The sequence below is a fragment of the Winogradskyella thalassocola genome, assembly GCF_900099995.1.
GTDB classification, from domain to species: Bacteria; Bacteroidota; Bacteroidia; order Flavobacteriales; family Flavobacteriaceae; genus Winogradskyella; species Winogradskyella thalassocola.
Genome location: NZ_FNCZ01000009.1, coordinates 1 through 57,671, shown reverse-complemented (window position 1 = coordinate 57,671; position 57,671 = coordinate 1). Strand labels below are relative to the sequence as shown.

Sequence of the window (57,671 nt, the reverse complement as noted above, 5' to 3'; positions counted from 1 at the left end):
TGTTTTGAATAGCATATTATTTTCTTTCCGTTTTCCTAATATTTTTTCTAAATCGTCTTTGTCTGCTACTTCTTTTACTAATAACAGTTGCGCCAATTCTTGTAATTCATTCTTGTGCGTTGTTAAAATCTCTTTAACTCTTTTATACTGTGTTGTTATTAGATTTTGTACTTCAGTGTCAATTAGTTTTCCCAAATTTTCACTATAGGGTTTTCCTAAAATTCTATCGTAAAGTCCTGTAGAATCATAAAAACTGATAGGTCCAACTTCTTCGTCAAGTCCAAAATATGCCACCATGTTATAGGCTTGTTTTGTTACTTTTTCTAAATCATCTAATGCACCAGAAGAAATTTCATGAAAAATAATTTCTTCTGCTGCTCGTCCGCCTAATGCTGCGCACATCTGATCCATAAATTGGGATTTGGTTACAATTTGCCGTTCTTCTGGTAAATACCATGCAGCGCCTAAAGATTTCCCTCTAGGAATAATGGATACTTTAACTAAAGCCTCAACATGTTTTAAATACCAACTAGCAACTGCATGGCCAGCTTCATGATGTGCTACAATTTCTTTTTCTTTAGCAGAAATTATTTTACTTTTCCGTTCTAAACCACCAACAATACGATCTCTAGCTTGGTTAAAATCTTCCTGATCAACCTTTTTCTTCTTCTTTCTGGCAGCAATTAATGCGGCTTCATTACAAATATTTGCAATATCAGCTCCTGAAAATCCTGGAGTTAATGAGGCTAACAATGCTACATCAACATTGTCTTCTTTTTTAATGGGTTTGAGATGGACATTAAAAATTTCAATCCGTTCTTCTTTTGTGGGTAATTCTAGATAGATATGCCTGTCAAATCTTCCGGCTCTAAGCAAAGCTTTGTCTAAAATATCAGCTCTGTTGGTAGCTGCTAAAACAATAACACCTGTATTAGTACCAAATCCATCTAATTCTGCTAATAATTGGTTTAGCGTGTTTTCTCTTTCGTCGTTAGATTGAAAGGCGTTTATTTTATCTCTAGATCGTCCAACGGCATCTATTTCATCTATAAACACAATACTTGGGGCTTTTTCTTTAGCTTGCTTAAAGAGGTCTCTAACTCTTGATGCGCCTACACCAACAAACATTTCTACAAACTCTGATCCAGACATAGAAAAAAAAGGAACTCTAGCTTCTCCTGCAATTGCTCTTGCCAATAGGGTTTTTCCTGTTCCTGGTGGTCCTACTAATAATATTCCTTTGGGTATTTTGGCACCAAGTTTGGTGTAGTTTTCAGGATTTTTTAGAAAATCTAAAATTTCCATCATTTCAATTTTAGCTTCTTTCAAACCTGCAACATCTTGAAATGTTACTTTGCTTTTTTTATCTATATTAGATAATTTAGCGGTTGATTTTCCAAAATTGAACATCTTTCCACCCACACCACCAGCTCCCATTCGTTTTATTATTAGTAACCAGAAAACTAAAATTAAAGCAAATGGTAAAATCCATAAAAATGTATCTAACCAGTTTAGACTTGATTCATATTTAATTTCAATTTTTTCTTCTGATGTATAATGTTGCTGGGCATTTTCAAGCTTGTTTTCAAAACTTTCTACGGCGCCTATTTGTATGTAATATTGAGGTCTGGTTTCTCCTGTTATTATATTTTTAGAAATTGATTGGTCTTCATCGTCTTCTAGTTTCTCTTGTTTTATATAAATTTCAGCAATCTCTTTATTAAGAATTACAATTTTTTCAACATCTTGTTCTTTTAAAATGTTTTGTTCAAATTGTAACCAACTAATCTCTTTGGCGGTAGAAGTTGGGTTAAAAAAAAATGTGGTAATTATAAAAAGTAGAAGCAAGGCGTAAATCCAATAAGGATTAAACCTCTTTGGTAATTTGTTATTCTTATCACTATTTTTATTGGTTGCCATTAGGACTTTAATTATTTAGAAATAAAATGTTTTTAGCGCTGTACTGTTTTTAGATTTATGTATTACTGTTCTAAAACAATAAATTGCTCTAATGCTTCCATAGCTTGGCATCCATACACAAGAGCTGGACCTCCACCCATAAGTATAGCAACGCTTATAGTTTCCATAATTTCTTCAGAGCTAGCACCTGCTTTTAACGCATCGTGTACATGAAAAGCTATACAGCCATCGCAACGTACAGTAATAGCAATACCTAGCGCAATAAGTTCTTTTGTTTTAGAAGGTAAAATACCGTCTGAAATACTGGCTTTATGTAGGTCATTAAACCCTTTCATTGTTTCAGGCAGCTTAGTCTTCAATTCACTCATTAATTTGGTGAGATTGTTATAGTTTTTTGAATAATCTTTTATCATAACTCAAATTTTTAATGACTACGTTTTGTTTTTATCAAAGCTATTTTAAAACAATTACTCTCAAAATGACGCAGGTCATTTGGGATGTCTTGTTTGTTTGATTCCTTTATAATAATTTATAAATATTACGGTTATGAAAAAAAGAAATTATATAGCGCTATTACTCATATTAATGAGTGCCTTGATTTTAGAAACCTGTGGCCCTGTCGTTCTATCTTCGCGATCTGAGTCTCCACCACCTTGGTTTTACCCAAATAGAGTAGAGATGGTTAGGTATGTGTACTTCCCAGAATATTCAATCTATTACGATTTAACCCTTAGTAATTATCTATATCTAAACAATGGAGTATGGATGCGTGTAAAAGTACTGCCACCTCGATATCATAATATAAATCTAAATCGAAGTAAATATGTACGTGTAAAAGGTTATAGAGGTGATAATATTAGAACATATCACAATGAGAATAATGTGCGGAGTAATACAAGAACTTCAAGACGAACTAATACTGCAAGGACAAGACGAAATTAATTATAAACTTTTTAATTATGAAAAACTTGATTTATTTATTATTCGTATTATCTATAATAGGCTGTAACAGCCAAGAAAATAAGGAAAAAGAAACGCAACAATCAAATAAACAAGAGCAAGACACTATTAAGCCTAAAGAAACGTGGGATGTTAAAAAACAATATGATGAGTTTGGAAATCTTATAAAGTATGATTCTATATATTCTTACTCTTATTCAAATATTAAGGGTGATTCTTTGCAAGTAAATTTAGACAGCATCATGGATTCTTTTAAAAATTATGTTAATAAAAATGCATCTTTTAATTGGAAAGATAGTTTTTCCTTTTTTCCTGAAAATGATTCCCTTTTTATGGATGATTTTTTTAAGGAAGATTATTTTTTTAAAACTTGGCAAAATCAGAATACGGAATTGGATAAAATGATAAAGAAGTTAGATTCTTCTCGAAATGATTTTATAAGACAATTTTATCCAGGATTGTATGAGTCTAAAGATAAATCTTAGATATAGAAAGTCTTATGATTCACTTTACGTGATTAAAAGTATAATGAAACCTTTGCTTTAAAACTAAGGCTACAAAAATCAATATTACCAATATTGTTCTTGAATGGATTTAATAGTGCCAATAAGCACTATTAAGTCTTGTTGTAACCAATTAATATGATTTTTAACTACAGAAGAAGTATATTTATTATATTATAAAAATGTAATTTGCAGAATCCTTTATCTTTATAACGAAAACTATTTCATGGCAAAAAGAAAAACGTCATCGCCAAAAGCTACAACGAAAAAAGTGGCATCAAAAAAGAAGACAACATCTAAAAAAGAGGATGGGTTTCTTATTGTTGGTATTGGTGCATCTGCTGGTGGTTTAGAAGCCTTGAAAACTTTTTTTTCAGAATTACCTGATGCACCAGGAATGGCATTTGTAATTGTGCAACACTTAGATCCTACACATAAAAGCCTAATGGTGGACTTGCTTAAAAAGTACACTAAAATACAAATAAGTGAAGTAAAAGATCATACAGAAGTCTTAAAAGATCATGTTTATATTATTCCACCAAATAAAGACATGGCTATATTTAATGGCATTCTTCACTTATTGGAGCCTTCTTTACCTAGAGGATTTAGAAAACCAATTGATTTTTTTCAGCGTTCATTAGCAAATGATCAAGGTGTGCGTGCTGTTGGTATTATTCTATCTGGAACCGGAACAGAAGGCACCATGGGGCTTAAAGATATTAAAGGGCATGGAGGTCTAACGATAGTGCAAGATCCTGAAAATGCGCAATATGATGGGATGCCTCGCAGTGCTATAAATGCTGGTGTGCAAGATTTTATATTACCAATAAAAGAAATACCAAAACTGCTCATAAAATATTCTGAAAATAGAAAGTTAAAACCCTTAGAGAAGCCAGTAGAAATCATTAAAACCAAAGATCAATTAGAAAAAATTTTTATTCTCATACGTAATGAAACGGGATGTAATTTTGGTGATTATAAAGATAGTACAGTGATACGTCGCGTTGAAAAACGAATGGCTATTAACCAAATAGCCAAGTTGGAAGACTATATTAAATACCTACAGAAAAATACAGAAGAAACTATAAAACTATTTAACGAATTACTTATTGGAGTGACCAGTTTTTTTAGAGATAAAGAACCTTTTGAAATTTTAAAAAAAGAGATTATACCTAAAATTATTGAAAAAAAATCGAATGGAGATACTATAAGAATATGGATTCCTGGATGTTCTACAGGTGAAGAAGCTTATTCTGCTGCTATTATTTTTGACGAAGTCATTTCTAAACAAAAAAAGAATATAAAATTACAGATTTTCGCATCAGATATAGACGAAAGGGCTATAGCTATTGCTCGTTTAGGTGTTTATCCCGATACTATAGTAACCGATGTGGAGAAAGATCGATTACATTCTTATTTTTATGCTGAAGGACAAAGCTACCGTATTAAAAAAGAAATACGAGACCAAATAGTCTTTGCAGAACATAATCTAATGAAGGATCCACCATTCTCAAAATTAGATATGATTAGTTGTAGAAATCTATTGATTTATTTAAATATTGAAGCACAGAAAAAGGTATTCTCTATTTTTCATTATGCTTTAATAAATGAAGGTGTTTTATTTTTAGGAAGTTCGGAGTCTCTTGGAGAATATGCCGATGCATTTGAAGTCATTGATCGCAAAAATAAATTTTTCAAACGAAAAAACCTTCAATCTGATAAAATGCCACAATTAGGATTTAACTTTCAAGATCAATTACCAACTATAAAAACGGCATCAGTCCCAATACTTAAAAAAGTTCAGCAAGATAATTTGGCTATAATAACAGAGCGCCTTTTACTTTCAAATTATGCTCCTGCTTGTGCAATTATTGATAATAAAGGGGATGCTGTTTATTTTTCGGGCAACACTGGGAAATATTTGCAACCATCTCCAGGTGAAGCCAGTTTGAACATTGTTGATATGGCAAGAGATGGTCTTAAAACTAAATTGCGAACTATTATTTTGAAAGCTCGAAAAAGTCAAAAAATTGAAGTTTCTGCCAACATAAAAGTAAAAACAAATGGTTACTATCAAACCATTAAGCTTATCTCAAGACCATTAAGTCAATCTTTAAATGATAATGGCTATCTCATGATTATTTTTGAAGATATCGATACAATTACCGAAAATTCTGCTAATGACAAAAAGGAAGAAATCGAAAATGTTTCAGAAGTAAATGCATTACAACAAGAACTTGATACCACTAAAGAATTCCTAAGATCTACTATAGAACAATTAGAAGTTGCTAATGAGGAGTTAAAATCGTCAAATGAAGAACTACAATCTAGTAATGAAGAATTACAAAGCACTAATGAAGAATTAGAAACCTCTAAAGAAGAACTACAAAGTGTAAATGAGGAAATTGTTACTGTAAATACAGAATTACAAGGTAAGATAGATGAATTAGCTCAGTCTTATGACGATATGAATAATTTATTGGCGAGTATAGAAATAGGAACTATTTTTCTAGATGATAAATTGACAATTAAGCGTTTTACACCATCTATGTCTAAAATTATTAATTTAATTCAAAATGACATAGGACGTCCTGTAGAGCATTTATCTTCTAATCTTGATTATGTTACTCTTGTGGCTGATGTTAAAAATGTACTAGAAAAACTTACACCGTTTACCACATCTGTAAAAAGTCATGATGGTGTTTGGTATCAAATGCAAATTATGCCGTATAGAACGGCGCAGAACGTAATAGAAGGAGTTGTTATTACTTTTGTTGATATAACAAAAGAAAAAACATTGGCGGATGAGCTGAATAAAATTAAAGAAAACTATGAATTTTTGTTAGAATCTACCAAGACTGTTGTATACACACAAGATAAAAATCTTTGTTATACTAGTATTGCTAATATGTATCCAGATGTGAAATACAGAAATTTTAAAGGAAAAACGGATTCAGATTTTTTTTCAGAAAAAGACACCAAGAAACTTGAGGAAATAAAGAAAAAAGTTCTGGATACAGGCCATCCAATGCGGCAAACAGTTTCCATAGAATTGGGAGGAAGTATAAAACGCCATGATTTAACGGTTAGACCTTTGTTTGAGAAGGGTAAGATTAATGGCATAGCTTGTATTTCGACCGATGTTACAGAATTAAGTGAAGTTCAAAAAAAATCATCCGAAAAGAAATAATTAAATGTCTAGTACTGAAGAACATAATTTACGTGCTAAGGCTGAGTCTAAAATTAGAGAAAGATCGCAAGCCATACAAAACCTTACTTTAGAGGAATCTAAATCATTGCTTCACGAATTAGAAGTGCATCAAGTAGAGTTAGAAATGCAAAATGAAGAGTTGCGAGAAGCGCAGCATAGGCTAGAGGAAGTCCGTGACCAGTACACAGATTTATTTGATTTTGCACCAATTGGCTACTTAGTATTAAATGAAAAAGCGATTATAATAAATAGCAACCTCACAGCCTGTGATTTACTTGGTATAGAACGTTCTTATATTATCGGAAAACCATTTTCTGCATATATAACAAATGGCGAATCTCGAACATTATTCTTTAATCTTCGAAAAGCTTTTGAAACAGGTATATTACCTTCCTTCGAAATTAAAATGAAAGACAAAAGTAAGGGAGAGTTTACAGTCTTACTTCAAGGTACAATCACAAAAAATAAAATATCAGAAAGTACCGTTTGCAGAGTGTCATTAATAGATGTTTCAGAGCTCAAAAAAGCCGAGATTTTACAATTACAACATAAAAGCTTACAAAAGGAAAAAGAAAAAATACAAGAATATCTTAATCTAGCTCCTGTAGTTTTTCTCTTGATAGATACAGAGTATAACGTGCAATTAATCAATAAAAAAGGGTGTGACCTTCTTGGATATAATAGTATAGAAATTTTAGGAAAAAATTGGTTAAACAATTTTATAAGTTTAGCAGATGGTAAAGGCTCAATTTTGTCGTATAAGTACATAAAGAGTGAAAATGGATTGTTAAATCCAAATTTTGAAAGTTTCCTAAAATGCAATAACAATAATATGCCTTTAATGTCTTGGACCAACTTAACATTGTTAGATGAGAATAAGAAATACATAGGTACTCTAATTGCTGGTGAAGATATTACCGAACGAAAGAAATTAGAATCGAGAAGACAAAAATACACTGAAGAATTAGAGGACATTGTAGCAGAGCGTACAAAGGAATTAAAAGAAGCATTACAACAAGAAAAAATTATTAATGAAATGAAAAGTGCTTTTGTATCTATGGCTTCGCATGAGTTTCGTACACCGCTTACTAGTATTCTTTCTTCAACTATTTTAATTGAAAAATATAACGATTTAAACGAGTCTACCAAAGTAAAACGACATGTTGATCGTATTAAATCATCCGTAAATCAACTAACAAATATTTTGAAGGACTTCCTCTCTATGGAAAAGCTAGAGCGTGGTATTGTAACAACTAGTAAGGAAAATTTTACCTTAAAAGTGTTTATTAAGGATATAATTGAAGATTTGCATTGGATGTTTAAAGAAAATCAAAAAATCAATTATGTAGAAAAAGGCTCAATAGAAGTTTTTATGGATAAAAAGATTTTGAGAAATATACTGATAAATCTAATTTCTAATGCTACAAAATATTCACAAACTGATATTCAAATAACAGCTTTCATAAAAAAGAATGTTTTATTTATAGAAATTGAGGATAGAGGTATAGGTATTCCTGAAAATGAACAAAAGTATCTGTTTACAAAATTTTTTAGGACTAAAAATGTGAGTAATATACAAGGAACAGGCCTTGGTTTAAGTATTGTAAAGCATTATGTTAATTTATTAGAAGGCACTATTACTTTTATCAGTAAAATTGGCGAAGGCAGTACTTTTAAACTGGCATTTCCTTTATGTCCATAGAATTTAAATTGTGTTTTGAAGGCTAATTATAAAACATAAAATTTATTTTAATACGATATTATTTTTTGATGTCTAATAGAATCTTTTTGAAAATTAGTCCAATTATGTTTTCCTTCTAAAATGCCTTTGGTTTCCCAATCGCCATAGATTGTATTGGGTAATACAATGAATTTCTTGCCGAAAAAAGCTTTCAAACTATCTACATTTCTATTTCTTTCTATGGTAGAACGTTCCTCAAATACGTCTGAGAAATCAGATAAATTATCGCCAAGTAGTAATACAATTTCGTGGGTTTCTTGTACATGAAGTCTTCTTGGTTGTTTTCCACTAAGACTGTCTTTTAATAAAACATGTGCTTCATCAGCAAAAGGAAATCCTATTATTTGTAGATTATCAATGGTTTCATTTTTTTGATTTATGGACCTATTAGAAATATAAAAAACTTCAATACTCTTACTTTTCGCGTAATTAAAAAAATCAAGAGCACCTGGTATTACTGCTGCTTTTTTCTTCTTTACCCATTCCGTCCATCTTAGGGTATTGTAGTCTTCATCTAATTCAACTTGTTTACCGCTATAAGGACTGTTATTCAAAACCGTTTCATCAATATCTGTGACAATTGCTAGTGGCTTTTTTAAGTCCACTTTATTGGCAATTATATCATTTAATCGCATTTGAGCCAAATAAAAAGCCTGATACGTTAATGCACGATATTCTGCCGCATGTTGTTGCCATAAAACAGATTGTATGGAATACTCACGAATAGGGATATTTATATTTTCAGTGATTACTTTCTTTTGTTTATCTTGATTTACCGATAATTCATGAACTCTACATCCAAAAAATAAAGTCATTGCAAAAAGGGTAATTAGTATATTGTTTTTCATGTGTTTATATTTATTTGGTTTTTATACTTTACGCTATACCAGAAGAATTTTAAAAAAAATAAAATTAGTAACAGATAGTTTTATGAGCAATGATACTAATCAGTTTGGAATGATGTAGGTCATTGTGAATAAAGCTCTTTCTCTATAAATTTAGAGACTAAACTTTAAGATTATGGATACTAAAGAAAGTATACAACGGTTAGCAGAATTTTCTTCAGAAATACGTGAAATCACACTTAAAAGACTCGAAGAAGTTCCTGATGGATTTATAAATTGGCGATTAAATAATACGGCTATGAGTTTTGCCCATTTGGTAAAGCATATAATTGATGTGGATGAACTCTTCTTTAGCCTTTCAACAACCAATAAAAGAACCTTTAAATGGGAAATGGGTTCTGAAGAACCTCACTTAGATGTTGATGAAACTATATACAAAAGTTTGATTAAAACCTTAAAATCTAATGGTGAAAAACGAAACGTTATAATTTCTGAGTTTAATGCTACAACCATTAACCATTTCGTTCGTAATGAAAAAGGAGAAGAAATGACATTTTGGTGGTTTATTATGCGCAAGGTTTTAGAACACGAAACTTATCACAGAGGGCAAATTGCTGCTTACTTAAAAGTTTTAAAAGGTGAGTCTTCTCAACTTTAAAAAGCATGTTTTTATTATATTTTAATAATATCCGTAGGTGTTTCTACCAATATGGTTATGTTGCCTCGCAATGCAATGGGTTGTTTCATGATTTCAGGATTGTTCCGTCTCGTCTTTATCCAATCCACTGAAGAAAAATCATGATGCTCAAATTGCGATTTATAAGCTCGATGTTCTTGGTTCACTAAATCTTTTATTTCTATATGTAATCTATCAGCCAATTCTGCGATTTGTGTTCCTGTAAGAGGTGTTTTTAAAATGTCTATTTCTAGAATAGGTAATCCTTCGGCTTTGGCATATGCCAAAGTTTGTTTTGCTCTTACAGATTTAGAGCTGTAAAACAAGGTAATTTGTCTGTTTGATGTTGCAATCTCTCCCATAATTAAAATATTTTAGTATTATTCATATCTCAATGCATCAATAGGATTCAATTTTGCCGCTTTACGAGCAGGGAAATAGCCAAAGACGATTCCTATCAATGTTGCAAATCCAAAACCTATTAATATGGAATAGGCAGCAGTAGGTATGTAAAAGTTGGTTACTTTATAAATAATTTGATTGCCAATCACACCAAGAGCAACTCCTATAACACCACCTGCCAAACTCAATGCAACCGCTTCAATTAAAAATTGGGTAAGAATATCACTTTCTCTAGCACCAATAGCTAATCGTGTTCCTATTTCTCTTGTACGTTCGGTTACAGAAACAAGCATAATATTCATAATTCCAATACCACCAACAATTAGTGAAATACTGGCAACAGCTCCTAATAATAGCGTTAAAACTCCTGTTATATTACTTGTAATTTCTTGTAACTCAATTTGTGTCATAATTTCAAAATCATCTTCATCGTTCGCTTTAATTTTATGAGACTCACGAAGCAATTCTGTTGCTTCTATTTTTGCATCCACAATATGATCTTCACTTAAGGCACTTGCCAAAATCATATTATAACCTCTTTTTCGATTTCCAAATATTCTGTTTTGTATTGTTGTATATGGTGCCAAGACTATATCGTCCATATCTTGTCCCATACCACCAGATCCTTCTTCTTTTAATAAACCCACAACGGTAAAGGGAACTTTGTCTATACGTATTTGCTTGCCAATAGGGTCTTGCCCAGGAAACAGCTCTTTTCGTATAGTTTGTCCAATTACGCAGAATTTTTTTGCAGTTTTTACATCTTCATCACTAAAGAAACTACCAAATTGAATTTCTCTACTTGTGATATAAAAATAGTCGTAAGAAACGCCATAAACCATTGTAGATTTGTAACCATCTGGCCCAATAGCTTGTGCACCAATGGCTAGTAAAGGGGATAAGTTTGGCATATAAATAGCATTTTTTTGTAATATTTCAAAGTCTTTTTTATAAATAGGCTTACCCATTCTCACATTTATACCTGCCTTATGCTCAGATTTAGTTTGTATCATTAAGAGATTAGTTCCTAGGCCTGAAATTTGATTTTGAACCTGCATTGTTGCACCTTCTCCTGCAGAAATGGTCATAATTACAGCAGCAACGCCAATAATAATACCCAACATAGTAAGAATACTACGTGTTCTATTTTTATTAATAGCCTGAAAAGCAACCTTTAATATTTTTAATGTCTGTTTCATGTGTTAATATTTATTATTTTTTAACGAGACACATGCTGTTCATTAATAATCATTAACTTATCTGTTAAAACCTTTAGTTAATTCGTTTCAGCTATTCTATAGGTTCTGCGGTTAACTCCAAATCTTTTAATGCGCTTTCTTTAGTACTACGATCTTTAATAATTTCATCGGTTAGTATACGACCATCTCTCATATAAATCATGCGTTTTGCAAATTGGGCTATTTCTGGCTCGTGGGTAATCATTAAAATGGTTTTTCCTTCATTGTTAAGTCGCACAAATAAATCGGCTACCTCTATGCTGGTCTTACTATCTAGATTTCCAGTAGCTTCATCGGAAAGAATGAGTGCAGGTTCATTAACTAGTGCTCTTGCAATTGCAACCCGTTGTTGTTGACCTCCAGAAAGTTCGTTGGTTTTATGGTAAATTCGGTCCTCAAGACCCACTTCTCCTAAAGCTTTTATTGCTAATTCTTTTGAGTTTGAAAACCGACCAGTTCTATCGTAAACAAGTGGTAATTCTACATTTTCTAATGCGGTTGTACGTGATAAAAGATTATAACTCTGAAAAATGAATCCTATTTTTTGATTTCGGATATCTGCTAGTTGGTTTTTACTCAGCTTATTTACATGAACAGCATCCAAATAATAGTCTCCTGATGTTGGTTGGTCTAAACAACCCAAAATATTTAAAAAAGTTGATTTACCTGAACCTGATGCTCCCATAATAGCCACAAATTCTCCTTCTTCAATAACCAAATCAATATCAGTAAGCGCATAGACTTCTATATCTCCATTTTTGAAAACACGACTTATTTTTTTTGTTTCTATGACTTTTTTTAAAGGCATAACTATTTCTCTTTAGACTTGATACCATTAATGACTTTGATATTTTCTGATATTTCAGAACCATCAAGAAATCTTTTAATTTCAGATTGTAAACCAGTTTTAATTCCTATTTCTATAAATTTGAAATCTAGCGCTTCTTTTTCATTCTTATAAAAGAAGCCATCAATGTGGTTGGGTAAATTTTTCTTAAAATTTGTTGGTGTATATATTTCGGAATTATTTATTTCTTTATTGAATTTTTGTTTGAGTGAATCTGGAAGAATTCTATTTCCTTTTTCTTTCAGTAATGGCTTAACTTCTTCTAGCATGGCTTCGTTGGGTCTAAATCGTAATGCCGAATTATTTATTAAAAATACATCCTTTGCAGTTGCTGTAATAAATTCTAGATTAGCGGTCATACCTGGTAACAGTAGTCCTTTTTTATTATCAACAGAAACGACAACTTGGTAATTAACCACATTATTTATTTCAATAGGCTGTAATCGTATTTGGTTTACAATGCCATAAAAGTCTTTTTCCGGATAGGTTTGTACTGTAAAACGTACTTGCATGCTATCTTTTATATAACCAATATCGCTTTCATCCACATCGGCTAGAATTTGCATTTTAGATAAATCTTCGGCAATAATAAACATGGTAGGTGTAGCAAAAGATGCAGCTACGGTTTGTCCTTCTTCAACACTACGTTCTGTTACGGTACCACTTATAGGTGACGTAATATGTGCATAGCCAATGCTTACTTTTATGTTTTTTACAGAAGCCATTGCAGCTTTTTTTGCACTTACAGCTTGGTTGTATGCGTATTTTGAATTGGTATACTCTTTATTTGAAATAACACCTTTATTATATAATTTTTTATTTCGTTCATATTCATCTTTAACCTGATTTAGTTGTGCTTGGCTAACAGCTACATTAGCCTCTGCGCTATGTAGATTAGTGTTCAGTAATTTTAAATCCATTTCAGCTAAAACTTGTCCTGCATTAACCTTATCATTATAATCTACATAAATCTTTGTGATAGTTCCAGATATTTGAGTACCAATTTCAACGGTGTTTATGGCTTCTACCGTTCCTGTACTTGATACATCTGCCTCAATATTTCCTTTTTCTATAGCAGTATAAGTATAGTCTAGTTTTTTGCTGTTAAGCGTTGGCTTTAGAATAAAATAGACGATTACAACGATAACTATAATTCCGAGTATGAGCCATTTTGACCTTTTCATTTTAATCTGTTTTCTGTACTAAAATTATCTCAAAATCTTAAGAAAAACTATGATTTGAATCAGTTTGCATAGAATCCTTAGTGTAAACATTAGTAAAACTATTAGGTATTTAAAAAATAAGCCTATTGAAAAATGTTTAATGATTTTGAGAGGTAAACTGCGAGCTAAAAAGTTATATTACTAATGAGATTTATTTATATATTACCATAAACAGGAACTATAAAGTTTCCGTTTAAAAAAGACTTTGGGTCAATATCACTTTGTAAAACAGTTCCTTTGTACCGAGATTCAAGTAACATTTGTGCGCACTGTATTATAGGTGTTGCAGTAGTTGTTTGGATAGCTCGTAATTGATGCTTGCCCACTTTTTGTGGTAAAATTTGCTTTGAAATTTCTCGTCTTCTTAATATGCTATTTTTGTCTTTACCTTGCACCGCAACATATAGTATGATTTGGTCATCTTCAATATGTGGAATTTGTTTTTCCATAATTTGCTGTAAGGCTTCAATAGGTTTTTCAAAAGTGGCTAAGTTATTAATTTGCTCTTGTATCCAAGGGTAGTGACCAGGATGTCTTAAGGTTTTATAGTCTAGTATATTGACTTTTCCGGCTAAAGCATCTGGTAAATTAGCAGCACCTCCAGATGTTAAATCGTCTTCATAAGTAATTCCATCAATTATTATTGTAGCTCTTTCGGTTAATGAAGGAAGTCTTGTTTTCTTGAAATCACGAATCACTTCTGCATCTTGTATATATTCTGTAGCAACACCAACAGGACTCCAAGTGAAGCCATAATAATGAGGGACAACAGCATTTTTTGTAAGTGCGCCTACTTTAAATTCTAACTTGTCAACTTTATGTACTTGGTAGTCTTTACAGAATTCTAGAAAAAGATGGTTTGCCAATACATTAATATAGCCAGGTGCAAGACCTGATTGTAGCACAAAACCAGTGGTTGCATTTTTTGCTAATTTTATGATTTGTTGGGTTTCTGTAATATATTCGGTGAGGTTAGCATAATGCATATAATAATCTTTGGCATAACCTGCCATTTTCGGTGCTTGCGTTCCTGGTAGGCAATCTAGAATGATTTCTCCCTTATTAAATACACCTTTCATCTCTTTAGTAAGACCTTCTTCAGAAATATGAAAGGGTATCAAAATACAAGATTTGGTAATGCCATTTTCAATCCATTGGGCTAGTTTTTTTGCTTTAGAAAGTGTTCTATTGCCTATGTAAATTGTTAGCGGCACTTTACTCCATTCTGCAAGTATTAGTGCCACGGCCTGGGCAATGCCACCTGCTCCAGCTATTATAATAGTATGGTGTTTTTTCATGTGTTAATATCTTCTTTTTTAATTGTTATTTGAAGTTTAGTTAGAGCAACATGTATAATTTTGTAAGTGTTATTTTACCTTTTTTCGCTTTGTATTCTTAAAGCCAATCTTAGGTCTAGAATCTAGTTTCTTTTGTTCCAATTCCTCTTCTAGTTTTTTATATCTACTAATGTCTTTTATAGTTACAACTATAGCAACTATATGATTTTCATTATCAATTATGGGTCTGCCGCTTAATAAAACCCTGCGCATTTCATTGGTTTCTAAATTTTTTAATATTACATCTACGTTTTCTGTGATTTCGCCATTTAAAGCACGTTCTGCTGGAAGGTTTTGAGCCGGAAATATTTTTTTTTCGTCTGGAAACAGCACTTTAAAATGGTCAGAAAAATTTATAGAAATTTTAGAATCATCTTCTATTTCAAAAAGGGCGTTGGCAACATCGTTGGCTAATATCACTTCTTTGTTGGCATTTGCAACAAGTACTCCATCATTAACATTTTCAATAATCATATTTAATTGTTGTTGACTTTGATAAAGAGCATTTAATGTGTTTTCTTTTTCATCTTCAAGCTTTAGTTTTTCAGTAATATCTGTAACAATAGCGTATAATGTCCCTGTGGTTTTATCTGCTGCCGCATTCCATGACAACCATTTAACTGAGCCATCTTTGCATAACCAACGATTTTTAAAATTTATTAGGTTTGTTCCTTTTTTTAGTTTTTTTATTTCTTCTTCTGTAGAGGCAACGTCTTCTGGAAAAATAAAAGATTTATATGGTTTACTTAAGAGCTCTTCATTGCTGTAGCCTAACAGTTTACTTAAAGATGGGTTTGTTTTTATGAATTTATCTTGTGACGCAACAACCAAACTATCTATAGACATATTAAAAAAAGCATCGGCAGCCTTTAGGGATTCTGAGAGGTTTTTTCTTTCAGTTATATTTGTAGAAATGGTTCCGATAGCATACACACGGTTTGAAGTATCTTTTAAAGGGAACTTAACTGATAAAAAGGTATGCGCACCTTCCGGTGTTTCTATAAGTTCTTCCACTTGAATGTCTTTTCCTGCTTTAACAACATCCAAATCTGCACTTCTATATCTATCCGCAATGTCTTTTGGTAAAAAATCTGCATTTGTTTTTCCTATTAAATCAGCTTCTTTGTCTTCAAATAGGGATTGATATTGTTTGTTAATTAATAAGTATTCACCATTAATTTTTTTTACCGAAATAGCGTTTGTAGTGTTATCAATAATAGATTGTAGTAAGTTTTTATTTTTGTGTAATTCTAGTTCAGACTGCATTTTTGCTTTAAGTTGTGCGTTCAGAATAAAAAAAACGGTGGTTAACATTCCTAGGGAAAGCACAATTAAAGACAATGATACCCAATGCCATAATTTACTGGTAGATAAGGGGAGTTGTCTCCAATAAATTAGTCCAAGTGCTATAATTACAATTATGTTAACCACATAGCCTATTAAAATTTTTCTTTCAATCGAGACTTTCATTTCCTTGTATTTAAGTTAGCAAATAGTAAACATTCTAATTTTTCTGGAATTGTTATAATTATTTTAGTATTTCTATTGTCAATTGTTTAATAGTGTTTTGTTAGTTGAAAATGCAGTTATTTTTATCTCTTAATAGAAATTATTTATAATTTTTAATGTTAAGAAGTAAAGATAGTATGGTTTCTTTTTTTAGTAAATGACCTAGGTCATTTACTAAGTAAGGTTAGGAATGTAAATTTGGTTTTTAATCAATAATAGTATTGACATGAAAACTATTTTATACGCTACTGATTATTCTGAAAACTCCGAATTAGCTTTAAAATTTGCTTACAATATGAGCATAAAATTAGAGGCTAAATTATTGGTTATTCACGTTTTTGATTATCCAACTTTTTTTGATGATATCACCTTAAATCCCGAAGCTCCGTTTCCTGATATTGAAGGCCATGCTTTTAAAATTCACAACAGAAAGCTTCATACGTTTTGTAACCGTGTTTTAAAAAAGGATATAGCCACTTTAAATATTACAATAGAGGCTATAGAGGATAGGTCTGTAGTAAATGGTATAGTAAACAAAGCGAATAATGTGGATGCTTTGTTTATAGTTACCGGAATGAAAGGCTCTAGTAAATTACGTGAATTGATTATGGGTAGTATCGCTAAAAAGCTAATTAAAAAAGCTCCTTGTCCTGTTTTAGTAATTCCTAGTGATTCTGTAAAAATAGAAATTGAAACTATTGTATATGCAACAGATTTTGAAGAAGAAGATTTTGGTGCATTAGCTAAGTTAGCCGAAATAGCTAAACCTTTTAATGCTAAAATTAGTGTTGTTCATTTTTCGTCATCAGAAGAAACTGTTCTGAAAAAGCAACAGGAAGAATTGAAAGAAAAACTACAAAAACATATTAATTATGACAATCTAAAGTTGGATATTTTATATGCAGATGATGCCTTTAAAGCGCTAAAAAGTTACTACAGAAATTCTAACGCAGACCTAATAGCAATGCTAGAACGTGAGGATAAAGGAATAACCTCGAAGGTATTTCATCGTGATTTAGTAAAACGAATAGAATCTTATGGTAAAATACCTTTACTAAGCTTCAATGCAAAGAATTACGGAATATTTCATTTAGAATAAGAGATTAATTTAAATTATTTGAACGATGACAAGACGAATATATAGAATAGTAATTGTAATAGCCGTTGTATTATGGATTTGTATTTTTATTGTAAAAGACTCGTATTCAAATAGTTTTTTAATTATTGCTTCTTCACTAACATTTTTGGCGTTTAGTTTTGGTATTCATGGATTGATTGCATATTCTATTCATCCTCCTTCTACAAACGGTAAGTTGATTACATTTCCACTTTTAATGTGGATGCTTTGGGCTGTAATGTTTTTGGTATTTGTGTTTTTAATTATTCCTGTTTATTGTCCTGATTTTTTGATGGATATGTGATGAGGATTTTTAAAAATTGAAAATAATGTAACTTAATTATTAAGAATTATGAAAGCAACTATATATGTAATTATAATATTGATTTTAGTGAGTTGTTCATCTGTTAAGATGACAGATACTTGGGTTGATAAAGAGCTTATTATTTCTAAACCTAAAAAAGTGTTAGTTGTTGGATTGACAGATAATTTAACGGCAAGAAAAATTTTTGAAGAACAATTAAAAACAAAACTTAAAAATAGAGGTATTGAAGCTATTGAAAGCTATAATGTATTTAAACCAACGTTTACAAGTTTAAAGCAAACAGAAGAAGATATTCAAAATGAAATAGTAAAACTTACTAACGATGGTTTTGATGCAATATTGATATCAGCAGTTAAAGGTGTTGATGAAAAAGAATCATATAGTGGTGATAAATATATTGTGGATTATTATTGGCGAGGTTTTGGTCTTTATTATTTTCTATATCAAGATGTTTACCTTACTGAAGGTTATTATGAAAAATATAAAGTCTACCACATTGAATCTTCTTTGTATAATTTGAAAACAAAAGATGAAAAATCCTTGGTATGGGTAGCCTCTTATGATTTAGTAGATCCTAAAAAAATCAATTCTTCTGTTTCAAAATATGTAAAAGCCATAATAAACGCATTGGAGAAAGAACAAATTATACCTAATAAATTATAAAATAATATTAATTTGTTTAAGCTAAAACCATTATATCATTCTTAGAATAGGTATAAATATTGATGGTTTTTGTAGAGCAAGAGATTATTTTAAACTTATTGTTTTGTTATTTTTTGGTATGTAATTGTTTCCCTTTTAGCAAAACAGAAAGAATCTATCTTTAAAGCACCTTGATTGGCCAGGTAATAACTAATAAGTTTTGGTGTAATATTTTAGTAAATCACTCGTTGGTTTATGCTAGACTAATAATGACTATTTAGTTAGTATCGTTTATTTTGTCAATAATGCTATGAAAATAGGTTTTAAACTGATGTTTCTCACGCTCTAAGTTTTTGCTATTCTGTACAACATCCTAACGGCCACCTTTAGTTGATGTACCAGAAGCATCATGGGTGTTAAAATATTCCATATTAGATTGTACGGTTACATTTTTTTATTTTCATTGTTATTTGTCACTATATCAGTTTTTTTATTCAACTAAATCCCTATTTTTTCATATCAATTGTTTTTTCAATTTCTTAAATCGTGCATAACTAGTATAGGGACTTTGGTGTGAAATGATATGCTCTTTACTAACGGATTGGTTAAAATACTTCCGAAAAAGGCGTGTTTTTTATTGATAAAAGCAACCATGTCACTATCTCTACTTTCAATGAAGATACTTATAGCTGTTTCAACCAAGTTGTGCGATAAGAAATGAGGTTTGTGGTTTGTAGCTTTCAATATTTCTTCTAACAACTGCTTATTTTCTTTCTGTTCTTTACTTAACTCGGCTTTTTCAGAAATATGAAGTGTTATAATTGTTGCATCAGATGTTTTTGCAATATTTATAAGATGTTTCAATTCTCTTCTTTTGTAATGTGTTTTGTAGCTGGTAGGAAATACAATTTCCTTTGGTATTACCGATTTTCCATTTAGAGGAACAACAATCACTGGACAGTTCCTCACTTTTTCCATAACGTATATTGCTGTACTACCAAAAAAGGTTGCTCTAGAATTCGTTTTCCCTTTAGTACCCATAACTACCATTTCTATATCTTTCTTTTCTACAACATCTTTGATAGCCTCTATATGATTATTAAAAACAGAAATAGTGCTAAAATAATGATTAGGGTTGTCATATTCGGTCATGGCAATCATATCGTAAATTTTTGCTAAACCATTTTCAGAATCTAATTTTCTTCTTTCGTACAATTCAGTTCCAGATTCCATATTCATTAAGTCTTCGATTATGTTATCATCTGCTGTAAACACGTTTAGTAAATAGAAGTCGCAAAGCTCATTTTTATAAAGTTCTATAGCGTAATGCATTGCTTTTGTAGCATTTTTGGAAAAATCTGTGGGTATTAAAATTTTATGTCTCATGACTGATGTATTTACATTGTAATGATAAAATTAGCCTACCCGTCTATAATATGAAATGATCTATATCAGATTAAAGACGAAATAATCAAAACAGGAATAGTGGGTTTAAAACCTGTTTTTTAATAACATGATGTCTATACTGCAATTATGTATTGAGGTCTCAATTGTATTTATAAAGTAAAAGGTGGTTTTTTGATACTTAAAGAATTCTAGCGCTTATTTAATGGCATTCATAGCGTTTTCTGAAAAATCTGCTGGAAGTAGAATGGATAGCATAATAATTGTTTTTAGATTTCATTGATAAAATTGAGGTGTAAAAAATCTAAAAACTATGATATATATCAGATGGTCATTTTAGCAATCAATACTATTATTTAGACTGCACTTTTGAAGTACTTGATGGTCTTTACTGCCATATCTATAAATAGTGATGCCTTTTAAGCTTAAGTTCCAAGCTGTCATATAAATATCAGAAACCTCTTGAATGGTAGCTGTCTCTGGAAGATTTATGGTTTTTGAAACTGCATTGTCTGTGTGGTTTTGAAATGCCTTTTGATGTTTTAAATGGTAGTACCACGGAATATCCAAGCTGGTTTGAAAAATGGATTTAATTGATTTTGATATTGATGCTATATGTTGAATACTTCCGGTTTTTATGACCTCGCTTTCAACTTCTTCAGACCATAGATTTATGGCTTTCATTTTCTGAAGAAAAATCGCATTAATTTCGGTTTGTGTTTTTCCACCTAAAATACCTACTCTGTTGTAAGCTAAAGCAAATAAAGGTTCAATTGAGTAGGATGTATTCGCTATTACTGAAATAGTACCAGTAGGCGCAATGCTATTGCAAGTAGCATTGCGTAGTTTTTGATGTGAATAATGTAAACTATCTTTCCAATTGGTAAAAGCACCACGCTCTATTGAAAGATTCTCTGAAGCTTTATAGCTTTCTTTTTTAATAAATGACATGAGTTTTTTAGCTAATTGAATGGCATCTTCAGATGCATATGGAATTTCCAATAGAATTAGTAATTCTGCCCAACCCATAACACCTAATCCAATTTTTCGGTTTTCAATTGTTATGGCTTTAATCTCTGGAATCAAATAATGGTTTACTGAAATTATATTATCTAAAAACCTAATGGATAAATGGATGGTTTTTGAAAGCGTTTTCCAATCTATTATATAAATGTCGTTATGAAATTTCAATATTTTAGATAAGTTTATTGAACCTAAGTTGCAGCTTTCATAATCAAGAAGTGGTACTTCTCCACATGGATTGGTGCAGGATATTGTTCCTGCTCTTGGTGTTGGATTACTTATATTGATGGTGTCCAAAAAAATAAGCCCTGGATCTCCAGATAACCATGCCTCTTTTATAATCAGTTCCCAAATGGCTTTAGCACTAACGGTTCTGTCCACTTTTTTGGTTCTAGGATTTACGAGTTGCCAATCGAGATTATGGATAACTGCATTCATAAAAGCATCTGTAATGCCAACCGAGATGTTAAAATTCTCAAGGGTTTTTTTGCTCGATTTTGACCTTATAAAATCTATAATATCAGGATGGTCAACATTAAGTATTCCCATATTGGCGCCACGGCGTTTACCACCTTGCTTAATTTGTTCTGTAGCTGCATCATAGATTTTCATAAAGCCAATAGGTCCTGAAGAAGTGCCGTTAGTAGACGTTACCAAATCATCTTTTGGTCTTAATTTTGAAAAATTAAACCCTGTGCCGCCACCACTTTGGTGTATAAGCACTGTATTTTTTAAGGTCGTAAAAATGCTTTCTAAATTATCTTTTACGGGTAATACGAAGCAGGCGCTTAATTGACCGTTTTTGCAACCAGCATTCATTAGTGTTGGCGAGTTTGGTAAGAACTTTAAACTGCTTAAAAGCTTATAAAATTGTGTTTCATAAAATGAATTCTTTTCTTCATTGCTCGATACAAATTTTGCGACGCGTTTGAATAAGGCTTGAGGTGTCTCAATGGCACAACCATCTTTACTTTTTAAAAGATAACGTTCTTCTAAAATTTGAATAGCATTATTGGAAAGAATACACATGACATTTTTAGAGTTACAGTTAAGGTTTTAAAATTCCTTTTCTTTTGTTGAGTTGTTTTTCTAAATCATCAATGGCACCTCTAACAGCCATTTCATGATTTTTTTATTAGAAGACGCAAATAGTTTTGGACCAGAAAGACTCAATTCAATTTTACAAATTCTAGTATTTCTTTTTGAGTCATTTTCTTTTTTAAAGAAGACTTCTGTGTTAATTAGCACGTCGTTTTTTTTGTTCTATTTCATTAATTTTTTAATGGTGTTGCTTCAAGGCTTTCGCTTGTTAACGTATATTATAAATTGAATATTTATTTTCATGTCTAATATCTTAATGGGTTATGGACATAAAGCTATAATGATAACTCTCATTTTGAAGACGTTTTCTTATGGTTGCATTTTTTATGTATAAACTTTACGGAACCAAAAAACGGGAAGCTTAAACTTCCCCTTTCAACCGAAACATTCAATTTTATTCATTAACCTTTATTATCGCTATACGTCAATCTGTTATGATTTTACTATGCTTTTTAGTTAAAAAATAGCTTCAAACATTTTATAACGTAGATTTTCATTTTACAATGAAAAAACGTGTACGTTATAAAAGCAGGAAACCGAAGTTTCCTGCTTTCTGGATAAGCTTAATATTATTGATTCTCTCATAGCACTTCCGATAGAATTTTTTATTGCTAAAAAAGACCGGAACCATAAGCCAAACAATAACTTAAAACTATCCATAACAGGCTTCACATTTTTCAACGATAAAACCTGTATTTTGTTAAGAAAAAAGGAAGCTTAAATTTCCTGTTTCTAGACTAGAGCTTAATGCTATTATCTGCAAGATTTCATTTTTGAAATAACTTCATTCTTGCTATTCCTAAGTTCAATAACACCAAATAATAGTTTTAAACTTTAGATATGGTCTATAAAGACTTGCCTTCTCTAAATCTATATTTTAAAGTTTTTTAACGGTTTAAATGAACATTTTTTTTTTGGAATATAAAGATACATTAGCTTTAGAGATTTAGAAATGATATATATCAGTTTTTTGGTTTTATTAAATAAAAAATCAGTTTTCATTCTGAGATTATTATGTAGGAACGTTTCCATAAGCTTGGTTAAATAAAAAAAGCCCAACTAAAAACAGTAATGTGTAAGTAACCTTAACCATATTAATATTGATTATTTCTAACCACATAAAGGTTTGCTTGGGAAACATAAATAAAGCTAATTCCAAAAGTGATGATACCCAACCTATCAGCGTAATAATGATTTTGTAGTTTAGTTCCCAAATATTGTGGAATAGGGTATTCAGCAATCCAATGATAATAGCCACAAATGAAAAAATAATCAGAAATTTTTCATCCTTTAAGTTATTAAAAATCTGTTTAATCCGTATAGTGTTGAGATTTAATATTAAAAAGAAAATGATAAGATACTATACACAAAATTTTGCTAAGAATATTGAACTGTTCATAATCAAAGTGATCTATTCGTGCAATACCAAAAATGGTATATCTGTGTGATATGTTATTTTTTCAGCCTTAGTGTTAAATAGAATATTTTGAAAATAATTTAGATTATGAGTAACCATCACAATCATATCTACAGATCTACTTTCTACAAAGCATTGTATGGCATCTTCAACTTTTTTATTGGTTAGAAAATGGAAACTTGGATTAAACTCTTTAAAATAATCATTGAGTAACTTCTTATTATCAAGTTGTTTTGGGGTTAATGATGCATCTTTGTTTTTAATATGAATAATTCTTAGATTGCCTTTTGTGTTTCTTAAAATATCAGTTAAGGGTTGTAGTATATTTATATCATACGAAAAGTTGTAATCTGATGGAAATGTAATTTCCTTCAACTCATTATACCTTGCATATTCTGGTACCACCAAGGTTGTGCATTTTACTTTATTAATTACATCACCAGTATTACTCCCTACAATGTATTCCCTAAGTCCTGATACACCCTTTGTACCCATAATGATTATGTCTATTTTTTTTTCTTCAACATGTTTTCTTATGGATTCTAAAAAGAAATAATTTTCTGTAAGTGTGTAAAAACGGTGGTTTTTGTTTGGTCTTTTATTCTCGTTAATTTCCTTTAGAAGTCGTTTTAAATTATTTCTTGAGGGGTTTGTGTAATTCTCTTCAATAACTTCTGTAATTGGTACGTAATTTTCTACAACAGCAGCCATCCCTTCAATTCTGTTGACATGAAGAATATAAAAATTACATTCCGTGGATTCAAAAAAATCAAAGGCATAAGAAATGGCGTTCCATGCGTTTTCAGAAAAGTCTGTTGGTAATAAAATATTCATCGTTGTAAATGTCTTATTATAAACAAATCTAAAACGTTACTGACTTTTCTAAAATGATATTCGTCATATTAAAATAATGTATAAATGATTAATGGATATCTTGTGATTTTTGAAGGTATAATACCTTTATGTTTCAAGCTTGTATTTCTGTGAGTTCCATTTTTTTTTAATCAGACATGATTCTTATCAATGTTTATGTAACAAAGCCAGCAACATTTGCAGATTGCTAAGAGAAATTTTAATAGAATTATCTGGTTTTGATTTTTTTTTTTTTTTTGCAAACCTTAAGATAGTTGAAGCAGGTTTTATTTGCACGGAACTATATACCATTTACAATAAGTGGTCTTTAACACCAATAATATCATCGGTCAATAACTGAGTGACTTCAGAGGTTACTTCTATCAAATACATCTTTTAATTTAGCTTTAAAAATACCAATCATTTTACATCTTCATGGCTGCTGCGGTTGCTTTATAAGGTATATTGGCGTGATAACTTTGAGGGATTAGAGTATTTAGTGGCTTACTTGATCATTCGTTTTAATAGTAGCCAAACATTTTTTTTCAGATTTATTGATTTCAAAAATGTTTTAATTTTCAACAACAACAACAACAATAACACCCTCAGATATAGAATCTAAGAGAATATTAAAAATTTATTGGTCTTATCGAATCATAATAAAGTTGGATTAAAAAATAAAGATAAATAATCCTTTTCAAATATTAGAATCGAGTTTGTAAGTTTAGAATCATTTCTAGCTGATTTATATCATTCTTTAGGTAAAATTAGAAATTTAATTTTACTGTATAAATTAAAATCAAAGTGATGAATACTAAAAAGAAAATGACCATACCGTTTTATCAAAATCTAGGTAAACTTTTTTATGCTATTGCAGCAGCAGATGGTAACGTAAGACCTATTGAGTTTGATAAACTAAAAATATTGGTGAAAAAACAATGGTTAGATGTAGATGATCTAGAAGATACCTTTGGTACAGATGCAGCTTACCAAATAGAAATTGTTTTTGATTGGCTAAACGAAGATGAAGAACTCAACGAAAAAGCGTGTTTTAAAGATTTTATTAATTACAAGAAGAGTCAAAGTCATTTATTTACTCAAGACATTAGACGCTTAATCCTAAAAACTGCCTCGGCGATTGCTTATGCATTCTCTGGAATTAACAAGTCTGAATTAACATTGTTGGCAAAACTGGATCTAGAATTAAAAATACCATAATTATGAATTAATACTTTATGAAAACCGTAAAAGGAAAATTTGAAACTACAGAAACTATGGTAAGTGCCTTATTAAAAGAGGAAAGGGTTGGTGTACTTACAGAAATTGATATACAAATCACCTTAAAAGAAAAACTCAATAAAAATTTTAGAAAACATAAAATTTTAGGGGCTTGTGATCCACCATTTGCTTTTAAATAAAGCTTTACAAGCAGAAGATAAAATCGGTACCATGTTGCCTTGTAATGTTATTTTACAAGAGCATTTCCAAAACAAAATCGAAGTTTCTGCCATCAACCCTATGGTGTCCATGCAGGCAGTGGGAAATTCGGCACTAAAAACCGTAGCACAAGAGGTTAGTACTAAACTTCAAAACGTTATAAATAAATTAGAAAATGAAAAGTAGTTTTAATGATATGATAAAACCGGTACATCTACAGTAGGAAAACCTAAACTTACAAATCTAATTCCGTTAAATAATATCGATGAAAAGACCTTGGCTAAGTTGGTGTTTGAAGTCGAAAGTTTAAGCGATCATCTTCTAGCAAAAGCCATAGCAAATGATTTAAAGCTAAAATACACTATTGATTTCGATAATAAAGCCTCAAATGTTAACGCCATACAAGGAAAAGGTATTCAAGCAAATTATGAGAGCAAAAAAGCATTCATCGGAAATGTAAAACTGATGGAAGACTCAGACATAAAAGTGAATGATTCTATCCACTCTAAAATGGATCAGCTTTTACAAAATGGACATGCCGTAATGCTAGCGGCTTTTAATAATGAAATCGTTGGACTAATTAGTGGTATGGATTTACCTCGAAAAACGGCTATTTCTACTCTATTACGCTTAAAAGAAATTGGCATTAAATACATGATTATGCTCACAGGTGATCATCAAAATGTTGGAGATGCCATTGCTAAACAAATTGGACTCATGGAAGCCAAAGGGAACTTACTACCAGAAGATAAAATTTCAGCTATAAAACAATTAATCAAGCGCGACAAAAAAAATAGCCATGGTTGGAGATGGTGCTAATGACGCTCCTGCAATGGCATTGAGCACCGTTAGTATTGCCATGGGAGCCGCAGGAAGTGATGTTGCTTTAGAAACAGCCGATGTCGCATTAATGTCAGATAAAATTGAAAATTTACCTTTTGTTATTGGTTTGAGTAGAGCGTCTAAACGTATTATAAAACAGAACATTTTCATAAGTCTAGGTGTTGTAATGCTGCTGGTTCCTGTAACCATTTTAGGGTTAACAAATATAGGTGTAGCTGTTGCTTTTCATGAAGGCTCAACCATTGTATTGGTTTTAAAAGCTTTACGACTGCTTCGCGACAAAGTGAATTAATTGCTGTTTTATTAAAATTACAATTGATCTTTAAACAAAGAAAGAGATCAACTCATTTGATTTTAGTAGAACTGACCAATATCATAGTCTAAAGCAAACATTCTGAATAAATTAGCTTCAACACATAAATCCAGATAAATTTCTCTGTTGGTTTCTAAATAAAAACAGATGAGATTACAGGTAAATTAAAACGCAACCAATTTGTAAAACCATGAATGTGAAATATTTATATATAGTATTATTATTTCTAATCTTTTTAACTTGTAAAAATGAAAAGCGAGAAGAAAGCAACATTGATCATAATCTTAAAGAAGATACAAATCCAATAGTGAAGGATACTATAAAAATAAAGGACTTAGATATTGAATCCTTAAATAAATCTATTACTATTGAATTAAAGCAAAAACAATTCATTGCAAAAAAAGACGAAAGTGAAGAGCTAGTAGAATTGATTATTGATAAAAAATATCTCGTCGATAAAAAAGATTACACCATCAATTTTAAATACCCATTGCTCAACGAATCTTATAAACCCACGAACAGTAATTTCAATGAATTTATTAATGATTATTACATTAATATCACCCAAACAGAATCGGATATCTTAGAGAATAAATTATTATGCGATAGTATTACAGCAAAAAAAATTAGAGAAGAACGCTTTATAGATTACAAAATTTATAATGTAAATGACCAACTTGTAAGCGTATTGTTTTACAAAGAGAATTTTTATAACGGAGCAATGCATCCTAGCTTTTCGTTTGATTGTTTTAATTTTGACTTAAACAGAGGAACTTTTATGACTTATGAAGACTTTTTTAGTCAAGGGTCAGAAGAAGAATTAGTAAGTATTATAAATGAAAGTATAAACAGTCAAATTGGTAAAGGAGACATGTATTACGACTGTTGGGAAGTTTCTTCGGATGATTTTTTTACGAGTAAAAATAACTTTGTACTCAATGATACATATATAGAATTTTATTTTGATGATTGTGTCATATGCCCATCCTATACTGGTACGTACTCCATAGAAATTCCTTTAACAGATTTGCTATCGGTTTTAAAAAAATACGAGTCTAATCCGTTAGTCTTTTAATTTATACGTTATAGAATTACGCTCTACTAAAAACGGTATTGGGAAGCCAAAACAATTATAGCTATTATAACATACAATCATTCTTTCGTTTTAACTTCTTTTTTCTCTTGTCGTTCTAATTTTCTAAAATAACCACGAGTTAAAAAGTTGTGTTTTAAGGCTTCCATATTTTGATTGAATTTATCAGTGCCTTCGTTTATATTTTTAAGCGTAGATTTTAAGCTATTAACCAACGAAGTATCCTTTACCATATAATTATAAGCTCCATTACTAGAATTAAAATCACTTACAACGGCATTGGCATTATTTAACAGCGTCTCAATTTCTGCACTTGATATCTCAAGATTAGTTACAACTGTTTTCAATTTTCCAGCTGAAATAGAATCATTCAACAACATTCCTAAAATGGTATTATCTTCTGTTTTTACCGAAGAAACAATACTATTTAACTCTGCAATAGTATGAGAAGCACCACGACTTGCTATTTTTAAATTATGAATAGACTGTTTTAAATCTTGTGCCATAATGGTATCATTGATAAGCACACCTATGGTGCCTTTTCCTGTTGTAATTCTGTTTGTAATTTTCAATAAATCTGAAGTCAGTATAGCTGCATTTTCAGAGCTTGTGTTAAGAGTATTTAAAATATCATCCGTTCCAATTCTACTGTAAGATGCTATGATGTCTTCATTTTCTATAATTTCTGACGCTCCTTTGCCTGGAACGATATTCACAATCATATTCCCAACTAATCCGTCTGATCCAATAGTAGCAATCGCATTTTTTTTAATGTGCGAAAGAATCTTTTCCTCGATAGACATTTCTACTTTTATTGTAGAATCATTAATCATTAAAATATTTTTAACCGTCCCAATATCAATACCAGAATAGCGTACATTATTTCCTTTTTGAAGACCGTTGACATTCTGAAAATAAGAACTCAATGTAAAGGTCTTTTTAAACATATCTTGACGTTGCCCAATTAAATACACACCTGCTATAAAAAGGATGGTACCTATGAGGACAAAAGATCCCAATCGTAGTTTTTGTGAGTTTGTTTTTTTCATTGTATATAATTTGTGTCTTCCTTTAAATGAAAGGCATATTAATGTTTAAAAAAAGCTTTAATTTTTGGGTCTTCAGACGTTGATAAAGCTGTATATGTACCAACAGCATAATCAATACCATCAATAAGCAACAACATACGATCTGAAATAACGCGAGCACAATCTACATCATGCGTTATAATAAGTGACGAGGTGTTATATTTTTTCTGAACGTCTTGCATAAGAATGATAATTTCTTTTGCAGTAATAGGATCTAATCCACTAGTAGGTTCATCATAAAGAATGATTTTGGGTTGAAGAATTAAAGTTCTCGCTAAAGCCACACGACGTTTCATACCACCAGATAATTCCGAAGGCATTAAATCTATAGCATGAGCTAAACCAACGTTGGTTAAAGCTTCCAAAACAAGTGCTTCGGTATTTGAATCTTTGTGCTTTTTTTTAGAATGACGTCTTAGAGGAAATTCTAAATTTTCACGAACAGTCATAGAATCATACAGCGCACTACCTTGAAACAAAAATCCAATATCAGCTCTTAAAATATCTAAAGCCTCTTGAGTTAACGTCGTAATATCTTTACCCATAACTGAAATTAAACCACTATCGGCTTGCATTAAACCCACCAAACATTTTATCATTACAGATTTCCCTGAACCAGACTTTCCCATAATGACTAAGTTTTCACCTTTATAAAGTTTCATATTAAAGCCATTTAGCACATGGTTATCTCCAAAGCTTTTGTGTAAGTCCATAATTTGAAGAACTATTTCTGGATTTGATATGTTTTTGTTGTCTTTCATAAATCGTAAAAAATATCTGTTACAAACACAGCAATAAAATCGATAATAAATAGCAATAAAGAACTAACCACTACGGCAGAATTAGCAGCTTTACCAACACCTTCGGTACCTTTAGTGCAATAATAACCTTTGTAACATCCCACAATTCCGATCGCTAAACCAAAAAAGAAAGATTTAATAGTCGCAGGAATGATGTCTCCAAATTCAATGGAATCAAAAACTTGATTAAAATAAAGTGTAAATGACACGTTGCCTTTAAGATTTTCAACTAAAAAAGAACCAAAAAGAGAAATGGCATCTCCAATGATTACTAATAAGGGTAACATTAATGTTACTGCCAATACACGTGTTACAACAAGGTATTTAAACGGGTTAGTCCCAGAAACTTCCATAGCGTCTATTTGTTCGGTAACGCGCATTGACCCCAATTCGGCACCTATGCCAGAGCCAATTCTGCCTGCACAAACCAAAGCAGTAATAATAGGTCCAATTTCTCTTACTATAGAAATACTAACCATGGATGGCATCCAGGACACAGCCCCAAATTCCATTAATGTAGGACGCGTCTGTAAATCCAATACTAAACCTATAATAAAACATGTTATACCAACCAATAATAAGGAGCGATTGCCCATATTATAGCACTGGCGGAACAACTCTTTAAACTCAAAAGGGTGCTTAAATACTTCCTTGAAAAAACGACTCGTAAAAAACGATAAGTCTCCTAGTTCAATTAAGAACACATGTAATCGATTTTTAATTTTAGAATTTCCAGACATGCTTTGTTTAAGAGTGTAACCAAATATATTAGAATGATGAGTTTTACAAAATGATATAAGTCATATTTAAAGACTGATATAAATCATTTTACATGAAACTTATTCCAACTAATTTTAGTAATACCAAAAAGCAATATGAGAACTACGGTTCATATATAAAACTTAAAATGTGGTGGTTGTGAAAACACGATTATTAAGAGACTTTCTGAGATTAACAATATCAGCGAAGTAAAAGTTGCGCAAGATGATGAAACGGTCTCGTTTGATTATCATACTAAGCACGATTTTTGAAAAAGCTAAACATGTGCTCTCTACTATTGGTCACCCAATTTGTTGGCGGAGATAATAACTTAAAAAACAAAAGCACAATCCTAAGTAAATTGTGCTATAGATAGAATTTAAAAATAAATATTATGGAAATACTACAAGATCATGAGCAAATAATATCAATGCCAAGGATTGGAGATAAAGCACCAGATTTTAAGGCGATAACAACACAAGGCAATATTAATTTTCCTTCAGATTATAAAGGAGAATGGGTTATTTTATTTAGCCATCCGGCAGATTTCACACCGGTTTGTACAAGCGAGTTTATAACTTTTGCTCATCTAGAAGATAAGTTTGATAAGGCCAATTGTAAATTGGTAGGACTTTCAATAGATGGTTTATACAGCCATATTGCATGGTTGCGAACTATTAAGGAAAAAATTGAATTTAATGGAATGAAAAACATTGAAGTCAAATTTCCATTAATTGAAGACATTGCTATGAAAGTCGCCAAAAAATATGGCATGATTCAGCCTGGTGAAAGTAAAACACAAGCGGTTAGAGCAGTGTTTTTTATAGATCCTAAAAGCATGATTAGGGCGATTATTTATTATCCGTTAAGTCTTGGTAGAAACTTCGATGAAATCTATCGCGCTTTAATTGCGATGCAAACTTCAGATGAATTTGAAGTGGCTACACCTGCTGATTGGAATCCTGGTGATGATGTTATTATTTCTCCAGCAGGCTCTTGTGGTATTGCAGAAGAACGAATGACATCTACAGATGAATTAAACTGTAAAGATTGGTTCTTTTGTACAAAACCATTAGGTAAGAAAGAAGTATTAGATAAGATTCTGAAGAAGCCTAAACTGCTTGTAAGGTGAAAAAAATCGTGGCGTTTTTCGTTATATCCATCACTATCATTTTATTGTTTACGCTTAAATTTTGCTGTCCAAAAGATGAGGTTTTTAATTTGTCTTTAAATTTGGCAAATACTGAAATTTTCTCTAAATCCATTTCAGTAAAAAAAGTAGTTGTACAGAAAGAGGTGTTAATTGAGAATTACTTTAACTATTTAGATTCTCTTGTTCATCGATATCAGCCTTTAACAACTTATGGTTTAAGCGAACACGTTTTAGTAAGAGCTAATCCTTGGATTATAGATACTCTTCAAAATACGGATTATTATAGAATGATGGCAAAGGATTCTTTTGTTTATAATCAAAAAAAGATGATAGCCTTACCGATGGGAAATACAATTATAATCCCAGATTCTAGTAAAGCTAAAAAAATATTGAATTCATTTGATAACACAACGATAGATATCAATATCCCTGAATTTAAACTTCGCATTTATGAGGACTCAGTTCAACTTTTTGAATTTCCTATCCGAGTTGGTAGAGATGAGAAGAAATATTTAGAAATGTCAGGAAGAATTCAGGATTTAAGAACAAAAACAGGAAAGGGGTTTATTATTAATCATGTGCGTAATCCCAGATATGTAAATCCGGTAAATAATCATCAATATTTTGTAACCAAACGAGATGATGGGAAAGTGACCAAATTGCCCCAAATTCCATTTATAGAGACAGAAATAAACGGGCTACGCTACGGACAGCTTATTCATCCGACTACTAATCCTAGAACTTTAGGGAAAGCTTATTCTAATGGCTGTATTGGTGTTAAGGAAGCCGATGCTTGGGTTATTTATTTTTATGCACCTATCAACACCAAGATAAATATTCGATACGATTTGAGTGGCGTTAATGAAATGGGCGATATTATTACCTTAAAGGATATCTATTAAATAAACTAATTTGTAACTCTTTTCAGCTTCATTCAATAATTGTTTAATTTCTTCAAGAGTATTATTTCTTATAAATGCTATTTCTTCAAACGTTAAGTGTGGGTCTGTAAACAACTAATATATGTTACAGATTTTAGAAGGTAAATGGTGCAAGACCAAAGTTGCAAAGTCGATGCCACAACTGAAATTATGTATATCAGTTAAAAAAAAATACTGTTGATTCTTGAAATTCGAAAATTTGAGTAGCTGACGACAATAACCAGCTAACTATACCGTAATTGGAAAAAAGGGGATTGAAAGTCTACCTTCTGAATGATATTGAAATAATTGAAGTTCCGATTAAATCTACTATAGAAGCAATTATGAAAGAATACTAACGTTACGACTATTCTGAATGTGAGCTGAAAACTGAACGTTAAAATCAACGAAAGAGAAACCCGTAAGAGGCATATTGAGAATAACAAGTAATTTGAAGTTAGGTTTAGATGATTCGTCAAACCGATTATATCGAAAATAAAAAATCAATTTCGGTAGATGAAATGGTGCCTTTCTTATATTTAATTCGACAATTCGATGCAAGGGTATTAAAACCAAAATTGCCAATATTGAAAAGAAATATGCAGAAGAGATAAACAAGCGTGAAGCACGCTTGAAAGAGTGTATAGGAAGTTTTGATAAGAAAATTCAAGAGTTAAACGATTAGCTTTTGTTGTTGTAAGTAAGGGGCCGATTTGTGCTGGTTCTTATTTTTTTATATAGTCCTTTATAAAAAAAAGATAAGTAGAAAGTATTTAATCAATATCAGCACAAAGATAAACTCGTAAAATACCCCCTATAAAAGATCACGACATAAAGCTTATGTATCATCAAACACTTATTTATTCCGCTTCCTTTTATACTGTAATTCTAGCTTTCGTATAGAGACTGCTCAAATATTGTTTAATCAAAAAAAACTAAGTATCATGAAGCAAGTATCTGAAAAACCCAATATGTCAGTACAAGAAGTTGAAAGTATTATCAATTATATAGTGAAAATTACGATGCCGATAGTGGAGAAAGTCATTTGGCTTAGTGAAGAGATAAGTATCCTGCGAATTATCAAGTATTATTAGATAACGTTTAATTTAAAATCTCACATCAGGGAAAATTTAAAAGTAGTTCAGTTCGATTTCGTCTTCGATTTTATGGATTACATTATAAGTCATATAACCGTTTTTAAATTGGAATGGAAAATACCATACCAAAAGACATACTCAGAAGAATACAATTATCACGAATAGCTAGCTCAATGACTGGAGATAGAATGGCATCACTTATTGAGACTTTAGCCTATATTATACTTAATTACTTTTGAAGGACCCATGTAAACAGAATGGGCAAACATTTACACATGGCATGACTAGTGTTTCAATATGCAATGTAGACTAAAAGAAAAGACCAATTAGAAATTATGATTGAAATAGCACAAGAAGAACTTTCGGATTATGAAATGGGTATGTTGAATAATCTTAGAAAATGGATTTATGAGAAACGACGAAAAGCTCTAAAAGTCATTTTTAAAAAGAATAAAGTTTCAAAAAACGATGGTATTTTGGATATTCAAGTAAAGTTGTTTTAAAATAATGTTTAGTTTACAGGAGAAGATTATATTATCAATCCATTCAGCACATTTCTCTACATTCCGCAAAAAGCTTCATTCCGATAAAAGAGCTTCATTAAACAAGGTCTTGAACCTAATCCCCACTTTTGACGCTTCATTCCGTTAACCCTTTCCGCTCTGCAGGAAAGGAACACTCTATTCTCACGTAAAAAGCGTGAATCAAGTTCGCTAAAAAGGATAAAAATGTATTTGCATTTTGTTCCACTTCCCATGATTTTATATTTCACAAAGTCTTTAGAATCACTTCCGTAATCCAACACCGTCATCCCTTTTTTTGACAGCAAAATAACAACATTCAGCTTTGAACGACAGCATAACCAGGCTCACTTCGACTGCGCTAAGCGCAGGCTACCCTCGCACTTTTTATATGTCTAAACAAAGCTGAATATTGGAGCGCACTAAGCAACAAAAAGAAGGTAACAGCGTCGGCTCTATGGGAAGTAAATCTAAAATGAATTTTATGAAATCTTACAAAATAAATAAAAAGGTAGCGGAACAAAAGTTAAAAAAACAAAAAAAGGAAAACGCTCTGGATATAATAAGTAAATCAATAATAAAGCCTTTCTGAATCGTTCAGATTGGTAAATATTAATCTTTAAATTTTTTAATTATGAGTACTCTAAAAAACAAAGTACAGTTAATTGGTAACGTAGGAAACGTGCCAGAAATTACAAACCTTGAAAACGGTAAGAAAGTTGCAAAATTTTCAATCGCAACCAATGAATCTTACAAAGATTCTAAGGGAGAAAAAGTGACAGACACCCAATGGCACACTATTGTAGCATGGGGAAAGATTGCCGAAATCGTAGAGAAATACGTAGGCAAAGGAAAAGAGGTAGCACTAGAGGGGAAATTGACCTCACGCTCTTATGAAACCGCAGTCGGCGAAAAAAGATACGTTACCGAAGTGGTCGTAGATGAAATCTTGCTCTTAGGAATTAAAGGAGATAACGCTACTGAATAATTGAAAATTAAAAGAGAGCGTTCCTATCCAAAAGATGCGCTCTCTTTTTTAGTATTAATCTTACTAAATAGAATTACAATGAAGACACAAGTTAACAAAATAAAAGCCGATTTACAACATTTTTGCGGTACCGAAATGGTCTTTAAAATTCCATTAATTGGGACGCGTTTTACTGACGGATTAAAATATTTGGCTAATGAAGCGGAATGTTTTTGGCTTATAACAGATGCATCCGTAATTGCAAAAAGTTTATCGAATAGAAGTGAATTTATTACCATTGATTTTAAACGACTTTCTGAAAAGGAACAGATTGAAAAGCAATGCGAAGCCATCATTAATTATAGTGATGGAAATGATAAAATTTTTGAAACGCACCGATATAATGTAACCGATTTTCCTTTGGATGAATTGCGATTATTTTTTGTAAATAATACGCTAATGCTTCCAAGTGAATATTAAAAATTGCACTATGGTATATCTCAATTATACGAACCTCGATAACGAAACTCAAGAACGATTGGTTTCGGTTTCCAAAAAAGATGTTGAGCATGAATTTGGAAATGATTTGAATCGCTATGCCAAAGAACATCATATTAAATATGATACACTTTTGGAAGAAGAAGCTCTAAGAAATTTGTATTCTTACGACTATGTTTTTAATATTTAAAATCTAAATTATTAACCCAAGAGGCTGTCTGAAAAGGCAGTCTTTTTTTTGTTCCAATATTTTATATTCTGCAACAAAAAGAGCGGTTTACTAAAGATACTTTTAAACTTCAAAGAGAACACTCATAAAAAATCAAATTTCAATTCGTATTACGGTAAAAGCCATTACATTTTTGGGTGTAATGGTATTTTTTTTGTCCAGCGCGCTGGACGAAAAGGAATAGCAAGAGGGTAACACGCTAGCGCGATGTTTCAGTTTTCAGTTTTTATAAAACCCTAGTGAACTCAGTAGTTTACAGCGATTGATTGTTTTGGTTTTTGAAGTTTCACCATCGTTTTTCACGGAAAAAAGCTGTTAGCCCAATAAAAACAACAAATTTTTCAAGGAAATATGGATAAAGGATATGAAAAAGAACGGTTTGAAAGCCTAAGTATTAAAACTTCAGTGGCTCAAAAATTTAATGAATTTTGTAAAAAAATGTCGCGCTCAAAATCAATGACACTTTTAATGATGCTCGACTTTTTTGAAACTAATGGGATATCTCCAAACGAAACTTTAGGACCGAATATGAAAACTTTAGAAAGTCAAATCAAGAAACGAATCAATGCGGTAATCGCCATCATAAAAGACATCGAAAAGCACCATGATAAACCTACAACTGCCATGTTACAATCCTTGTTTATGGAATTTGAGTCAGCAGAAAAGAAACTCATTTTGGAAAAAGAACTCAAAAAAAAGAACGTTCAGTTTGTAGAAAAAAAAGAGTCTAATAATCAATTATAAGAATATGTATATCACCATCACAGCTCAAAAATTAGGAGGCGATTATTCGCAAAGTTCTGTGGATTTTGTTGCATATCTGGAGAAAGAAAATCAAGGCTTGGAGCAAGACGATGTCGAGCATTTTTTTAATCAATATGGGGATGAAATAAAAGCTAAAGAAGTCGTGAAAGAGATTGATGGTAATACAGCAAAACTCAAAAAGAAAGAACCGAAATTTTATTCTATTACCATAAACCCGAGTCAATCAGAGTTACGAAACTTACAATATAATTCTGAAGATTTAAAAAGATATACTAGAGCTCTAATGACGGATTATGCAAAGTCCTTCAATCGTGAAATTAATGGTAAACCGATAACTGTCGACAACATAAAATATTTTGCTAAAATTGAACACCAACGTAAGTTTAAAGGTACAGATAGACAAGTAAGAGAGAACCAACCGTTTGCTACAAAAATACTTCAGTTAAAACAGGCTATTCGAAAAATTGAGCAAGGTCAATTAGAAGGTGATACGAAACAGATGAAATCCGATATACTTAAATTGGAGGCTGATGCACCGCATCAACAGAATGGAAAACGAATTGTTCAAGGCATGAAAAAAGAGGGTAATCAAAGTCATATTCATATCATCGTGAGTCGAAAAGACACCTCAAATTCTGTGAGTTTGTCTCCAGGATCTAAATACAAAGCGTCGGAAGTTATGATGAACGGAAAATTAGTGAAACGAGGATTTGATAGAGATGCCTTTTTTACAAAAGCAGAAGGCACTTTTGATAAAACGTTTGGCTACAAACGGAACTATGTGGAATCCTATAAATCGAAAAAAGATTTTGTTAAAAATCCGAAGCTCTACTTTACAACACTATTAGGACTGCCAGCAAGTGAAAAAGCAGTTGCTTTTAAAATGTTGTCGAAATCTGGTGTGCCTATGGCTAGTATTCCAACAAGTCAAGTACAGTTAGCGCTCAAAACCATTAGGTATTTAAAACGTGGTGTGGAGGTGGCAATTAAATCAAGTTCCATTGGTATATGATATGGAGATAAAGGGAATTATAGCTGTTATTGGAGTGATATTTGGAATGAGCTTGTTGTTTTATAGCCTTTTCAAAATAACTAAATATGCCTTTTTTATTAATCTTATTTGGACTGTAATTTGTTTAGGGCTACTTTTTAATTTCAGCTACTACGAAAAGCAATGGTATATAGTGTTGCTTCTTATAGGCTGTATACTCTTGCTTATAAACACGGTTTTATATGTGTTTCTTCACAAGGAAAAATATAATTTTGATGCTAAGCACCAGGTTTATTTTAAAACTAAACGTGGTAGTTTTAAAATTAATAATATTAAACGAGGCGCTTCAATAATCGGTTCTGCAGGAAGTGGGAAAACAGAGAGTGTCGTTTTTAATTTTCTTCAGCATTTTAGCAACTATAAATTTTCGGGTGTCATTCACGATTATAAAAACTTTGAAATTACAGAAATGGCATTCCCTTTATTTGAAAAAAAACAAATTGATTTTAAAGTGATTTCATTCGATACTATTTACGATCGTGTAAATCCAATAGCACCGCGATATATGATTAATGAGGAAAGCGTAAACGAAGTCGCACGAGTACTAATTGAAAACCTATTAGAACAAAGAGAGTCGGGGAGTATAGGCACAACAAAATTCTTTAATGATGCTGCTGAAGGACTAATCGGTGGACTGATTTGGAAATTACGTACCTCCTATCCACACCTGTGTACATTGCCCCACTTAATAGCAATGTATCAATTTTTAGATACCGATAGTTTAATCGCATTTTTAAGTTCTAATACAACATCTAGAGCGATGGCGGATGCTTTTATTAGTGGTAAGGATTCTGATAGACAAACCGCAGGAGTAAAGAGTACTTTGGCTAATGCGCTTAAAAAAATAAGTACACAACGTATTTTTATGATCCTGTCTGCAGATGATGTTCCTCTTAATATTAATACGCAAGAGCAACCGCTTGTGATCTCAGTCGTTAATACTCCAAAATATGAGACTGCGTATTCGCCAATTATTGCCACTATAGTGCATACTATCACAAAGCAAATGAGTGTACGAAATTCAAATCCTTCATTTTTACTTATGGAAGAAGCTCCTACAATTCGGTTACTAAATATGCACCGTATTCCTGCGACTTTACGAAGTTATGATATTGCCACGATTTACGTGATGCAAGACAAAATTCAAAACGATATGATGTATGGAGATAAGGCTAGTAAAGCCATTTTGAGTAATTTATCGTATCAGTTCTTTGGTAAGGTAAATGATCCAGACACCGCGAAATATTATGAACGCTTTTTTGAAATTGTTAAAAAAGAAACTACTAGTGTTAATCGTGGTCATAATCTCAATTTTGACACCCGAATTACAACAGGGGAACGTGAAGTCGCCAAAATTAGAGCTGATGTGTTTTTTAGACTAAAAGAAGGTGAATTTATTACGTTCGCTGATGGAAAGGATAGAAAAGTTCAATTTAAATTGCCTAAAATTGAAAAACGATTACCAAGAAGGTCACGGGATTATTCTGAGGCTGACTTACAAGCCAATTTTGATAGGATTTATGAAGAGGTACAATCAATTTTTAAGTGATTAGACGTAACGTGCGTTGATTATTGTCGCTTATTTGTAGCGATATGTCTATATTTGTTTTAAATAAGCGACAAAATGAATTCTAAGAAAACCATTCTTCTTCCTAAATATCAGAAGATTTTTGAACAGATAGGTGAGAATATAAAGCTGGCAAGAAAAAGAAGAAAGTTAACAACAGAGCAGGTTTCTGAACGTGCAGGTATTCACAGAGCAACACTTTATCGTATTGAAAAAGGAGACCCAGCTGTAGCAATAGGGCACTATTTTAATGTGTTTAGAGTGTTGAATCTTCAAGATGATTTTCTTAAGCTCGCCGTCGATGATGAGTTTGGACGAAAATTACAGGATCTTGATTTATTATAAGCAAAATGGCTAAAGGAAAATTTGACATATACGTATTTGCAGACTGGGATGGTTTAGAAACTCCAACGCTCGTTGGTGTGCTTTCTGCGCATTTTGCAAAAGGTAAAAAGGCCTTTAGTTTTGAGTATGATAAAGATTGGCTAAAGACCGATGCGCAACGATTACTAGATCCCGATATCATGTTTTATTCGGGACCGCAATATCCTAATAACAAGGAGAATTTTGGGATTTTTTTAGATAGTATGCCAGACACTTGGGGCAAGACCTTAATGAAACGTAGGGCGGCGCAAGAGGCTAGGGCAATGAATGAAAAAGCAAGTACCCTCTATGAAATTGATTATCTTCTTGGAGTTTACGATGAGAGCCGAATGGGAGCTCTGCGCTTTAAAACGGAAATGGATGGTCCTTTTTTAGATAATGACAACCAAAATCCAACACCTCCTTGGTCTTCACTTGGTGAACTTCAAGAGGCTGTAAATCAATTAGAAAGTGATGATTATAGTGATGCTATAAGAAAATGGATCGCCGTTTTAATAGCGCCTGGATCTTCTCTAGGTGGAGCAAGACCAAAGGCGAATATTCTGGACGCAAAGAAGAATCTTTGGATTGCAAAATTTCCATCAAAGACCGATACCGTTGATAAAGCCGCTTGGGAGTTTTTAGCATATCAATTAGCGACTGCTGCAGGAATTCAAATGGCAGATTCCAAAATAGAAAAGATTAGTGGTCAATACCACACTTTTCTAACGAGACGTTTTGATAGAAACAATAGAAAACGTATTCACTTCGCGTCTGCAATGACGATGACAGGAAACACGGAAGATATTCTCAAAGATTCTGCACCAAGTTATCTTGAAATTGTTGAGTTTATTGAGAATTATGGTGTCGATGTAGACGCTAATTTACATCAACTTTGGCGTCGAATCGTATTCAACATCGCGATTTCTAATACGGATGATCATATGCGTAATCATGGATTTCTATTAACGCCTAAAGGTTGGATTTTATCACCAGCGTACGATTTAAATCCTTCAATAGAAAAAGAAGGTTTGTCTTTGAATATAGATATGGACGATAATGCTCTAAGCTTTGATCTTGCTAAAAGTGTTGGTGCGTATTTTAGGTTAAATGATACAGAAATGAATGCCATACTTATTGACGTATTAACAGTAGTTAAAGATTGGAAGGTAGTGGCGAAGGACATCGGAATTAAAAACTCGGAGATAACGCTAATGTCTGCGGCTTTTAGTAAATAAGTGAATCCAAATAGGAAGTGCAAATATTTACTCTATGTTTAAAAATTGTAACTCTTCTGTTTTTTTGATATAAAAAAGGTCAAAAATATTCCAATAGGAGCATAGCGATGGCTTTCATAATCGTATTAATTGGGGTTATTGATATATTTATGGGATACTTTAAGTTCTATATTGCGCTCTCCATCTTTCTCGTTCAATTCTAAAATAACCCTTCGATCCTTCGATAGTGAAAATTTATGCATAGCATATACAAATCTTACCGTGTCATTGCCGGCAATTTTAGAAGGCAGATGATGTTTAAAAATAGGCTCTTGATATAAACGTTGCAACGATTTCTTTTTACCTTTTTTCCGGGTTTCAATGGAAAGTTTTAAGAAATTTAAATCATAATCCAAAGTAGAATTATTCTTAATTTGAATAACGAAGTAAAGCGCTTCTTTATCAAAAACAATATTCTCAAGATTCAAAATCACACGACTATTTCGTTTTGTGAAATATCCGAAGTGTTGTTTTAAATCAAGTAAATATGAGCAGAATTTTTGATAATAATAAGTGTCGTGTTCAATACTTTTTTCAGAAGTTTCAGTCTGAATTGAATCTTTAACTTTTGGTTTTTCATTTCCAATACTAGAGGCTAGTGGGATAAAATAATTGAGCTTAGAAAGCTGTGCTTTATATTTTACAATATAGGAAAATATGGAGCCGTTGTTGTTAATGACTAATAGGTTGCTTTCTTTTCCTTGTTTGGCTTGTAATAAACCGAAGTACTGTTCTTTTTCACGATTGTAGGTAAATACAAAGTTTTCGGAACCTGTGATGCCTTGGCGGATAGGTTCTGGGAAAAAGAGGGCCACATTTTTGGTGTCGTTGGCGTAAATAGTGTCAAGTGTTGCTGATGTTTGGGCTTCCATAAAAGCGGAAGTGATAATAAGTGTTAGAATGCTCATATACGTTTTCATAAGAGTGTGTTTTTAAATGCTCATTATGAGCTCATAATTTTGGTTTTAAAATAAGTTTATAATTGTTCAGTACTGTAACCCTCACATTTCGATTACTACGTTTCAATACTTTTGTAATGCCACCGACCTGTGGAACTGTTGGAATATTGATGTCTCCTATAACATCGTCCAGAACTTCACTGGTAGCTTCGGCTCTGAAGTTGTTTTCCACATAAATGCCTTCGCTGCCATCTTGTAAATCGAAAGCTTTGAGTTTTGTGGGGTGATGGTTGATATTCTCAATCTCAATTAATGCACGATTGGGCTGAAAGCTTATAAAACCAAATAAAAGTGTGTTCTTGGGCATTTGTTTTCCATTGACCATTGCAGCTTTAGTAAGTTGCATTCGCAATCGCGTATTTGCTTTTACAATTTGGTCTCCATCAACAACGGCGTAAATTGTGGTATCTGTATGACCGATGATTGAAAATGTATTGGGTTTTGGTGCAGCCGCAAAAAATAGTTGATGTTCCAGTCCCAATTCTTTAGCTTGTATTTTTAACTCCCTAATTATTTCTGAAGAATCAATGGCTATAGGGGACTTCGTTTTTACGTTATGTCGTCCAAAGTTTTGATGTTTTAATTCTGAATATTGAATTTTTCCAGCGGCATAAATACTGTCTATAATTCGTTTTTTATGACGTTCTGGTAGTTCTGGATCGTAATACCCCATGGAGTCCATTAATTTTTCATCATAGATACTAGGAGCGTTGGTTTCGCGTACTACTTTTAAATCATTGAGTGCATCTAATTTGGAATCATATGTTTTCTGGTTGTCTTCTAAATCAGGAATCAACGTCTGTTCAAGGCTGTCCTTTTCATTGTCATCATCTCCCATGACCATTAGGCTATAAGAAATAAGGAATATGAACACAATTGCTAATACTGCTATAAATACTATTTTGTTCTTTTCTACTTTCATTTGCTGAATTTTTTAGTGACTCAATTTTTAGTGTTTAGCTTTTTTAAGGTGTTCTCAAAATAATTGGTAATCAGAAGACCATGTGGATTGTTTGGGAAGTTCCGGTCAACGCTAATTAAGTTCCCTGTGGAAACCAATTCATAGGTATCGACAATAGAACCTCGATTAATTTCAAAAATGGTGGTTGTAGTAAACGTATATGAGCCATTGTGTTCTGTTAATTGCGCAGTAATTTGTAGTACTTTCTGAACTAAGGAATATTGTAATAATCGGTTATAAACACCGTCTGCTTTTTTTTGACGATACAAATTATCTACAGAACTGTTGCCTAACCAAAGCGCCCTTTCCAGATTTTTTTCATAGTTGCTGGCATCAATATTATAGAAGTAGTGGTGAAACAGGTCTAAATGTGCCAAAGCTTCCACTTTAAAATTTTCCTTTTGGTTAATGAGTTTCAGCGGAATAATGCTACCATCTGTGTTGATGGCAAAAGCACTATTCAAGGCATTATTATATGTCCTAAAGGCCACCCAAACGGAAAAAGTACTCGATAGCAAGGCACAAATAACGACGACTAAAACAATAAATCGATTGAGCTTTAATACGCTATAGATGTTTTTGTATGGTGTTTTCATATTGAGTTGGATTAGCTGGTAAATAGTCTTAGCGTAAATGATGTGGCTCGCTTATAGAGTTTAAATTTTAAGAAAACTATAAAGCCAACAGTGCCTAGTTGTACAACGGGTGCAAAAAAGCCTTGACCAAAATCGGTCCCAAATAGGTTGGTCCAAAAATTGGTATTTAATTCCGTATAGATCGCATTGATAAATACATTGACTAAGAAGAAAGCAGGAACTAACATATAGACGGCTGCATAGAGTTTAAAAAAGGTATAGGCAAGTGAACGGAACTTTTCAAATACGGCGAGACTTATAACTAAAGGGAAAAAGGCTTGCATAATTCCTAATAGAAAGAAGCGTTCTGCTAAAAACAAGGGGTAGATAAATAAGTCAAGAATCCACAGCATGGTGCTTAGTATAAAGGCTAAGAGCTTGAATCCATAGAGTGGTGTAAGTAAAACTTCATAAAGAAGCGTCATTGCCATACTTGCAGCATCTAATAATCCTACATCTTCTTCAAGTGGTAAATCTTGTAGTTGTAATGGTAATAACGCAGGTGCGGTCCCTCTATATTGCCCTTCAATGGCTACTAATATGCCATCAAAAAAACCTAACACCTGCGTTGAGAAAATAACCAAGAGCACAACAGCAAAATTCTTTGCGAGCTCACTAGGACTTAATCCCCAAGAATACCCATCTTTATCAGCAACACCTTCATTGTATTTTTTTAGAATATTGATTAAGAAAAACAAAACAGCTAGCGTTTTCATTCCTGCAATAGTGTATTGCGAGAAGCTGCTGTTTTGTATGGTTTGAAAAATCGTATCGATATACTCAAGTCCAATTCCTAAAATAATCGCTGCGGTCATTTCTAAAAGTTTCTTTCGCGATTATTAACTTTGTCTTGCATTTTTCTAAAGGAAATAATAGCGCTGTAGCGCTTCGTTTTTATCGTGATGTTCACAACCATTTCTTTAGATTCTTGTTCCTTCTTTCTGAGAACTTCAGCACGTTCTGCATCAGTCATTTTTAGATGGTCACTCGATAGGACTTCGTCAATAAAATCTACGGTATCTAAAGCGTTTTGAACGATAGCATCAAAGGATTCTGCAATTCGAGTTACTTCTTCAGGTTGTATATAAGGCGAGTTCAAAATGTCCTGTAAATCAGTTTGCATCACGTGAATTAAGCGTTGATTGTTTTGTGCAATTTCCTCAACCGCTCGGAGTTGTTGTACGACACTAGATACTTTTTCTATCGCTTCTTTGGCGTCTTTCAAAAATTGTACAGACTTAATCATCTGCGCAGTTTGTTTGCCCGATTCTACCAATTGCTTTACAAGGCTGACAAAATTGGTGTTGTCATAGGTGGGCATGCCTTGGGCAGTAGCCCTGCCAGGGCATAAAAAGGTAATACTAAAGATGACCCCAAAAACTAATGTTTTAATTTTTGTTTTACTTAGAGCAAGTCTATGGCTTAAGTGTTCGATAATTTTGTTTGATAATTTCATAATATTATAGTTTTGATGTGAATTCTTTAATTGCCATTTCCATATTTTGGCTTTTTTCATACATGGCCATTATAGCTTCATTTTCTTGTCCATCAGTTAAGTAAGCGGCATAGACTTCCTTCGGGACCTCGAGCCTGAAAATGTTGCTTTCTTTTCCGATTTTGATGAACATTTCAGTATACTTCCGTGAACCAGAAAGATTGTTTTTAATAGATTTTAATTGGTTTAAATCATGACTTGATAAATTGAGTCTTTTTACAAGTTCTTCATAACCTTTTTCATTATTCAGACTATAGATAACTTGGGTGTTTTCTAAAATACTTGCTGAGGTTGCATTGTCGGGAAGTTGATTAATGGATTGTAGTATGATCCCAATAGCCCCATTTTGTTTTCGTATCGCTTGATAGTAAAATTCAACACTTTCCAGTACGTTGTCAAACTTTAGTTGTTTCGCAAACTCATCGAATAAAATGATGCCTTTTTCGGCTCTGTTTTTCCATATGGTTCTTTGGATCGCCGATTTAATTAACTTCAACATGACCGACAAAATTTCCTTATTGTCTTTCACTTCATCCAGTTCAAAAACAATTAAGCGTTTGTCTTCGATTTTATACGTCTGGTCTTCACTTACTTCAAATAGAAAACTATATAGACCATCTCCAACGTACTCAGACATAACGTGCAAAAAGCTGGTCACATTAAAGTAGTCGGGATGGATTTTTAAGCGACTCAGAAGATCTTTCTGGTGCTTTTCTATATAATTATAGAAACCTTCGAGAGAATGCTGTTTAGACGTATGACGGTAATAATGACGCAATATTTTCTTAACCGAAACCGATTGTGCCTTGGTAACTTTTAAATCTGAAGCAAACAGTTCAAATAGAAATACGGATAAATCCTCTAAGCGTTCTGGAGTCAGATCTTTGACGTCGCTGATATAAAAAGGATTGATCCCTAAGTTTTGTCCGCTCTCATAACGCAATACGGTATACTTTTCAGGATAGAGTTTGGCAAATTTGGTATAAGAACCCCCCAAATCAATGATGACTAATCGTACACCACTTTCAAAATATTGCCGTAAGATGTTATTAGCTAAAAACGATTTGCCTTCACCTGTGGGAGCGAAAATGGCGAAATTCCGAGCTTTGATGCGCTTCTTTTTTTCATCCCAAACATCTTTTAATACTGGAATATTATGCTCTCTATCGTTAAAGATAATGCCGGTTTTATCGGATTTGTAATTGGTGTTATTAATGAACAGACAAAGCGCGTGTTTCAAATCGGTAACGTACAAATCGCTGTTTGAGAAATTGGATGAAAAGCAACAGTAACTATTCAGGATATAATTTTTGCGTTCTTCACCTCTTGGATAATAAGGAATGATATCCAATTCCTTAAATTCAGTCTTAATTTGTGAGGTGATCTTATCTAAAGTTTTAGCGTCTTTTGACCAATAGATAATATTGAGATGACCACGAATGATTCGTGAATTATCATCGGCATTAATTTGATCTAGAATGTGTTGAATTTTTCCTAGAACGACTTTGTTTTGTGAACCAAAATTGGAACTCTTATTAAGTTCCTCGATTTTCTTATCCAATAGCTTACGCCACTTTTGCTTGTCGTCCAGATAAAGAATCTGGTTAACAATGTGATTCTCGTTAAGTGTAAGCCCTATACCATCAATAAATCCTTGATGAAATACAAAATCGTCCGAAGTAAATTTCTCATTGGTTTTGCTACTTTGTACATTGTCTCCAAAGCATAATTCACTGTTGACGGCAAGCGTATCAAAATGGTTTTCGCCTATGGTGACTTTTTTCTTTTCCAATAAAATGTCCGTGTCGAACCCCTCGTTGAAACCATTGAAATATTGACGTGTTAATTGCTGAATAGCTTCTGGTGGTAGTGGAAGAAATTCCATTTTACGACTATTGTTTATAAATGAAACGGAATCGTTTACGGCGTTGGCGAAGCTTTTAATATTTTCATCTAGTTCTTGTGCAATGCCTTTTGAAATTGTTTTGAAAGGGTTGACATATTTAGGATGGTTTAGAGACTTGTTCTTGGTTAAGATGAAGAACAAATAGCAGTGGTGTGTTATATGCTCACGACCTTTAAAATGCGCGTGTGTGGCTTTTTCGAGAAAGGTGGTGTTTGGAAGCGGTTCTGAGTGATATGTTTTTTTAAGATAAATGTCTTGTTTATGGACCACGGTGCCAATAGGTAAGGATTTGAACGCCTGAAACCATGCACCATGTATATCTTCAAAATCCTTTTCAGATAAGGAATAGATTTCTGGCAGATGCCCCTCATAGCACAACACTACATTACCATTGTTGGCAAATACCATATGGTCTTTAATAGCGACAATGGGTTGATATTTTGAAAGGTTAATCGTGTTCATAATTTAAAACAGAAATTCTTTTGTTACTTATAAGTTTTGGAAAGGCTTTTGTCATCTGGAAAAGTTGTGGATGGTTTGTGATCCGTGTTAAAGCCACATATAAGCTAGCATTAAAAAACATCAGACCAATTATAACCCCAAAGCTGAATGAGAAAATGATGATTAATAATGATGCAAGAATAGCCACCATCATTAAGGCAAATAGAGAAATGGGCAATCCAAAAATGGCTGCCCGTTTTCTTATGTTCTTATAGACCTCAAACCGTTTCATTAGACAACGATGCCTATGAGGTAAGTAAAGATGCCTACCACTGCACCTGCAATCAAGACAAATACGAGAACTCGGGTAATCCCTTTTTTAAGATCTGCGTTTTCTCCAAAGAAATGACCAGTGTTAAAGAGGAATCCAATTAAAAAAATGACTCCCAAAATGATGGGGAATATGGCTCTTATGGTATCTGAAACATCATTAACGGAGTCTTCAATACCACCAATCTGAGCAAAGCTTGTGGCTGTTGTCAGTAAAAATGTGAATAGCGTAAACAGTAATTTTTTCATAAGTGCTAGATTTAGCCATTTATCGATGGGATCTAAATGGCAGGTTTTGATTAATACGTTATGAAATCTATTATGAAATGAAGCTGACGGAAGAAAATCTCTAAATTTTAACGCTAAGGGGTGTTAAACTTTTGAAGATTGTTAAGGAACTGATTGATTTCTTGAATATTGTGTAATCTAAAATGATTATGATGTATACGTTAAATCAAATTATAGTATTACTACTCTGCCTGGTTTTTTTTAATATTTCTTATTCACAGAATGAGAAAGACCAAGAAAAGAAACCCATTGTTATAATAGATCCAGGACATGGGGGAAAAGATCCTGGGGCTATAACCACACAAGGTATAAATGAAAAAGATATCGTTTTAGCAATCGCTTCTAAAATGGTAGTTCTCAATGATACGTTATTTGATAATCCGTTAAGGTTATTTCTAACGCGGTATACAGACACCTTAATAGCCCTTCGAGATAGAACTCTTTTGGCAAAAACACTAAAAGCGGATATTTTTATTTCAATCCATTGCAATCAAGCTATAAATACAACCGCAGCTGGAACAGACGTTTTTATTTATCTTAAAAGTGAAGCGCAGGCATCAGCATCTACTTATTTAGGGCTTATAGTACAAAAAGGATTAATAGATGTTCTCGGGATTAAAAACCGAGGATTGAAATATGGAAACTTTCAGGTATTACGAGATAATGATAGTAATGCGTCAATACTCTTAGAGCTAGGATTTTTAACTCAATCCGACGAGGCTATTTATTTGAGCAATGAAGAATCTCAAAGTGCTATTGCTTTGGTTATACTTCAAGCTATTTTCAAAATGTTAGGGTTATGAAAGATTTGTTTAATAGTATTATGAAAAATATCAAAGGTTTACTGAGGAGATTCTTTATAGAAATTTTGAGTTTATTTCATCCACTCTAACATATTTGCTTGAAGCCTGATTGACTCATCTATTGTTAATAGGTTTAACCTAAAATTTGGTGTGCTTTTAACTTTTTTTAAATGAGGAGCTGTAAATATTAGCACGCTTCCTTTTAAACTTTTATCGTTACTTTCTAGTTTTTTTAATGTGTCTTCAAAGACTAAGGCTAAATTATGCTCCATTTCTTTTCTTGTTTTTGGTGGTGGCATACCTCCTAAATTTTTATTCCTCATTTTCTTCAAAGTCTGTTTGGTTTGCAGCCATCATCGCCATATTTCTAGCCATTTCATTAACTGTATTCAAGTCTATTCTTTTGTTTGGAGAATATCTTACCTTAGTAATTCCATCTACAGAATTTCGTAGTCCTTCTGCTATACTTATTCTACCTTGCTCCATTAATTCACCAAGAAGATTTAAGTGTCTTTCAAATTCTACTCTAGAGTCTCTATAATTTTTTCTGCTTTCAATCATTATTCAAAATTTCATGAATTGTTTTCATATTATTTTTGTAAACTACAGAGGTAATAGCTTCATTTAAAGCATGATTTAATGTATCATTATACCTTCCTCGATATTGTGTTTCGTCATGGAAACTTCTACGAAGATATTTGTCTGATTTTACTAAATCGATAGTATTTAATGGTGAACAATATTCTATCACTTTTGATACTAATATTTTACAAAAACCTCCGTTTAAAACCTCTTTATTATTTAATTCATCTATTATGGGGGCAATAGGTAATAGGAATTCTTCTTCTAAGAAAATGTCACCTGTTTTAAACGGAATATCTGGAATTGTTTTATTCAGCTCAACTGCTAATTCTTTATATCCTATTTCTTTAATGTTATTTGCAATTGCAATAAAATTATACTTAATCGTGAAATGAGAAATCGTGGCTATTTGAATCACATAACTTGAGTTTGTTTCTAATGTCTTTTTAATTATTTCTGGATATTCCTCCGAAATTTTTTTTAGGACATAAGAACTCATTTTTGTTGACAGTAAAGGTGTTTTTGATGAAGATGTATTAAGTAATTTTATGATTACTTCTTCTCCTAAAAATTTTCCCAACTCTACTAAATTATTAAATGTTTTTTTTCTAATATCTGTAAAAGGGTGATTGAGGAGCCATATTAAAAAATCGATAATTTGAGAATTGTTACTGATTTTTTCGTTTTCTTTATCTAACCAAAAATATTTTTCTTTCACAGAAGTATCTGGACGAATAATGTAATGAAAATGATTATTCACAATTTTATAGATATCTTCTATTTGTGATTTTGATATTTTACCTTCTAAAAACCATATAACTTCTTTAGAGACTAACCAAGGGGTTTCATTGAATTTTAGTATTTCATGAGATAAAGTCTGTATTATTTCTGTATCAGTTTCTAATAGGCTTTTTATATTTTCTTTCGATTTACTATGTTCTCCAGACCAGTTATTGTACCAGATGCTTATTTTCTCTTTTTCAAAAGAATTAATACCAGTCTTTATTAATTGTTGCCTGTTTTCTTTGGTTGAGTTAATAGAGTTATTAAACTTTTCGAAATCCGTAATCTCTTTGTTTTTTTCTAATGGCTGCTCTTCTGTTATTTTATCTTCTTGATTTTTAGATTCCCAAATAATCCCTTTACTAACTAAATGTGATTTTAATCGTGTTCTATTTGATGTTGTTAATCCAACATATAATTCATTTAAAAGAGCTCTTCTATCATCATCATTTAATTCTTTATCTGCAATAATTTTAGATAAGTTAATAATCACATTCTCAATATGAGAATTATCTAGTATTTCTATTTCATTTAATACTTCTGCAATTTTCTCACCATAGTAAGTTATGTATCTAAAGTTATCATCATTGATAGTGAATATTTCACACAGCGCCCATTTTAGATATGGTGATACATCTTCTATGTTTTCTAAAATTTTTAATACTCCCCTTTGTTCAACAAAATTTCTAGCCCCTAGATTATAACCATCACCAATTGTTGGGGCGTCAAATGTGTTCTGTTCTGCATTATTTATTAATAATTCTGGAGAAGGAAGTATTTCTTGTTTAAAATATTCTAACGCCGAATCTAGTCTACCATTTGCAATAAGACTATTAATAAAACTTTCTTTTTCAGTCCTTACATACCTCTGGAAAGTCATTTCTCCTGAAGCATAGTCGAGTAAAGATGCATAATCTTTGACATATTTATTTAGGCTAGAACTATCGCTTTTTAAATAGGAAAGTGTAGAATTTATTAAATCTAATTGTGCTTCTTTGTACCAAGTAGGTCCCATAGATGTATTTAGTACTTCTTGAAATGTATTATTAAATTCAAATTTTTTTCCAAGAAGAGCATATATTTCTGATATTTTTAAAAGTTCTTCTGTGCGTTCCCATCTATTTTGTACTCCTTTAAGAATATGTTGTTCCCATAATTGTACTATAGGTTGAATTTTATCTGTTTCATAATTTAGAAGTAGTAATTCTTTAACAATTTCATGAAAAACTTCTCGGTAACCTTCTGAAAAAAGCCCTAATTGGTCAATTGATTTTTGTTTAATTTCTTCAATAAAGGAATCTAGTTCATTAGAATTAAAGTGATAATATAAATGTATTAATTTTGTGTAAAGTAGAGGGAAGATAGCTTCAGGTAATTGATAACTTCTATTCCAATTGCTTCTTTCTTCAAATGAAAAATTTATGGATTCTCTGATTAAATTGAGTTGTTCTTTAATTAATTGAAAATCATCTGAATCATTTTTAGCTTTTAAATTGTATGCTTTTCCTTCAAGGAAATGAATTAGAACAATAATGCTCTTCAAATAAAGTTCCCAACCATTTTTACTCCATCGTTTTTTGATTTCGGGAAATGCATTATCATCATTTATATAACCTTTGCATTTAGATTTAAATGCAATATTTATATATGCAGCATAATTAAAATCTACTCCATTATCGTTTCTTATATTATTTTCATCCATTTCAAAATCAAAATAATTTTTAATAAGTTTTGTAACAAGTGAAGTATTTTTACTATCTTTTAAAAGAGATTTAACTAATAGTATCACTTCTACTTTATCGTTAATATAACCGTGATTTAATATTAAATATTCTATATCTGCGACAATCTCAAGATGACTGTCATTTTTATCGTGATAATTTGAATTATATCTATTTAGCTCATAATCATAGATGTACTTGGAAAGAGCTATCATTTTTGCCCATCGGCTATTTAAAGGGTTTCCTGAGAACTTTGATACTTCAACAGAGTTTATATGAATATTTTTAGCTCTCATCAAATATGCTTGATGCCAACCTGTAGTTACTTCCCTCATTAATGTTACTCCTGTTGTAGTTTGTTCGCTATCGAAGTCATCATTGCTACCTAAACTTTGAAGGAATTTCGAAAAAGCCATATATTGTCTATATCCCTTTTCAGAATTTTCATTTGTAGACAGTACAAGTGAGTTAGCTTTCATTGTAAAGAAATCCATAGAAACTCCTTTGCCAGATTTAAACTCACTCTCAATCTCTTTTCTAAATCGAGCGTCAATAGCCTCTAACAGTACATTTGCTTCCTTATAGGCTTCTGCTTCGTATAACAACTGCAAAAAAATTATAGCTTGATCATTACTAACTAAAAGAATATTTCTCCTAACAATATATTTTAAAGCGTGCTGATAATCTTCATTAGCTATTAATGCTAAAGCTATATTTTGGGCATATTCGTATAATATGTAATCATACCTAAACTCGATACGCTGCAGGAGTAATAAAAGCCTAATGAGTTCTGTTGTTTGTTCTAATTTTAAAGATAGGTTTATTGTGTTTTTTATATCTAATAAAACTATATCAGGTTCGATATGATTAAGAGTAAGTTTATCTGCCCATTTTTGATTACAACTTTTTAATGCTTTTTCAGGAGTATTACTTAACGCATAATGATGTAAGCAGTTTTCTATTGAATACTCATTGTCTAAATTATTCTCACAAAAAGAAGCAATATTGTCGTTACAGTCTTTAATAAATAATTTTACTTTTTTTGTTATGAATTCTTTAAATGAATTATGAAATATTTCTATTTTGTTATGATGTTTTGTAAATAGATATTTTATACTTGGAAATGATGAATAAAAATAGGTTTTCACATCTGCTGGTAGAATATGAATAATATTTTCTTTTTCTAACGGACTTCTGAGCTGGGAAATACTTAAACTTATCCAAAGCTTATTTTTATCTTCATAGATAGTGTCCCAGATACTTAACATCAGCTCCTTTGTTTATAAGCTTTTCAGTTTTTTTTAAGTCATTTTTTACAACAGCTTCATAAAGTTTTTCATTTAAATTTTGAGCATTGGTAGGTATTGAAATTCCAATAAGTAGGATTAAAGCTAAAAGTTTTTTCATAAGTATGTTTTTTTATTTAAAGGAATTATTATCATTGGTTTATTTGGTTTTTTCATAAACAATTCCATTGCATTCATCGCCATCACCTATCGCTATCATTATAGCATATTTTCCATTTTTTTCCGTAAAAGGAACTACACGTTCCTCCATATCGATTACACAATCATATGATTCTCCACAGATTACTTGCCATGTTTTGATTTTAATTATTTTGTCTCCATTTTTATAAATTAATTTACCGTTTTTATTTAATTCAAGAGTTGAAGTCCAGCCTTTAAGGTCAGAACCCAAATATTCTTTTGATTCTTCAGAGAGTTTGTATAATCCAATAGTTTGTTTTTCGTCTGGTTGCGATTCTAATTGTGTGTATCCTAATTCCCATTTACAAAAAATTGGATGACAACATATTAGAAAGATAAAAAGAGCAATTGAAATATATTTTTTCATCAGGTTTTTTTCAAATTGGTGGTAACGTTAAGTATAAGAAATCGTAGGGCAGGTGATAAGCACTATCGTTTCGGTTTATTACTTAGCAAAATATAAATATTTTGCTTTTATCTTTTCTATTGTAAATGCCAAATTTTATATTTAGCGGACTTTGTAAATATTCACAAACCTTTCGGTTTAGTACAAACGCCCTATGTTTTTTATACACTGTTGTGCTTAGTATTTTATTTCCAAATCTAATTGTTTTCCTTGGTCTTTTAATTTATTGTCTATCATTGTTCCAATTGCTATTCCAATACCAAACCCGATTGGTATTCCAATTCCGATAAAAGCCATATTGCCTGTAATTGAACCAATAACAACTCCGATTGGTACTCCAATAGCACCAACTCCCAAGGCTAACCAAATGTTTCTATAATGGTTTTTGGTTGCTAATTTATGTTGTTTTTTAATTACTTTTAAAATTTTTGATTGAGCGCTTTTCAGTCGTTTAGAAAATTGATTATCCAAATTTGAAATGGAATTGATAGAGTTAATTTTATTATTTATGACAAGTACAACGTCATCATTTAAGGCCTTATTACTCAATTCGGAAATTAGCTGTTGAAATTGAGCATACTTTTTACCCAATCGACTATTTTCGTCAAAACCAAGTCTATCGTTTAAATTTTGGATTTTCATTTCGTTACAATTTTAAAATATTTAAACTCTATCTACCATTGACATTGTGTTAAGTACGCAATGAGCAATAATCAAAGGCCATAAATTTCTTCCAAATTTCACATAAGCAATTCCCATTATTAGACCAATAAGACCAACTCTAATAGACCTGTCTGACAAATCGTAAGAATGCCTAAACCCAAAAATTAAGGCTTGTAGTATTACTGCAAGAATTGTGGCTATTGTGGTTTGAGAAAATAATTTCTCAAACCAGTTTATTAAGAAACCTCTGTCTAATAATTCTTCTAACATCGATTCAAGTAAAACCGCTGGCATAATTGTGAAAAACAGTAACCAATTTCCTTTAAGATTTCCAAATTTAGATGCTGAATTTTCAGAATAATTTTTTTGCTCCAATGAAAAGGGTAGGTAATCTTTAATCATCTCGAATGCCATTATGGAAAGAACAATCGCTATTAAAATACCAATAGTGACGAATAAAGTTTTCTTGAAACTTTCAGGTTTGCGCAGTCCTAAATCTTTCCACGAAACATTGCGGACTTTCATCCGCCAAGTAGCAATGATTAAAGTTGTTAATGACCAAAAAAGTCCGTTGATTATAAAACCTACACTCGGAAAATAAATTTCCCTAATTAGAAACATTACGGAAATGTATATAATAAGGTCAAATAAAAAACCTTTGTGATTAATTGGCTTGGTTAAATCGTTGGAAATTTGTTTCTGTTCAGCTTTCATTAAGTTAATCCATATTCGATTGGTGTCTATAAGACGATACACTCGAAAAAAGGTTACAAGATTTTATTAATAATTTCACTGCAAACATTCCTTAACTAAATGGAAGTAGTAATTTTCGGTGGTTTGTTAATATTAAGCACAACGTGTTATATCATACCTTTTATCTCTCATATCCCACAAATTAAGTGGGTAATAGCAAGTGTTTTAGATAGTTAAAGTCATGTGCTACGAAGTTAATTATATTTCTAATAAAAACTATACGTAAAGTTACGTACAACTGCGTTTCGTTAACAGCCAAGTTAATACCTTCTATTCTAAATAACTTACGGTAAACCGTAATAGCCAATGCATAATAACCAAAACCCTATACAGATCAAACCCACTTTGTTCATGGAACATGGTATTAATAGCTTCAGTGTTATAGTCTTTGTCCGCTATAAATGACCATAGATGTTTAATTACAGGACGTCCTTTTTTTAGTGAAGCCTACAAAAAGGGGAAGTCTACATTATATTTTTATAAAATTGAGAAGGAGTTGGGAATTTTTCTTCTTCGTTCATGTTTTTCAGAGGGTGAGTTGCATGCCGCACAAGGGTTTTGAATAAGATTAGTTGCGTGGTTAAGCAACGAATTCAGCAAATATAAACCGAATAGAAAATCCGCGAAGATTTTGGTAAGTAGGCGAGAACTAGCCATTAATTATACACGGCTTTGTTGGTAGCCGTTTTTTATTATTCAAAAGCTTTTTTAATTTCAATTTCAGCTAAAGCATACCATCCTCCATTTTCATTTTCTTTTGTTGATTTTACAATGTTTTTAAGTCTTTCAACTTTAGCTTTCTTGTATTCTGGCAAGTCATAAGTTGGCAATCCCTCAACTGCTAAATAGAAATAATCTTTTAAGTTAGTGCAGAAATAGAAATACTTATCAATCACATATTTTTCTAATTCATAAGAAGAATATACTTTGTAATTCATAACATTCCAATATTTTAATAATCTAATTAGTTTCCTTATTTGGTAATTGTTATCTCTATTCTTGTCATTTAATTGTCCTTTAAATGTAAGAGGATAAGTCCCAATCCAAGTTGTATAGCTAGAAGCTGGTGCTGGAATATTATATGTTCCCCAAGCAGGAACTAATTCAAATTTGATATGACTTAGTTCAAGGACAATTGTCGGTGATGATTGATATATTTCATTTTTTGAATAATTTGCTACTGCAAATCTTTTTAACCTATTCATTAAAGTTTGAGGTGTCCATTCATTGCCGTCAGTAAAACACACCATAAAATCAATGTCAGAATTCGAATCTTTGCTTCTTCTTAAAATAGTTCTTCTATCATATGAACCGAAAACAAATTTACTAGCAATATTATCAAAGTAATTTCCAAGCTTTGTTGATAATGTGTTTATTGATGTGTCAATTGAGTTTCTTTCCCAATCCGCAATTGTAATTGAGCTAGACAAGTCAGTTAGATATGATAGTACAGACATTTAAAATTTTGCTTTTATGGATTTAATTATGTTGTCAGTTCTGTCTTCGTTTGAAGATTTTGATAGTTTGTAAAACCAATTTGGAATTTTTTCAGGTACGGTTCTTTCTGTGTATATAATATCCTGAATTTGCCTTAGAACACCTTTACTTGGCTTTTCTCCATTATCAGAGTATTCATTTAGGATTTCGTCAATTTGACCTAGAGTGTCATTTTTTGACTTAATATGATTTTTTAGAGAAAGACTGTTTTGAACACTATAAATTAAAAATGAAAGAGAAGGTGCTATGAGTAGGAGTATATCATAGATTCCAATATTTTTTGAAATAAAAAATCCAATAAAAATCCCATAGTATGCAACTAAAAGAATTATTAAAAAAGTTACAAATCTTTTTCTCAGTTTTAATTCCCAAGAGAAGTTAATTCTCTGACAAAGAATAATTGCAATTGTTTTTGGTAATGATGAATCAACTTCTAGTGAATACCAATTAGATAAATCATTCCCTTTATATTCTTTTGCAAGGTCAATTTTTGTGTCAGTATTTATTTTGCTTTTGCATAATATTTCGTTCCAAGGAATTTCAAAAAGTTCTGTGTCAAACTGTTCTTGAATTTTAGCACCTTGTTCTGTTTTCTTTTTTCTATAATTTTCGGTTACTAAATAAATAATCGTCCATAAAACTCCAAAAGCACCTAAATAATTAACAATGTCGGTTCTATACATTCCAATTATCGGTAAAACAATTGCCATCAAAACACTTATTACATCAAATACTTGATATATTTTACATTGGCTATAAGCGACTCTTTGAGCTTTCAAATATTCAATAAATTTCGTTTCGTTCTGTGTTTGTGTAATTCTGTTCATTTTTCAAATGTCTCGTCCTAAAATACGTCTACAGGTTATTGATTAAAATTAAGCTGCATTTTGGTGCACATTATTAGGTGTTTTATAGTCTAAAGATAAA

Annotated in this window: 59 protein-coding genes (1 of these 59 running past the window's edge); 27 read left to right on the top strand and 32 right to left on the bottom strand. The window is 31.7% G+C overall.

The window, feature by feature from the left end:
* On the bottom strand, positions 1–1,920 hold the 5' portion of the coding sequence (gene ftsH, locus BLT80_RS16680) for an ATP-dependent zinc metalloprotease FtsH (protein WP_092470078.1). 21 nt of this gene lie to the left of the window's left edge; the window shows 1,920 of its 1,941 coding nt (coding positions 1–1,920); it begins with the start codon at positions 1,918–1,920; its stop codon lies off the left edge, out of view.
* A gap of 62 nt (positions 1,921–1,982) precedes the next feature.
* Positions 1,983–2,288, bottom strand: coding sequence for a carboxymuconolactone decarboxylase family protein (locus BLT80_RS16675; protein ID WP_245710285.1), 306 nt, complete (start codon positions 2,286–2,288; stop codon positions 1,983–1,985).
* A gap of 178 nt (positions 2,289–2,466) precedes the next feature.
* On the opposite strand from BLT80_RS16675, the gene BLT80_RS16670 reads away from it, so the two are divergent.
* The 4 genes from BLT80_RS16670 (at position 2,467) to BLT80_RS16655 (ending at position 8,296) form a co-directional block, all read left to right on the top strand.
* Positions 2,467–2,862: a hypothetical protein gene (locus BLT80_RS16670; RefSeq protein ID WP_092470073.1), complete on the top strand. Its 396-nt coding sequence runs from the start codon at positions 2,467–2,469 to the stop codon at positions 2,860–2,862.
* A 17-nt stretch (positions 2,863–2,879) separates the two neighbouring features.
* A complete protein-coding gene (locus BLT80_RS16665; RefSeq protein WP_092470071.1) occupies positions 2,880–3,365 on the top strand; it encodes a hypothetical protein in 486 nt (161 codons plus the stop codon).
* 244 nt (positions 3,366–3,609) lie between these two features.
* A complete protein-coding gene (locus tag BLT80_RS16660) occupies positions 3,610–6,573 on the top strand; it encodes a CheR family methyltransferase (RefSeq protein ID WP_092470068.1) in 2,964 nt (987 codons plus the stop codon).
* Between the two features lie 4 nt (positions 6,574–6,577).
* Complete coding sequence (locus BLT80_RS16655) at positions 6,578–8,296, top strand: sensor histidine kinase (RefSeq protein WP_092470066.1); 1,719 nt, start codon at positions 6,578–6,580, stop codon at positions 8,294–8,296.
* A 47-nt stretch (positions 8,297–8,343) separates the two neighbouring features.
* Here BLT80_RS16655 and BLT80_RS16650 read toward each other — a convergent pair whose 3' ends face one another.
* Complete coding sequence (locus BLT80_RS16650; protein ID WP_092470064.1) at positions 8,344–9,183, bottom strand: 5'-nucleotidase, lipoprotein e(P4) family; 840 nt, start codon at positions 9,181–9,183, stop codon at positions 8,344–8,346.
* Between the two features lie 172 nt (positions 9,184–9,355).
* On the opposite strand from BLT80_RS16650, the gene BLT80_RS16645 reads away from it, so the two are divergent.
* Entirely contained in the window at positions 9,356–9,838 is a 483-nt protein-coding gene (locus tag BLT80_RS16645; protein WP_092470062.1) for a DinB family protein, read from the top strand.
* A 14-nt stretch (positions 9,839–9,852) separates the two neighbouring features.
* Here the strand turns inward: BLT80_RS16645 and BLT80_RS16640 are convergent, their stop codons facing one another.
* The 6 genes from BLT80_RS16640 to BLT80_RS16615 form a co-directional block, all read right to left on the bottom strand.
* Positions 9,853–10,218 carry an arsenate reductase family protein gene (locus BLT80_RS16640; protein WP_092470060.1) on the bottom strand — a complete coding sequence of 122 codons (366 nt, stop codon included), beginning with the start codon at positions 10,216–10,218 and terminating at the stop codon, positions 9,853–9,855.
* 18 nt (positions 10,219–10,236) lie between these two features.
* Complete coding sequence (locus tag BLT80_RS16635; protein WP_092470057.1) at positions 10,237–11,457, bottom strand: ABC transporter permease; 1,221 nt, start codon at positions 11,455–11,457, stop codon at positions 10,237–10,239.
* A 91-nt stretch (positions 11,458–11,548) separates the two neighbouring features.
* Positions 11,549–12,304: an ABC transporter ATP-binding protein gene (locus BLT80_RS16630; protein WP_092470055.1), complete on the bottom strand. Its 756-nt coding sequence runs from the start codon at positions 12,302–12,304 to the stop codon at positions 11,549–11,551.
* A 2-nt stretch (positions 12,305–12,306) separates the two neighbouring features.
* Positions 12,307–13,527 carry an efflux RND transporter periplasmic adaptor subunit gene (locus BLT80_RS16625; protein ID WP_092470053.1) on the bottom strand — a complete coding sequence of 407 codons (1,221 nt, stop codon included), beginning with the start codon at positions 13,525–13,527 and terminating at the stop codon, positions 12,307–12,309.
* Positions 13,528–13,721: 194 nt separating this feature from the next.
* On the bottom strand, positions 13,722–14,864 hold the full coding sequence (locus tag BLT80_RS16620) for a saccharopine dehydrogenase family protein (protein ID WP_092470051.1): 1,143 nt from the start codon (positions 14,862–14,864) through the stop codon (positions 13,722–13,724).
* Between the two features lie 69 nt (positions 14,865–14,933).
* Positions 14,934–16,373, bottom strand: coding sequence for a PAS domain-containing protein (locus BLT80_RS16615; RefSeq protein ID WP_092470049.1), 1,440 nt, complete (start codon positions 16,371–16,373; stop codon positions 14,934–14,936).
* Between the two features lie 265 nt (positions 16,374–16,638).
* Between BLT80_RS16615 and BLT80_RS16610 the strand changes: the two genes are divergently transcribed.
* From BLT80_RS16610 to BLT80_RS16600, 3 genes are read left to right on the top strand one after another with little or no spacing between them, the layout of a single operon-like run.
* Entirely contained in the window at positions 16,639–17,511 is an 873-nt protein-coding gene (locus tag BLT80_RS16610) for a universal stress protein (RefSeq protein WP_092470047.1), read from the top strand.
* Positions 17,512–17,536: 25 nt separating this feature from the next.
* Positions 17,537–17,833 carry a hypothetical protein gene (locus BLT80_RS16605; protein WP_092470045.1) on the top strand — a complete coding sequence of 99 codons (297 nt, stop codon included), beginning with the start codon at positions 17,537–17,539 and terminating at the stop codon, positions 17,831–17,833.
* A gap of 48 nt (positions 17,834–17,881) precedes the next feature.
* Positions 17,882–18,517 (top strand): hypothetical protein, encoded by a 636-nt coding sequence (locus tag BLT80_RS16600; RefSeq protein WP_139181093.1) that lies wholly within the window; start codon positions 17,882–17,884, stop codon positions 18,515–18,517.
* Positions 18,518–19,027: 510 nt separating this feature from the next.
* Here the strand turns inward: BLT80_RS16600 and BLT80_RS16595 are convergent.
* From BLT80_RS16595 to BLT80_RS16575, 3 genes are all read right to left on the bottom strand, one after another.
* Complete coding sequence (locus tag BLT80_RS16595; protein ID WP_092470041.1) at positions 19,028–19,882, bottom strand: universal stress protein; 855 nt, start codon at positions 19,880–19,882, stop codon at positions 19,028–19,030.
* Between the two features lie 354 nt (positions 19,883–20,236).
* Positions 20,237–21,952, bottom strand: coding sequence for an adenosylcobalamin-dependent ribonucleoside-diphosphate reductase (locus BLT80_RS16590; protein WP_092470039.1), 1,716 nt, complete (start codon positions 21,950–21,952; stop codon positions 20,237–20,239).
* 1,483 nt (positions 21,953–23,435) lie between these two features.
* A complete protein-coding gene (locus BLT80_RS16575) occupies positions 23,436–24,275 on the bottom strand; it encodes a universal stress protein (RefSeq protein WP_092470034.1) in 840 nt (279 codons plus the stop codon).
* 825 nt (positions 24,276–25,100) lie between these two features.
* On the opposite strand from BLT80_RS16575, the gene BLT80_RS16570 reads away from it, so the two are divergent.
* From BLT80_RS16570 to BLT80_RS16555, 6 genes are all read left to right on the top strand, one after another.
* Positions 25,101–25,511 carry a hypothetical protein gene (locus tag BLT80_RS16570; RefSeq protein WP_092470031.1) on the top strand — a complete coding sequence of 137 codons (411 nt, stop codon included), beginning with the start codon at positions 25,101–25,103 and terminating at the stop codon, positions 25,509–25,511.
* A 17-nt stretch (positions 25,512–25,528) separates the two neighbouring features.
* Positions 25,529–25,711, top strand: coding sequence for a DUF302 domain-containing protein (locus BLT80_RS20440; RefSeq protein ID WP_317041779.1), 183 nt, complete (start codon positions 25,529–25,531; stop codon positions 25,709–25,711).
* On the top strand, positions 25,686–25,916 hold the full coding sequence (locus tag BLT80_RS20435; protein ID WP_317041778.1) for a DUF302 domain-containing protein: 231 nt from the start codon (positions 25,686–25,688) through the stop codon (positions 25,914–25,916). The genes BLT80_RS20440 and BLT80_RS20435 overlap by 26 nt, the downstream gene beginning before the upstream one ends.
* A 60-nt stretch (positions 25,917–25,976) precedes the next feature.
* Complete coding sequence (locus BLT80_RS20335) at positions 25,977–26,549, top strand: HAD family hydrolase (RefSeq protein WP_245710288.1); 573 nt, start codon at positions 25,977–25,979, stop codon at positions 26,547–26,549.
* A complete protein-coding gene (locus BLT80_RS20330) occupies positions 26,530–26,865 on the top strand; it encodes a hypothetical protein (RefSeq protein ID WP_245710284.1) in 336 nt (111 codons plus the stop codon). The genes BLT80_RS20335 and BLT80_RS20330 overlap by 20 nt, the downstream gene beginning before the upstream one ends.
* 217 nt (positions 26,866–27,082) lie before the next feature.
* On the top strand, positions 27,083–27,961 hold the full coding sequence (locus tag BLT80_RS16555; protein ID WP_175455638.1) for an RsiV family protein: 879 nt from the start codon (positions 27,083–27,085) through the stop codon (positions 27,959–27,961).
* A gap of 77 nt (positions 27,962–28,038) precedes the next feature.
* Here the strand turns inward: BLT80_RS16555 and BLT80_RS16550 are convergent, their stop codons facing one another.
* From BLT80_RS16550 to BLT80_RS16540, 3 genes are read right to left on the bottom strand one after another with little or no spacing between them, the layout of a single operon-like run.
* A complete protein-coding gene (locus BLT80_RS16550; protein ID WP_092470025.1) occupies positions 28,039–29,028 on the bottom strand; it encodes an MlaD family protein in 990 nt (329 codons plus the stop codon).
* Between the two features lie 38 nt (positions 29,029–29,066).
* On the bottom strand, positions 29,067–29,828 hold the full coding sequence (locus BLT80_RS16545; RefSeq protein WP_092470022.1) for an ABC transporter ATP-binding protein: 762 nt from the start codon (positions 29,826–29,828) through the stop codon (positions 29,067–29,069).
* Positions 29,825–30,607 carry an MlaE family ABC transporter permease gene (locus tag BLT80_RS16540; protein ID WP_092470019.1) on the bottom strand — a complete coding sequence of 261 codons (783 nt, stop codon included), beginning with the start codon at positions 30,605–30,607 and terminating at the stop codon, positions 29,825–29,827. The genes BLT80_RS16545 and BLT80_RS16540 overlap by 4 nt, the downstream gene beginning before the upstream one ends.
* 189 nt (positions 30,608–30,796) lie before the next feature.
* Here BLT80_RS16540 and BLT80_RS20490 point away from each other — a divergent pair, with 189 nt between their 5' ends.
* From BLT80_RS20490 to BLT80_RS16475, 12 genes are all read left to right on the top strand, one after another.
* Positions 30,797–30,898 carry a hypothetical protein gene (locus tag BLT80_RS20490; RefSeq protein WP_092470251.1) on the top strand — a complete coding sequence of 34 codons (102 nt, stop codon included), beginning with the start codon at positions 30,797–30,799 and terminating at the stop codon, positions 30,896–30,898.
* A 122-nt stretch (positions 30,899–31,020) separates the two neighbouring features.
* Positions 31,021–31,758, top strand: a complete 738-nt coding sequence (locus BLT80_RS16530) for a peroxiredoxin (RefSeq protein WP_092470017.1) — start codon at positions 31,021–31,023, stop codon at positions 31,756–31,758.
* Positions 31,755–32,681, top strand: coding sequence for a L,D-transpeptidase (locus BLT80_RS16525; protein WP_092470015.1), 927 nt, complete (start codon positions 31,755–31,757; stop codon positions 32,679–32,681). The genes BLT80_RS16530 and BLT80_RS16525 overlap by 4 nt, the downstream gene beginning before the upstream one ends.
* A 1,450-nt stretch (positions 32,682–34,131) precedes the next feature.
* The gene (locus tag BLT80_RS20155) at positions 34,132–34,299 is read left to right on the top strand and encodes a hypothetical protein (protein WP_175455637.1); all 168 of its coding nucleotides are present in this window, start codon (positions 34,132–34,134) and stop codon (positions 34,297–34,299) included.
* A 652-nt stretch (positions 34,300–34,951) separates the two neighbouring features.
* On the top strand, positions 34,952–35,305 hold the full coding sequence (locus tag BLT80_RS16510) for a single-stranded DNA-binding protein (RefSeq protein ID WP_092470009.1): 354 nt from the start codon (positions 34,952–34,954) through the stop codon (positions 35,303–35,305).
* 78 nt (positions 35,306–35,383) lie between these two features.
* Entirely contained in the window at positions 35,384–35,764 is a 381-nt protein-coding gene (locus BLT80_RS16505) for a DUF6876 family protein (RefSeq protein ID WP_092470247.1), read from the top strand.
* 10 nt (positions 35,765–35,774) lie between these two features.
* Entirely contained in the window at positions 35,775–35,972 is a 198-nt protein-coding gene (locus BLT80_RS16500) for a hypothetical protein (RefSeq protein ID WP_092470249.1), read from the top strand.
* Between the two features lie 390 nt (positions 35,973–36,362).
* On the top strand, positions 36,363–36,755 hold the full coding sequence (locus BLT80_RS16495; RefSeq protein ID WP_092470007.1) for a BfmA/BtgA family mobilization protein: 393 nt from the start codon (positions 36,363–36,365) through the stop codon (positions 36,753–36,755).
* Positions 36,756–36,759: 4 nt separating this feature from the next.
* Positions 36,760–37,788, top strand: coding sequence for a MobB family relaxase (mobB, locus tag BLT80_RS16490; protein WP_092470005.1), 1,029 nt, complete (start codon positions 36,760–36,762; stop codon positions 37,786–37,788).
* 1 nt (position 37,789) lies between these two features.
* Positions 37,790–39,376 carry a type IV secretory system conjugative DNA transfer family protein gene (locus BLT80_RS16485; RefSeq protein WP_092470003.1) on the top strand — a complete coding sequence of 529 codons (1,587 nt, stop codon included), beginning with the start codon at positions 37,790–37,792 and terminating at the stop codon, positions 39,374–39,376.
* A 75-nt stretch (positions 39,377–39,451) separates the two neighbouring features.
* Entirely contained in the window at positions 39,452–39,739 is a 288-nt protein-coding gene (locus BLT80_RS16480; protein WP_092470001.1) for a helix-turn-helix domain-containing protein, read from the top strand.
* A gap of 5 nt (positions 39,740–39,744) precedes the next feature.
* Positions 39,745–40,995 (top strand): type II toxin-antitoxin system HipA family toxin, encoded by a 1,251-nt coding sequence (locus BLT80_RS16475; protein ID WP_092469999.1) that lies wholly within the window; start codon positions 39,745–39,747, stop codon positions 40,993–40,995.
* Positions 40,996–41,120: 125 nt separating this feature from the next.
* Here the strand turns inward: BLT80_RS16475 and BLT80_RS16470 are convergent, their stop codons facing one another.
* Genes BLT80_RS16470 through BLT80_RS16435 form a run of 8 tightly spaced genes read right to left on the bottom strand, consistent with a single transcriptional unit; the run spans position 41,121 to position 48,010 of the window.
* Positions 41,121–41,954 (bottom strand): DUF4138 domain-containing protein, encoded by an 834-nt coding sequence (locus tag BLT80_RS16470; protein WP_092469997.1) that lies wholly within the window; start codon positions 41,952–41,954, stop codon positions 41,121–41,123.
* 31 nt (positions 41,955–41,985) lie between these two features.
* Entirely contained in the window at positions 41,986–42,915 is a 930-nt protein-coding gene (traM, locus tag BLT80_RS16465; RefSeq protein WP_092469995.1) for a conjugative transposon protein TraM, read from the bottom strand.
* A gap of 20 nt (positions 42,916–42,935) precedes the next feature.
* Positions 42,936–43,550, bottom strand: coding sequence for a conjugal transfer protein TraK (locus BLT80_RS16460; protein WP_092469993.1), 615 nt, complete (start codon positions 43,548–43,550; stop codon positions 42,936–42,938).
* 11 nt (positions 43,551–43,561) lie between these two features.
* Positions 43,562–44,404 carry a hypothetical protein gene (locus BLT80_RS16455; protein ID WP_092469992.1) on the bottom strand — a complete coding sequence of 281 codons (843 nt, stop codon included), beginning with the start codon at positions 44,402–44,404 and terminating at the stop codon, positions 43,562–43,564.
* A 2-nt stretch (positions 44,405–44,406) separates the two neighbouring features.
* Positions 44,407–45,045, bottom strand: coding sequence for a conjugal transfer protein (locus tag BLT80_RS16450; RefSeq protein ID WP_092470245.1), 639 nt, complete (start codon positions 45,043–45,045; stop codon positions 44,407–44,409).
* Positions 45,046–45,049: 4 nt separating this feature from the next.
* A complete protein-coding gene (locus BLT80_RS16445) occupies positions 45,050–47,452 on the bottom strand; it encodes a TraG family conjugative transposon ATPase (protein ID WP_092469990.1) in 2,403 nt (800 codons plus the stop codon).
* Positions 47,439–47,723 carry a hypothetical protein gene (locus BLT80_RS16440; RefSeq protein WP_092469988.1) on the bottom strand — a complete coding sequence of 95 codons (285 nt, stop codon included), beginning with the start codon at positions 47,721–47,723 and terminating at the stop codon, positions 47,439–47,441. Before BLT80_RS16440 ends, BLT80_RS16445 begins: the two co-directional genes overlap by 14 nt.
* Positions 47,723–48,010, bottom strand: coding sequence for a hypothetical protein (locus BLT80_RS16435; RefSeq protein WP_092469986.1), 288 nt, complete (start codon positions 48,008–48,010; stop codon positions 47,723–47,725). Before BLT80_RS16435 ends, BLT80_RS16440 begins: the two co-directional genes overlap by 1 nt.
* A 188-nt stretch (positions 48,011–48,198) precedes the next feature.
* Between BLT80_RS16435 and BLT80_RS16430 the strand changes: the two genes are divergently transcribed.
* Complete coding sequence (locus BLT80_RS16430) at positions 48,199–48,852, top strand: N-acetylmuramoyl-L-alanine amidase family protein (RefSeq protein ID WP_175455636.1); 654 nt, start codon at positions 48,199–48,201, stop codon at positions 48,850–48,852.
* Positions 48,853–48,923: 71 nt separating this feature from the next.
* Here the strand turns inward: BLT80_RS16430 and BLT80_RS16425 are convergent, their stop codons facing one another.
* From BLT80_RS16425 to BLT80_RS16390, 9 genes are all read right to left on the bottom strand, one after another.
* Complete coding sequence (locus BLT80_RS16425; protein WP_092469982.1) at positions 48,924–49,175, bottom strand: hypothetical protein; 252 nt, start codon at positions 49,173–49,175, stop codon at positions 48,924–48,926.
* Positions 49,165–49,413: an AVAST type 1 anti-phage system protein Avs1c gene (gene avs1c, locus BLT80_RS16420; RefSeq protein WP_092469980.1), complete on the bottom strand. Its 249-nt coding sequence runs from the start codon at positions 49,411–49,413 to the stop codon at positions 49,165–49,167. Before avs1c ends, BLT80_RS16425 begins: the two co-directional genes overlap by 11 nt.
* Positions 49,406–53,206, bottom strand: coding sequence for a hypothetical protein (locus tag BLT80_RS16415; protein WP_092469978.1), 3,801 nt, complete (start codon positions 53,204–53,206; stop codon positions 49,406–49,408). Before BLT80_RS16415 ends, avs1c begins: the two co-directional genes overlap by 8 nt.
* Positions 53,178–53,345: a hypothetical protein gene (locus BLT80_RS20150; RefSeq protein WP_175455635.1), complete on the bottom strand. Its 168-nt coding sequence runs from the start codon at positions 53,343–53,345 to the stop codon at positions 53,178–53,180. The genes BLT80_RS16415 and BLT80_RS20150 overlap by 29 nt, the downstream gene beginning before the upstream one ends.
* A 39-nt stretch (positions 53,346–53,384) precedes the next feature.
* Positions 53,385–53,792, bottom strand: coding sequence for a hypothetical protein (locus BLT80_RS16410; protein WP_092469976.1), 408 nt, complete (start codon positions 53,790–53,792; stop codon positions 53,385–53,387).
* Positions 53,793–54,008: 216 nt separating this feature from the next.
* A complete protein-coding gene (locus BLT80_RS16405) occupies positions 54,009–54,473 on the bottom strand; it encodes a hypothetical protein (RefSeq protein ID WP_092469974.1) in 465 nt (154 codons plus the stop codon).
* A 21-nt stretch (positions 54,474–54,494) separates the two neighbouring features.
* On the bottom strand, positions 54,495–55,208 hold the full coding sequence (locus tag BLT80_RS16400; protein ID WP_092469972.1) for a CPBP family intramembrane glutamic endopeptidase: 714 nt from the start codon (positions 55,206–55,208) through the stop codon (positions 54,495–54,497).
* 731 nt (positions 55,209–55,939) lie between these two features.
* Positions 55,940–56,704, bottom strand: a complete 765-nt coding sequence (locus tag BLT80_RS16395; protein WP_175455634.1) for an SMODS domain-containing nucleotidyltransferase — start codon at positions 56,702–56,704, stop codon at positions 55,940–55,942.
* Entirely contained in the window at positions 56,705–57,571 is an 867-nt protein-coding gene (locus tag BLT80_RS16390; protein ID WP_092469971.1) for an S-4TM family putative pore-forming effector, read from the bottom strand. It abuts the gene before it with no gap.
* Positions 57,572–57,671: the final 100 nt, after the last annotated feature.

Coding starts and splice junctions, on each gene's coding strand:
- BLT80_RS16675 (WP_245710285.1), bottom strand. CDS start 2,288: ATGAGTGAATTGAAGACTAAGCTGCCTGAAACAATGAAAGGGTTTAAT.
- BLT80_RS16670 (WP_092470073.1), top strand. CDS start 2,467: ATGAAAAAAAGAAATTATATAGCGCTATTACTCATATTAATGAGTGCC.
- BLT80_RS16665 (WP_092470071.1), top strand. CDS start 2,880: ATGAAAAACTTGATTTATTTATTATTCGTATTATCTATAATAGGCTGT.
- BLT80_RS16660 (WP_092470068.1), top strand. CDS start 3,610: ATGGCAAAAAGAAAAACGTCATCGCCAAAAGCTACAACGAAAAAAGTG.
- BLT80_RS16655 (WP_092470066.1), top strand. CDS start 6,578: ATGTCTAGTACTGAAGAACATAATTTACGTGCTAAGGCTGAGTCTAAA.
- BLT80_RS16650 (WP_092470064.1), bottom strand. CDS start 9,183: ATGAAAAACAATATACTAATTACCCTTTTTGCAATGACTTTATTTTTT.
- BLT80_RS16645 (WP_092470062.1), top strand. CDS start 9,356: ATGGATACTAAAGAAAGTATACAACGGTTAGCAGAATTTTCTTCAGAA.
- BLT80_RS16640 (WP_092470060.1), bottom strand. CDS start 10,218: ATGGGAGAGATTGCAACATCAAACAGACAAATTACCTTGTTTTACAGC.
- BLT80_RS16635 (WP_092470057.1), bottom strand. CDS start 11,457: ATGAAACAGACATTAAAAATATTAAAGGTTGCTTTTCAGGCTATTAAT.
- BLT80_RS16630 (WP_092470055.1), bottom strand. CDS start 12,304: ATGCCTTTAAAAAAAGTCATAGAAACAAAAAAAATAAGTCGTGTTTTC.
- BLT80_RS16625 (WP_092470053.1), bottom strand. CDS start 13,527: ATGAAAAGGTCAAAATGGCTCATACTCGGAATTATAGTTATCGTTGTA.
- BLT80_RS16620 (WP_092470051.1), bottom strand. CDS start 14,864: ATGAAAAAACACCATACTATTATAATAGCTGGAGCAGGTGGCATTGCC.
- BLT80_RS16615 (WP_092470049.1), bottom strand. CDS start 16,373: ATGAAAGTCTCGATTGAAAGAAAAATTTTAATAGGCTATGTGGTTAAC.
- BLT80_RS16610 (WP_092470047.1), top strand. CDS start 16,639: ATGAAAACTATTTTATACGCTACTGATTATTCTGAAAACTCCGAATTA.
- BLT80_RS16605 (WP_092470045.1), top strand. CDS start 17,537: ATGACAAGACGAATATATAGAATAGTAATTGTAATAGCCGTTGTATTA.
- BLT80_RS16600 (WP_139181093.1), top strand. CDS start 17,882: ATGAAAGCAACTATATATGTAATTATAATATTGATTTTAGTGAGTTGT.
- BLT80_RS16595 (WP_092470041.1), bottom strand. CDS start 19,882: ATGAGACATAAAATTTTAATACCCACAGATTTTTCCAAAAATGCTACA.
- BLT80_RS16590 (WP_092470039.1), bottom strand. CDS start 21,952: ATGTGTATTCTTTCCAATAATGCTATTCAAATTTTAGAAGAACGTTAT.
- BLT80_RS16575 (WP_092470034.1), bottom strand. CDS start 24,275: ATGAATATTTTATTACCAACAGACTTTTCTGAAAACGCATGGAACGCC.
- BLT80_RS16570 (WP_092470031.1), top strand. CDS start 25,101: ATGAATACTAAAAAGAAAATGACCATACCGTTTTATCAAAATCTAGGT.
- BLT80_RS20440 (WP_317041779.1), top strand. CDS start 25,529: ATGAAAACCGTAAAAGGAAAATTTGAAACTACAGAAACTATGGTAAGT.
- BLT80_RS20330 (WP_245710284.1), top strand. CDS start 26,530: ATGGTTGGAGATGGTGCTAATGACGCTCCTGCAATGGCATTGAGCACC.
- BLT80_RS16550 (WP_092470025.1), bottom strand. CDS start 29,028: ATGAAAAAAACAAACTCACAAAAACTACGATTGGGATCTTTTGTCCTC.
- BLT80_RS16545 (WP_092470022.1), bottom strand. CDS start 29,828: ATGAAAGACAACAAAAACATATCAAATCCAGAAATAGTTCTTCAAATT.
- BLT80_RS16540 (WP_092470019.1), bottom strand. CDS start 30,607: ATGTCTGGAAATTCTAAAATTAAAAATCGATTACATGTGTTCTTAATT.
- BLT80_RS16530 (WP_092470017.1), top strand. CDS start 31,021: ATGGAAATACTACAAGATCATGAGCAAATAATATCAATGCCAAGGATT.
- BLT80_RS20155 (WP_175455637.1), top strand. CDS start 34,132: ATGATTGAAATAGCACAAGAAGAACTTTCGGATTATGAAATGGGTATG.
- BLT80_RS16510 (WP_092470009.1), top strand. CDS start 34,952: ATGAGTACTCTAAAAAACAAAGTACAGTTAATTGGTAACGTAGGAAAC.
- BLT80_RS16505 (WP_092470247.1), top strand. CDS start 35,384: ATGAAGACACAAGTTAACAAAATAAAAGCCGATTTACAACATTTTTGC.
- BLT80_RS16500 (WP_092470249.1), top strand. CDS start 35,775: ATGGTATATCTCAATTATACGAACCTCGATAACGAAACTCAAGAACGA.
- BLT80_RS16495 (WP_092470007.1), top strand. CDS start 36,363: ATGGATAAAGGATATGAAAAAGAACGGTTTGAAAGCCTAAGTATTAAA.
- mobB (WP_092470005.1), top strand. CDS start 36,760: ATGTATATCACCATCACAGCTCAAAAATTAGGAGGCGATTATTCGCAA.
- BLT80_RS16485 (WP_092470003.1), top strand. CDS start 37,790: ATGGAGATAAAGGGAATTATAGCTGTTATTGGAGTGATATTTGGAATG.
- BLT80_RS16480 (WP_092470001.1), top strand. CDS start 39,452: ATGAATTCTAAGAAAACCATTCTTCTTCCTAAATATCAGAAGATTTTT.
- BLT80_RS16475 (WP_092469999.1), top strand. CDS start 39,745: ATGGCTAAAGGAAAATTTGACATATACGTATTTGCAGACTGGGATGGT.
- BLT80_RS16470 (WP_092469997.1), bottom strand. CDS start 41,954: ATGAAAACGTATATGAGCATTCTAACACTTATTATCACTTCCGCTTTT.
- traM (WP_092469995.1), bottom strand. CDS start 42,915: ATGAAAGTAGAAAAGAACAAAATAGTATTTATAGCAGTATTAGCAATT.
- BLT80_RS16460 (WP_092469993.1), bottom strand. CDS start 43,550: ATGAAAACACCATACAAAAACATCTATAGCGTATTAAAGCTCAATCGA.
- BLT80_RS16455 (WP_092469992.1), bottom strand. CDS start 44,404: ATGACCGCAGCGATTATTTTAGGAATTGGACTTGAGTATATCGATACG.
- BLT80_RS16450 (WP_092470245.1), bottom strand. CDS start 45,045: ATGAAATTATCAAACAAAATTATCGAACACTTAAGCCATAGACTTGCT.
- BLT80_RS16445 (WP_092469990.1), bottom strand. CDS start 47,452: ATGAACACGATTAACCTTTCAAAATATCAACCCATTGTCGCTATTAAA.
- BLT80_RS16440 (WP_092469988.1), bottom strand. CDS start 47,723: ATGAAACGGTTTGAGGTCTATAAGAACATAAGAAAACGGGCAGCCATT.
- BLT80_RS16435 (WP_092469986.1), bottom strand. CDS start 48,010: ATGAAAAAATTACTGTTTACGCTATTCACATTTTTACTGACAACAGCC.
- BLT80_RS16430 (WP_175455636.1), top strand. CDS start 48,199: ATGATGTATACGTTAAATCAAATTATAGTATTACTACTCTGCCTGGTT.
- BLT80_RS16425 (WP_092469982.1), bottom strand. CDS start 49,175: ATGAGGAATAAAAATTTAGGAGGTATGCCACCACCAAAAACAAGAAAA.
- avs1c (WP_092469980.1), bottom strand. CDS start 49,413: ATGATTGAAAGCAGAAAAAATTATAGAGACTCTAGAGTAGAATTTGAA.
- BLT80_RS16415 (WP_092469978.1), bottom strand. CDS start 53,206: ATGTTAAGTATCTGGGACACTATCTATGAAGATAAAAATAAGCTTTGG.
- BLT80_RS20150 (WP_175455635.1), bottom strand. CDS start 53,345: ATGAAAAAACTTTTAGCTTTAATCCTACTTATTGGAATTTCAATACCT.
- BLT80_RS16410 (WP_092469976.1), bottom strand. CDS start 53,792: ATGAAAAAATATATTTCAATTGCTCTTTTTATCTTTCTAATATGTTGT.
- BLT80_RS16405 (WP_092469974.1), bottom strand. CDS start 54,473: ATGAAAATCCAAAATTTAAACGATAGACTTGGTTTTGACGAAAATAGT.
- BLT80_RS16400 (WP_092469972.1), bottom strand. CDS start 55,208: ATGAAAGCTGAACAGAAACAAATTTCCAACGATTTAACCAAGCCAATT.
- BLT80_RS16395 (WP_175455634.1), bottom strand. CDS start 56,704: ATGTCTGTACTATCATATCTAACTGACTTGTCTAGCTCAATTACAATT.
- BLT80_RS16390 (WP_092469971.1), bottom strand. CDS start 57,571: ATGAACAGAATTACACAAACACAGAACGAAACGAAATTTATTGAATAT.